Origin of the sequence: Streptomyces sp. M-16, from assembly GCF_052114405.1 — a bacterium.
Lineage (GTDB): Bacteria > Actinomycetota > Actinomycetes > Streptomycetales > Streptomycetaceae > Streptomyces.
Map to the genome: position 1 here is coordinate 1 of NZ_JBFRER010000016.1, position 56,340 is coordinate 56,340.

Annotated in this window: 57 protein-coding genes, 4 tRNA genes and 1 pseudogene (1 of these 62 only partly in view); 53 read left to right on the top strand and 9 right to left on the bottom strand. The window is 69.5% G+C overall.

Going from position 1 to position 56,340, the window contains the following annotated elements; all coding sequences use genetic code 11:
• The 10 genes and pseudogenes from AB4039_RS10045 to AB4039_RS10090 all read left to right on the top strand — a co-directional run.
• Positions 1-669, top strand: a pseudogene (locus tag AB4039_RS10045) (NADH-quinone oxidoreductase subunit C); the annotation flags it as partial.
• Positions 666-1,634: a complex I subunit 1 family protein gene (locus AB4039_RS10050; RefSeq protein WP_266841093.1), complete on the top strand. Its 969-nt coding sequence runs from the start codon at positions 666-668 to the stop codon at positions 1,632-1,634. The pseudogene AB4039_RS10045 and the gene AB4039_RS10050, both read left to right, overlap by 4 nt.
• Positions 1,634-2,263, top strand: coding sequence for a NuoI/complex I 23 kDa subunit family protein (locus tag AB4039_RS10055; protein ID WP_442270529.1), 630 nt, complete (start codon positions 1,634-1,636; stop codon positions 2,261-2,263). Before AB4039_RS10050 ends, AB4039_RS10055 begins: the two co-directional genes overlap by 1 nt.
• Positions 2,260-2,862: an NADH-quinone oxidoreductase subunit J gene (locus AB4039_RS10060; protein WP_266841097.1), complete on the top strand. Its 603-nt coding sequence runs from the start codon at positions 2,260-2,262 to the stop codon at positions 2,860-2,862. The genes AB4039_RS10055 and AB4039_RS10060 overlap by 4 nt, the downstream gene beginning before the upstream one ends.
• On the top strand, positions 2,862-3,221 hold the full coding sequence (gene nuoK, locus AB4039_RS10065) for an NADH-quinone oxidoreductase subunit NuoK (protein WP_030241213.1): 360 nt from the start codon (positions 2,862-2,864) through the stop codon (positions 3,219-3,221). The genes AB4039_RS10060 and nuoK overlap by 1 nt, the downstream gene beginning before the upstream one ends.
• On the top strand, positions 3,218-5,302 hold the full coding sequence (locus tag AB4039_RS10070) for an NADH-quinone oxidoreductase subunit L (RefSeq protein WP_266841099.1): 2,085 nt from the start codon (positions 3,218-3,220) through the stop codon (positions 5,300-5,302). Before nuoK ends, AB4039_RS10070 begins: the two co-directional genes overlap by 4 nt.
• A gap of 38 nt (positions 5,303-5,340) precedes the next feature.
• Positions 5,341-6,894, top strand: coding sequence for a complex I subunit 4 family protein (locus tag AB4039_RS10075; RefSeq protein ID WP_442270555.1), 1,554 nt, complete (start codon positions 5,341-5,343; stop codon positions 6,892-6,894).
• The gene (locus AB4039_RS10080; RefSeq protein WP_442270530.1) at positions 6,891-8,426 is read left to right on the top strand and encodes an NADH-quinone oxidoreductase subunit N; all 1,536 of its coding nucleotides are present in this window, start codon (positions 6,891-6,893) and stop codon (positions 8,424-8,426) included. The genes AB4039_RS10075 and AB4039_RS10080 overlap by 4 nt, the downstream gene beginning before the upstream one ends.
• A gap of 191 nt (positions 8,427-8,617) precedes the next feature.
• Complete coding sequence (htpX, locus tag AB4039_RS10085; protein WP_266841103.1) at positions 8,618-9,481, top strand: zinc metalloprotease HtpX; 864 nt, start codon at positions 8,618-8,620, stop codon at positions 9,479-9,481.
• Positions 9,478-9,870 carry a YccF domain-containing protein gene (locus AB4039_RS10090; RefSeq protein WP_266841105.1) on the top strand — a complete coding sequence of 131 codons (393 nt, stop codon included), beginning with the start codon at positions 9,478-9,480 and terminating at the stop codon, positions 9,868-9,870. The genes htpX and AB4039_RS10090 overlap by 4 nt, the downstream gene beginning before the upstream one ends.
• Before the next feature lie 320 nt (positions 9,871-10,190).
• Here the strand turns inward: AB4039_RS10090 and AB4039_RS10095 are convergent, their stop codons facing one another.
• The 3 genes from AB4039_RS10095 to AB4039_RS10105 form a co-directional block, all read right to left on the bottom strand.
• A complete protein-coding gene (locus AB4039_RS10095) occupies positions 10,191-11,426 on the bottom strand; it encodes an APC family permease (RefSeq protein ID WP_442270531.1) in 1,236 nt (411 codons plus the stop codon).
• A gap of 18 nt (positions 11,427-11,444) precedes the next feature.
• On the bottom strand, positions 11,445-12,872 hold the full coding sequence (locus AB4039_RS10100; protein ID WP_442270532.1) for a SulP family inorganic anion transporter: 1,428 nt from the start codon (positions 12,870-12,872) through the stop codon (positions 11,445-11,447).
• A 237-nt stretch (positions 12,873-13,109) separates the two neighbouring features.
• Positions 13,110-13,598: a YajQ family cyclic di-GMP-binding protein gene (locus AB4039_RS10105; protein ID WP_266841108.1), complete on the bottom strand. Its 489-nt coding sequence runs from the start codon at positions 13,596-13,598 to the stop codon at positions 13,110-13,112.
• 199 nt (positions 13,599-13,797) lie between these two features.
• Between AB4039_RS10105 and AB4039_RS10110 the strand changes: the two genes are divergently transcribed.
• Positions 13,798-13,879 (top strand) — tRNA-Tyr (locus tag AB4039_RS10110).
• A gap of 77 nt (positions 13,880-13,956) precedes the next feature.
• Here the strand turns inward: AB4039_RS10110 and AB4039_RS10115 are convergent.
• Positions 13,957-14,469, bottom strand: a complete 513-nt coding sequence (locus AB4039_RS10115) for a hypothetical protein (protein WP_266841109.1) — start codon at positions 14,467-14,469, stop codon at positions 13,957-13,959.
• A gap of 106 nt (positions 14,470-14,575) precedes the next feature.
• Between AB4039_RS10115 and AB4039_RS10120 the strand changes: the two genes are divergently transcribed.
• On the top strand, positions 14,576-15,016 hold the full coding sequence (locus tag AB4039_RS10120) for a DUF3574 domain-containing protein (RefSeq protein WP_266841110.1): 441 nt from the start codon (positions 14,576-14,578) through the stop codon (positions 15,014-15,016).
• Between the two features lie 31 nt (positions 15,017-15,047).
• Here AB4039_RS10120 and AB4039_RS10125 read toward each other — a convergent pair whose 3' ends face one another.
• Together AB4039_RS10125 and AB4039_RS10130 are read right to left on the bottom strand one after the other, a co-directional pair.
• On the bottom strand, positions 15,048-15,704 hold the full coding sequence (locus AB4039_RS10125; RefSeq protein ID WP_442270533.1) for an SDR family oxidoreductase: 657 nt from the start codon (positions 15,702-15,704) through the stop codon (positions 15,048-15,050).
• A gap of 54 nt (positions 15,705-15,758) precedes the next feature.
• Positions 15,759-17,060, bottom strand: coding sequence for an amidohydrolase family protein (locus tag AB4039_RS10130; protein ID WP_266841112.1), 1,302 nt, complete (start codon positions 17,058-17,060; stop codon positions 15,759-15,761).
• 374 nt (positions 17,061-17,434) lie between these two features.
• Here AB4039_RS10130 and AB4039_RS10135 point away from each other — a divergent pair.
• From AB4039_RS10135 to AB4039_RS10180, 10 genes are all read left to right on the top strand, one after another.
• A tRNA-Thr gene (locus tag AB4039_RS10135) sits at positions 17,435-17,507 on the top strand.
• Between the two features lie 48 nt (positions 17,508-17,555).
• Positions 17,556-17,628: transfer RNA gene (locus AB4039_RS10140), tRNA-Met, on the top strand.
• Between the two features lie 88 nt (positions 17,629-17,716).
• Positions 17,717-17,881 (top strand): 50S ribosomal protein L33, encoded by a 165-nt coding sequence (gene rpmG, locus AB4039_RS10145; RefSeq protein ID WP_007265873.1) that lies wholly within the window; start codon positions 17,717-17,719, stop codon positions 17,879-17,881.
• Between the two features lie 159 nt (positions 17,882-18,040).
• Positions 18,041-18,493: a MaoC family dehydratase N-terminal domain-containing protein gene (locus tag AB4039_RS10150; protein ID WP_030241242.1), complete on the top strand. Its 453-nt coding sequence runs from the start codon at positions 18,041-18,043 to the stop codon at positions 18,491-18,493.
• 1 nt (position 18,494) lies between these two features.
• Complete coding sequence (locus AB4039_RS10155; RefSeq protein WP_030241244.1) at positions 18,495-18,923, top strand: MaoC family dehydratase; 429 nt, start codon at positions 18,495-18,497, stop codon at positions 18,921-18,923.
• 381 nt (positions 18,924-19,304) lie between these two features.
• Positions 19,305-19,922, top strand: a complete 618-nt coding sequence (locus AB4039_RS10160) for a TetR/AcrR family transcriptional regulator (protein ID WP_442270534.1) — start codon at positions 19,305-19,307, stop codon at positions 19,920-19,922.
• A gap of 104 nt (positions 19,923-20,026) precedes the next feature.
• Positions 20,027-21,511: a DHA2 family efflux MFS transporter permease subunit gene (locus tag AB4039_RS10165; protein WP_442270535.1), complete on the top strand. Its 1,485-nt coding sequence runs from the start codon at positions 20,027-20,029 to the stop codon at positions 21,509-21,511.
• 31 nt (positions 21,512-21,542) lie between these two features.
• On the top strand, positions 21,543-21,941 hold the full coding sequence (locus AB4039_RS10170) for a DUF3291 domain-containing protein (protein WP_442270536.1): 399 nt from the start codon (positions 21,543-21,545) through the stop codon (positions 21,939-21,941).
• Positions 21,942-23,042 carry a UDP-N-acetylmuramate dehydrogenase gene (locus AB4039_RS10175; RefSeq protein ID WP_442270537.1) on the top strand — a complete coding sequence of 367 codons (1,101 nt, stop codon included), beginning with the start codon at positions 21,942-21,944 and terminating at the stop codon, positions 23,040-23,042.
• A gap of 1 nt (position 23,043) precedes the next feature.
• Entirely contained in the window at positions 23,044-23,460 is a 417-nt protein-coding gene (locus AB4039_RS10180) for a hypothetical protein (protein WP_266841119.1), read from the top strand.
• On the opposite strand, the gene AB4039_RS10185 is transcribed toward AB4039_RS10180, so the two are convergent.
• Together AB4039_RS10185 and AB4039_RS10190 are read right to left on the bottom strand one after the other, a co-directional pair.
• Positions 23,450-24,469, bottom strand: coding sequence for an adenosine deaminase (locus tag AB4039_RS10185; RefSeq protein ID WP_266841121.1), 1,020 nt, complete (start codon positions 24,467-24,469; stop codon positions 23,450-23,452). The genes AB4039_RS10180 and AB4039_RS10185 overlap by 11 nt on opposite strands.
• Before the next feature lie 193 nt (positions 24,470-24,662).
• Positions 24,663-25,889, bottom strand: coding sequence for a pyridoxal phosphate-dependent aminotransferase (locus tag AB4039_RS10190; RefSeq protein ID WP_266841122.1), 1,227 nt, complete (start codon positions 25,887-25,889; stop codon positions 24,663-24,665).
• Between the two features lie 192 nt (positions 25,890-26,081).
• Here AB4039_RS10190 and AB4039_RS10195 point away from each other — a divergent pair.
• From AB4039_RS10195 to AB4039_RS10245, 11 genes are all read left to right on the top strand, one after another.
• Positions 26,082-26,154 (top strand) — tRNA-Trp (locus AB4039_RS10195).
• A gap of 104 nt (positions 26,155-26,258) precedes the next feature.
• Entirely contained in the window at positions 26,259-26,540 is a 282-nt protein-coding gene (gene secE / locus AB4039_RS10200) for a preprotein translocase subunit SecE (protein WP_030230573.1), read from the top strand.
• An 84-nt stretch (positions 26,541-26,624) separates the two neighbouring features.
• Positions 26,625-27,557 carry a transcription termination/antitermination protein NusG gene (gene nusG / locus AB4039_RS10205; protein ID WP_442270538.1) on the top strand — a complete coding sequence of 311 codons (933 nt, stop codon included), beginning with the start codon at positions 26,625-26,627 and terminating at the stop codon, positions 27,555-27,557.
• Between the two features lie 170 nt (positions 27,558-27,727).
• A complete protein-coding gene (gene rplK / locus AB4039_RS10210) occupies positions 27,728-28,162 on the top strand; it encodes a 50S ribosomal protein L11 (protein ID WP_030230579.1) in 435 nt (144 codons plus the stop codon).
• An 86-nt stretch (positions 28,163-28,248) separates the two neighbouring features.
• Positions 28,249-28,977, top strand: coding sequence for a 50S ribosomal protein L1 (gene rplA, locus AB4039_RS10215; protein ID WP_266841125.1), 729 nt, complete (start codon positions 28,249-28,251; stop codon positions 28,975-28,977).
• A 205-nt stretch (positions 28,978-29,182) separates the two neighbouring features.
• Entirely contained in the window at positions 29,183-30,055 is an 873-nt protein-coding gene (locus tag AB4039_RS10220) for an LppX_LprAFG lipoprotein (RefSeq protein WP_442270539.1), read from the top strand.
• A gap of 135 nt (positions 30,056-30,190) precedes the next feature.
• Complete coding sequence (locus AB4039_RS10225) at positions 30,191-31,018, top strand: hypothetical protein (RefSeq protein ID WP_442270540.1); 828 nt, start codon at positions 30,191-30,193, stop codon at positions 31,016-31,018.
• Between the two features lie 251 nt (positions 31,019-31,269).
• Positions 31,270-31,800, top strand: a complete 531-nt coding sequence (rplJ, locus tag AB4039_RS10230) for a 50S ribosomal protein L10 (protein ID WP_266574556.1) — start codon at positions 31,270-31,272, stop codon at positions 31,798-31,800.
• 110 nt (positions 31,801-31,910) lie between these two features.
• On the top strand, positions 31,911-32,294 hold the full coding sequence (gene rplL, locus AB4039_RS10235; protein WP_266574554.1) for a 50S ribosomal protein L7/L12: 384 nt from the start codon (positions 31,911-31,913) through the stop codon (positions 32,292-32,294).
• 564 nt (positions 32,295-32,858) lie between these two features.
• Positions 32,859-36,341 (top strand): DNA-directed RNA polymerase subunit beta, encoded by a 3,483-nt coding sequence (rpoB, locus tag AB4039_RS10240; RefSeq protein WP_266841131.1) that lies wholly within the window; start codon positions 32,859-32,861, stop codon positions 36,339-36,341.
• A gap of 97 nt (positions 36,342-36,438) precedes the next feature.
• Entirely contained in the window at positions 36,439-40,338 is a 3,900-nt protein-coding gene (locus AB4039_RS10245; protein ID WP_442270541.1) for a DNA-directed RNA polymerase subunit beta', read from the top strand.
• A gap of 243 nt (positions 40,339-40,581) precedes the next feature.
• Here the strand turns inward: AB4039_RS10245 and AB4039_RS10250 are convergent, their stop codons facing one another.
• On the bottom strand, positions 40,582-43,083 hold the full coding sequence (locus AB4039_RS10250; RefSeq protein ID WP_442270542.1) for a YfhO family protein: 2,502 nt from the start codon (positions 43,081-43,083) through the stop codon (positions 40,582-40,584).
• Positions 43,084-43,483: 400 nt separating this feature from the next.
• Here AB4039_RS10250 and rpsL point away from each other — a divergent pair, with 400 nt between their 5' ends.
• From rpsL to AB4039_RS10350, 20 genes are all read left to right on the top strand, one after another.
• Positions 43,484-43,855, top strand: coding sequence for a 30S ribosomal protein S12 (gene rpsL, locus AB4039_RS10255; RefSeq protein ID WP_007265893.1), 372 nt, complete (start codon positions 43,484-43,486; stop codon positions 43,853-43,855).
• A 2-nt stretch (positions 43,856-43,857) separates the two neighbouring features.
• Entirely contained in the window at positions 43,858-44,328 is a 471-nt protein-coding gene (rpsG, locus tag AB4039_RS10260; RefSeq protein ID WP_007265894.1) for a 30S ribosomal protein S7, read from the top strand.
• 39 nt (positions 44,329-44,367) lie between these two features.
• A complete protein-coding gene (fusA, locus tag AB4039_RS10265; RefSeq protein ID WP_266841134.1) occupies positions 44,368-46,500 on the top strand; it encodes an elongation factor G in 2,133 nt (710 codons plus the stop codon).
• A gap of 150 nt (positions 46,501-46,650) precedes the next feature.
• Positions 46,651-47,844 (top strand): elongation factor Tu, encoded by a 1,194-nt coding sequence (gene tuf, locus AB4039_RS10270; RefSeq protein WP_266841135.1) that lies wholly within the window; start codon positions 46,651-46,653, stop codon positions 47,842-47,844.
• A gap of 136 nt (positions 47,845-47,980) precedes the next feature.
• Entirely contained in the window at positions 47,981-49,153 is a 1,173-nt protein-coding gene (locus AB4039_RS10275; protein WP_266841137.1) for a hypothetical protein, read from the top strand.
• A gap of 453 nt (positions 49,154-49,606) precedes the next feature.
• Positions 49,607-49,915: a 30S ribosomal protein S10 gene (gene rpsJ / locus AB4039_RS10280; protein WP_003948644.1), complete on the top strand. Its 309-nt coding sequence runs from the start codon at positions 49,607-49,609 to the stop codon at positions 49,913-49,915.
• A gap of 14 nt (positions 49,916-49,929) precedes the next feature.
• Positions 49,930-50,574: a 50S ribosomal protein L3 gene (rplC, locus tag AB4039_RS10285; protein ID WP_008739720.1), complete on the top strand. Its 645-nt coding sequence runs from the start codon at positions 49,930-49,932 to the stop codon at positions 50,572-50,574.
• Between the two features lie 4 nt (positions 50,575-50,578).
• Positions 50,579-51,229: a 50S ribosomal protein L4 gene (gene rplD / locus AB4039_RS10290; protein ID WP_266841138.1), complete on the top strand. Its 651-nt coding sequence runs from the start codon at positions 50,579-50,581 to the stop codon at positions 51,227-51,229.
• Entirely contained in the window at positions 51,229-51,552 is a 324-nt protein-coding gene (gene rplW / locus AB4039_RS10295) for a 50S ribosomal protein L23 (RefSeq protein ID WP_215023440.1), read from the top strand. Before rplD ends, rplW begins: the two co-directional genes overlap by 1 nt.
• A gap of 39 nt (positions 51,553-51,591) precedes the next feature.
• Positions 51,592-52,428, top strand: coding sequence for a 50S ribosomal protein L2 (rplB, locus tag AB4039_RS10300; protein WP_008739715.1), 837 nt, complete (start codon positions 51,592-51,594; stop codon positions 52,426-52,428).
• Between the two features lie 12 nt (positions 52,429-52,440).
• The gene (gene rpsS, locus AB4039_RS10305) at positions 52,441-52,722 is read left to right on the top strand and encodes a 30S ribosomal protein S19 (protein WP_008739713.1); all 282 of its coding nucleotides are present in this window, start codon (positions 52,441-52,443) and stop codon (positions 52,720-52,722) included.
• A gap of 43 nt (positions 52,723-52,765) precedes the next feature.
• A complete protein-coding gene (gene rplV, locus AB4039_RS10310) occupies positions 52,766-53,113 on the top strand; it encodes a 50S ribosomal protein L22 (RefSeq protein WP_007265904.1) in 348 nt (115 codons plus the stop codon).
• Positions 53,113-53,952, top strand: a complete 840-nt coding sequence (gene rpsC, locus AB4039_RS10315) for a 30S ribosomal protein S3 (RefSeq protein ID WP_007265905.1) — start codon at positions 53,113-53,115, stop codon at positions 53,950-53,952. The genes rplV and rpsC overlap by 1 nt, the downstream gene beginning before the upstream one ends.
• A 5-nt stretch (positions 53,953-53,957) precedes the next feature.
• Positions 53,958-54,377 (top strand): 50S ribosomal protein L16, encoded by a 420-nt coding sequence (gene rplP, locus AB4039_RS10320; RefSeq protein ID WP_030026326.1) that lies wholly within the window; start codon positions 53,958-53,960, stop codon positions 54,375-54,377.
• Positions 54,377-54,601, top strand: coding sequence for a 50S ribosomal protein L29 (gene rpmC, locus AB4039_RS10325; protein WP_008739703.1), 225 nt, complete (start codon positions 54,377-54,379; stop codon positions 54,599-54,601). Before rplP ends, rpmC begins: the two co-directional genes overlap by 1 nt.
• Positions 54,601-54,882 (top strand): 30S ribosomal protein S17, encoded by a 282-nt coding sequence (gene rpsQ / locus AB4039_RS10330; RefSeq protein WP_030026328.1) that lies wholly within the window; start codon positions 54,601-54,603, stop codon positions 54,880-54,882. The genes rpmC and rpsQ overlap by 1 nt, the downstream gene beginning before the upstream one ends.
• Positions 54,883-54,980: 98 nt before the next feature.
• Positions 54,981-55,349, top strand: coding sequence for a 50S ribosomal protein L14 (gene rplN, locus AB4039_RS10335; protein ID WP_003956455.1), 369 nt, complete (start codon positions 54,981-54,983; stop codon positions 55,347-55,349).
• 2 nt (positions 55,350-55,351) lie between these two features.
• The gene (rplX, locus tag AB4039_RS10340) at positions 55,352-55,675 is read left to right on the top strand and encodes a 50S ribosomal protein L24 (RefSeq protein WP_030230645.1); all 324 of its coding nucleotides are present in this window, start codon (positions 55,352-55,354) and stop codon (positions 55,673-55,675) included.
• A complete protein-coding gene (rplE, locus tag AB4039_RS10345) occupies positions 55,675-56,226 on the top strand; it encodes a 50S ribosomal protein L5 (RefSeq protein WP_442270543.1) in 552 nt (183 codons plus the stop codon). Before rplX ends, rplE begins: the two co-directional genes overlap by 1 nt.
• A 5-nt stretch (positions 56,227-56,231) precedes the next feature.
• A protein-coding gene (locus AB4039_RS10350; RefSeq protein ID WP_003956452.1) for a type Z 30S ribosomal protein S14 crosses the window boundary here: on the top strand, positions 56,232-56,340 show its 5' portion. 77 nt of this gene lie beyond the right edge of the window; only the first 109 of its 186 coding nucleotides appear in the window; it begins with the start codon at positions 56,232-56,234; its stop codon lies off the right edge, out of view.

A 56,340-nucleotide genomic window follows, 5' to 3' on the forward strand; every position in this document is an offset into this window, starting at 1 on the left:
GCTCCGGCCGCAGCCGCTGCTCCGGCCGCAGCCGCTCCCGACGCCGCCCGTCCGGTCCGTCGTAGCCGTTCGGTGTCGGAGGGCTCGGCGAGCCAGGCGGCGCCGACGGCGGACACCGCCGCTCCCGGTTCCGCCGCTCCGGCCGCAGCCGCTCCGGACACCGCCCGTCCGGTCCGTCGTAGCCGTTCGGTGTCGGAGGGCTCGGCGAGCCAGGCGGCGCCGACGGCGGACACCGCCGCTCCCGGTTCCGCCGCTCCGGCCGCAGCCGCTCCCGACGCCGCCCGTCCGGTCCGTCGTAGCCGTTCGGTGTCGGAGGGCTCGGCGAGCCAGGCGGCCCCGGCGGGGGACACCGGGACGACCCCGCAGCCGGAGCCCCCCCGGCGCTCCGCCCCCCGCAGCGACGACGCCCCCTGGCACAACCCGAAGCCCGCCTTCGAAGACCCCGGGGGGTCCCCGGCCGCACCCCTGGACCCCGGGGCCAAGCCGGAGGCCGAGCCCAAGGCCGAGCCCAAGCCCGGGGCTGAGCCCAAGGCTGAGGCCGAGCCCAAGGCCGAGCCCAAGCCCGGGGCTGAGCCCAAGGCCGAGCCCGAGCCCGAGCCCGCGGCCGAGCCCGGCACCCCCCAGCCCGATCCCGATCCCGATCCCGACACCACCGGAGGCGACGCGTGAACGACGTCCTCGACGTCGCCCTGCGACTCATCGCCGTCTTCGCCGTCTTCCTCGTGCTCCCGCTCGTCGTCGGACAGACCGAGCACAAGGTGATGGCGCACATGCAGGGCCGCCTCGGCCCCATGTACGCCGGCGGCTTCCACGGCTGGGCCCAGCTCGTCGCCGACGGCGTGAAGTTCGCGCAGAAGGAAGACATCGTCCCGGCCAACGCCGACCGGCGGATCTTCCAGCTCGCCCCCGCCGTCGCCCTGCTGCCGTACCTGCTCGTCCTCCTGGCCATCCCCATCGGGCCGGGCGAGGGCGCCGTCGGCCAGGTCATCGACGCCGGCCTCTTCTTCGCGCTCGCCGTCATGGGCATCGGAGTCCTCGGCTCCCTCATGGGCGGCTGGGCCTCCGCGAACAAGTTCTCCCTGCTGGGCGGCCTCCGTACGGCCGCCCAGCTGCTCGCGTACGAGCTGCCCATGCTGCTCGCCGCCGCCTCCGTGGCGATGGCCGCCGGGACCGTGTCCCTGCCCGGCATCGTCAACGCCTTCGAGTGGTGGTGGCTGCCCTGGCAGATCATCGGCGCGCTGGTCTTCTTCACCGCCGGCCTCGCCGAACTCCAACGGCCCCCGTTCGACATGCCCGTCGCCGACTCCGAGATCATCTTCGGCGCGTACACCGAGTACACCGGCCTGCGCTTCGCGCTGTTCCTGCTCGCCGAGTACGCCGGCATCGTCGTCCTGTGCGCCCTCACCACCGTCCTCTTCCTCGGCGGCTGGCACGGCCCCTTCGGCGGCGACGGCCTCGGCTGGGTCTGGACCCTCCTCAAGGTCGCGGTCCTCGCCTTCGTCGTGATCTGGCTCCGCGTGAGCTACCCGCGCCTGCGCGAGGACCAGCTCCAGAAGCTCGCCTGGACCGTGCTCATCCCCCTCGCGCTCGCCCAGATCGCGCTCACCGGCATCGTGAAGGTGGCGATCCAGTAATGCCCCCGATCCCCGGATCCGGCCTCGCCAAGGGCCTGGCCGTCACCCTGCGCACGATGACGAAGCGCGCGCACACCGCCCAGTACCCCGAGACGCAGCCCGAGCTCCCGCCCCGCAGCCGCGGGGTCATCGGCCTGTTCGAGGAGAACTGCACGGTCTGCATGCTGTGCGCCCGCGAGTGCCCCGACTGGTGCATCTACATCGACTCCCACAAGGAGACGGTGCCCGCCGCCACCCCCGGCGGCCGCGAGCGCAGCCGCAACGTCCTCGACCGCTTCGCCATCGACTTCTCCCTCTGCATGTACTGCGGCATCTGCATCGAGGTGTGCCCCTTCGACGCCCTCTTCTGGTCGCCGGAGTTCGAGTACGCGGAGACCGACATCCACGAGCTCACCCACGAGCGCGACAAGCTGCGCGAGTGGATGTGGACCGTGCCGGCCCCGCCCGCCCTGGACCCCGCCGCCGAGGAGCCCAAGGAGATCGCCGCCGCCCGCAAGGCCGTGGACAAGGCAGAAGCCGCGGCTGCCGCTGCCGCTGCCGAAGCCGCGGCCGCGGCCGCCGCCGCCCAGGACCAGCCGGCGGACACCACGCCCGGTACGCCCCCGACCACCCCGGAGGCCGACGCGTGAGCATCGCAACCGCCCCCCTGGCCGCCGCGGGCCACGGCTTCCTCTCGCCGACCGGCGTCGAGATCGCCTTCGTCCTCGTCGGCCTCGCCACCCTCGGCGCCGCCCTCGTCACGGTCACCACCAAGCAGCTCGTGCACGCCGCCCTCTGGCTGGTCGTCGCCCTCGGCGGGATCGCCGTCGAGTACCTGCTGCTGACCGCCGAGTTCATCGCCTGGGTCCAGGTCCTGATCTACCTCGGCTCCGTGGTCGTCCTCCTCCTCTTCGGACTCATGCTCACCAAGGCCCCCATCGGCCGCTCACCGGACGCCGACTCCGGCAACCGCTGGGTCGCCCTCGGCGTCGCCGGCCTCGCGGGCGCCGCACTCGTCTGGGTCGTGGTCGACGCCTTCCGCACCACCTGGATCGACCTCGACGGGCCCGCCCAGGGCTCCACCAAGGTCACCGGCGAGATCCTCTTCCAGCACTGGGTGCTCCCCTTCGAAGCACTGTCCGTCCTCCTCCTCGCGGCCCTCATCGGCGCCATCGTGCTCTCCCGGCGCAACACCGCCGCCGAGGAAGCCGCCGACGCCGCCGCCCGCACCGGGAAGGGCCGGCGCTGATGCACCTCGCCTACCCCGCCGTCCTGGCGGCGCTCCTGTTCGCCACCGGCCTCTACGGAGTGCTCGCCCGCCGCAACGCCATCCTGGTCCTGATGTCCGTCGAGCTGATGCTCAACGCCGTCAACCTCAACCTGGTGGCCTTCGACGTCTGGCTGCGCGACACCCTCCACGCCGGACAGGCCCTCACGCTCTTCACCATCGCCATCGCCGCCGCCGAGATCGGCATCGGCCTCGCGATCGTGCTGATGGTGTACCGCAACCGCGGCACCTCGGACGTCGACAAGCTGCGTGACACCGCCGAGGGCCACGAGCCCGCCCGGCCCGACGACAACACCGCCCGGCCGGAGGTCGCCGCGTGAGCACCACGACCCTCGCGGTCCTCGTCCCCGTCCTGCCCTTCCTCGGTGCGGTGGCAGGCCTGCTCCTCGGCCGCACCGCCCCCGGATTCGTGCGGCCGCTCGCCATCCTGCCGACGCTGGGCGCCGCCGTACTGGCCGTGTTCGTCGCCGTCCGCCAGGGCGGCGGCCCGCCCATCGAGACCGCCACCGAACTGACCCCGACCGGCTCGGTGCCCATCGACCTGTCGCTGTACCTGGACGGCTTCGCCGTCCTCGTCGCCGTCCTCGTCGGGGTCGTCGCCACCTGCGTACAGCTCTACTCGACGGCCTATCTCCGCGACGACCCGCGCTACCCCTCGTACGCCGCGCTCGTCTCCCTCTTCACCTCCGCCATGCTGGTCGTCGTCTACTCCGGCGACCTCATGGTGCTGCTCGTCGGCTGGGAGGTCATGGGCATCTGCTCGTACTTCCTCGTCGGCCACTACTGGGAGACCGAAGCGGCCCGCTCCGCCTCCCTCAAGGCCTTCCTCGTCACCAAGCTCGGCGACGTCCCCTTCCTCATCGGACTGTTCGCCCTCGCCACCGACGCCGACTCCTTCCAGATCACCAAGATCCTGGGCACCGTCGCCTCCGGTGGCCTCCACCACCCGACGCTGATCGCGCTGCTCCTGCTCGCGGGCGTCGCCGGCAAGTCCGCCCAGTTCCCGCTGCACACCTGGCTCCCGGACGCCATGGCGGGCCCCACCCCGGTCTCCGCGCTGATCCACGCCGCGACGATGGTCGCCGCCGGCATCTACTTCATCGCCCGCCTCCTGCCCGTCTTCGAGGCCTCGCGCGCCGCACTGGTGGTCATGGCCGTCATGGCGGCCGTCACGATGATCGGCTCCGCCCTCGCCGCCCTGGCACAGGACGACATCAAGCGGGTGCTCGCCTACTCCACGATCGGCCAGCTCGGCTACATGACCGGGGCCCTGGCCGTCGGCGACCGCGCGGCCGCCGTCTTCCACCTCCTGTCCCACGGCGCCTTCAAGGCGCTCCTCTTCCTCGGCGCGGGCGTCATCATCCACGCCGCCGGAACGAACTCCCTGGCCGCCATGTCCCGCATGGACGGCCTGGCCAAGCGCATCCCCGACGCCTTCTGGACGATGACGATCGCGCTGCTCGCGCTCGCCGCCATCCCGCCCTTCGCTGGCTTCTTCTCCAAGGAAGCCGTCCTCGTCGCCGCCGAGCAGACCGCGACCGGACACTCCGACACCGCGCCCGGCGCCGCCGGCTGGCTGGTGCTCGTCGCCGGTGTGCTGACGGCCCTGCTCACCGCCGCCTACGCCACCCGGCTGTGGCTGATGGCCTTCCGCGGCCGGGGCGCGGCCGCCCCCGACCACGGCAAGGAGCCCGTCGCCATGACCGGCGTGCTGTGGCTGCTGGCGATCCCCACGGTCGGCTTCGGCCTCGCCGCCGGACCTCTCGCCGACTGGTTCGGCGGCAGGGAGCTCACCCCGACCGTGGCCACCTCGGTCCTCGGCACCGGCGCCGCCCTCATCGGCGTGGTCCTCACCTACGGCCTCTGGCAGCGCGCCGCGGCCAAGGCCGCAGCCACCGCCGCCGTCACCGCCCGCGCCACGAGCGCACCCACCCCCGGAACGGCCCCCGCAGGCCCCGCCGCCGGCGCCCCCGTGCCCGCCTCCGTCGCCGCCGCCGAATCCGCCGCGCTTGCCGCCGTGGAGTCCGCCGCCGAGACCCCCGAGGTCGCCGAGGTCACCCACGAGCACCCCGTCGTCCCGGCCGGGCCCGCCCCCGACCCGGGCCGCGCGCTCCTCGGCCCCCTGCACCGCCACGCCGCCGACGGCTTCCACCTCGACGCCGTGTACAGCAGGCTGTTCGTCCGCCCCGTCCGGGCCGCCGCGACGCTGGTCCGCTTCCTCGACCGCGAGGTCGTGGACACGTACGTCCGCGGCGCGGGCGCCGGCCCCCGGCTGCTCGGCGCCCTCGTACGCCGGGCCCAGACCGGCAACGTGCAGAGCTACCTGAGCGCCCTGCTCGCCGGCGCCGTGGTCCTGGCGATCGCCACCGCCGTCCTCGCCAACGTCAACGCCGGATCGTGAGCCGTGAGTCAGCCGTGATTGATATCAGCCCGTCCGTGATGCAGTTCCTTCTGGCGTTCACCGTGGCCGTGCCGCTCCTCGGGGCCCTCGCGGCCCTGCTGCCCGCCCCGCCCGGCCTCAAGGGCAAGAACCCCGACCAGGCGGTCCTGCGCCACGGCGTCACCGTCACCGGAGCCGTCCTCGCCGCGGCGATCGCCCTCGCCCTGGGCTTCGACCACGACGCCCCGTCCCGCTTCCAGGCGACGACGGACATCAGCTGGATCCCGGCGCTGGACATCCGGATCCACCTCGGCATCGACGGCATCTCGCTCCCCCTCCTCCTGATGACCGCGCTGCTGTTCTTCCTCTGCGCGGTGTACAGCTACTTCAAGCTCCCCGAGGGCCCCTCCGCGAAGGCCTTCGTCTCCCTGCTGCTCGTCCTGGAGGCCGGCACCCTCGCCACCTTCGCCGTCCTCGACCTGCTGCTCTTCTTCCTCGCCTTCGAGATGGTCCTCATCCCGATGTACTTCCTCATCGCCCGCTGGGGCGGTGCTCAGCGGCAGGCCGCYGCCTGGAAGTTCATCCTGTTCACCCTCCTCGGCTCCGTGGTCATGCTCCTCGGACTGCTGCTGATCGGACTGAACAGCGGCACCTTCGACATGGTGGCACTCGCCTCTGACAACGGCCGCGGACTGTCCCACACCACCCAGATCCTGGCCGTCCTGGCCATCGGTCTCGGCCTCGCCGTGAAGACCCCGATGTGGCCGCTGCACAGCTGGCTGCCGGACGCCCACACCGCCGCCCCCACCGTCGGCTCCGTGCTGCTCGCGGGCGTGATGCTGAAAATGGGCACGTACGGCTTCGTCCGCATCCTGCTGCCCGTCACCCCCGACGGCATGCACACCTTCGCCCCGTACCTCGGCGCCTTCGCCGCCGTCGGCATCGTCTACGGATCCCTCGCCTGCCTGGCCCTCACCCGCAAGGGCAACAAGGGCGACCTCAAGCGGCTCATCGCCTACTCCTCCGTCGGCCACATGGGCTTCGTCCTGCTCGGCATCGCCACCCTGACCCCCACCGGGGTCAACGGCGCGCTGTTCGCGAACATCGCCCACGGACTGATCACCGGCCTCCTCTTCTTCCTGGTCGGCGCCCTCAAGGACCGCTACGGCAGCAGCGACCTCGACACCCTCGCCGGAGTCACCGGCGCGGCCCTCTACGGCCGCGCCCCCCGCCTCGGCGCGCTCCTCGCCTTCGCCGCCGTCGCCTCCCTCGGACTGCCCGGCCTGGCCGGCTTCTGGGGCGAGATGCTGGCCCTGTTCGGCGCCTTCGACCCGGCCGAGGGCCTGTCCCGGCCGGCCTTCCTCACCTACATGGCCGTCGGCGCGTTCGGCACCCTGCTGACCGCCGCCTACCTGCTGATCGTCGTACGGCGCGTCTGCATGGGCGACCCCGAGGCCGGTCCCGAGGTCTCCCTCGCGGACGTCCAGCACTACGAGTTCGCCGCCTGGACCCCGCTCGTCGCCCTCACCGTCCTCGCCGGCCTGTGGCCCGCGACCCTCCTCGGCCTCACCGACCCGGCCGTCCAGAAGCTCCTCGCAGGAGGCAACGCATGACGGCCCCCACGGTCCTCGCCGCCGACACCGCCACCCTGGTCCAGTCCGTCGACTGGCTCGCGATCGCGCCCGTGGTCGTCCCCGCCGCCGTCGCCCTGCTCGTCCTGGTCGCCGACCTCTTCGTACCGGAGGCCCGCAAGCCGCTCCTCGGCTGGATCTCGGTCGCCGGCCTGGCCGTCGCGACCGCCGCCCTGCTGCCGCTGCGCGCCGGGGACCGCACCACCTTCTGCCTCACCGGCGACCCCGGCGCGTGCAGCTACACCGCCGACCACTTCGCGCTCGTCGTGCAGTTCCTGGTGCTGGCCGGAGCCCTGGTCACCGCCCTCCTGTCGCTGACCGCCGTCCGCGAGGGGCGCATCCCGGCCGGCGAGTACTGGTTCCTGCTGCTCTCCTCCGCCGCCGGCGCGGCCCTGCTGCCCGCCGCGCGCGACCTCGCGACCCTGATCGTCGCCCTCGAAGTCGCCTCGCTGCCCGCCTTCGCCCTCGTCGGCATGCGCCGCGGCGACCGGCTCTCCTCCGAGGCCGCCCTCAAGTTCTTCCTGTCCTCGGTCACCGCCACCGCCGTGTCCCTGATGGGCGTCAGCTTCGTCTACGGAGCCACCGGCTCCCTGTACCTGTCCCAGGTCGCCGAGGGGCTCGAAGACGTCCCCGGGCAGCTCGGCAGCCTCGCCATGGCGGGCGTCGCGCTCACCCTCGTCGGCTTCGCCTTCAAGACGGCCGCCGTGCCCTTCCACTTCTGGGTCCCGGACACCTACGTGGGCGCCCCGCTGCCCGTCGCCGGCTACCTCTCCGTGATCGGCAAGGCCGTCGGTTTCACCGGCCTCGTCCTCGTCACCGTGATCGCCTTCCCGGCGTACTCCGACGTCTGGGGCCCGGCCCTGGCCGTCCTCGCCGCGCTCACCATGACCCTCGGCAACGCCGCCGCCCTGCGCCAGTCCCCGGACCGCCCCAACAGCGCCGTCCGGCTGCTCGCCTGGTCCTCCGTGGGCCAGGCCGGCTACCTGCTCGTCCCGATCGCCGCGGCCGCGTACTCGGACCGCGACCAGATCGGCTCCACCGTCGCCTACGCCCTGATGTACGCCACCGTGAACCTCGGCGCCTTCTCCGTGGCCGCCCTGGTCGCCCGTACGAAGCCGCTGAACCGCATCAGCGACTACCGGGGCCTGTACGCCGAGCGCCCCCTCGCCGCCCTCTCGATGGCCTTCTTCCTGCTCTGCCTGGCCGGCCTGCCGCCCGGCATCATCGGCCTCTTCGCCAAGGTCGTCGTCTTCCGGTCCGCCGTCGACGCGGGCCTGGGGTGGCTTGCCGTGCTCATGGCCGTCAACGTCGTCGTCGCCCTGTACTACTACCTGCGCTGGACGGCGCTCCTCTTCCGCCCCGCGCAGGAGGGAGCGCCCGAGGGGGCCGTACGCACGAAGACGCCCCCGCCGGTCAAGGCCGCGATCGCCCTCACCGCCGTCACCGCCCTGGTCCTCTCCGGAGCCCCCCAGCTGGTCCTGCGGTTCGCCTCGGGCACCCTCTTCCCGCAGTAGCCCGACGCGGCAACCCGAACGGAGCAACGCCCGCCGCCGCCCCCCGGCCCAGGCCACGGGGGCGGCGGCGCCGTCGTGCCCGGGGAACCAGAAGCCTCCACCTCGCGTTGACCAGGAAGGGAGGGTCCACTGGACCGAAAGACCCTGGGACAGGACGGGTTTCCCCTGCCGCACCACTTGGAGGGCGTACCGTGCACCGCCGGCACAACGGGCTGAAGACCGCCGTACTCCTCGGCGGGCTGTCCGCACTCATCATCCTCATCGGAAGCTTCTTCGGACGGGCCGGCCTGATCATCGCCGTCGTCATCGCCCTGGGGACGAACGCGTACGCGTACTGGAACAGCGACAAGCTGGCTCTACGCGCGATGCGCGCCCGGCCCGTCAGCGAATTCGAGGCCCCCGAGCTCTACCGGATGGTGCGCGAGCTCTCCACTTCCGCGCGCCAGCCCATGCCACGGCTCTACATCTCCCCGACCGAGGCGCCCAACGCCTTCGCCACCGGCCGCAACCCGCGCAACGCCGCCGTCTGCTGCACCGAGGGCATCCTGCGGATCCTCGACGAGCGCGAACTGCGCGGGGTCATCGGCCATGAGCTGAGCCACGTCTACAACCGGGACATCCTGATCTCGTCGGTCGCCGGAGCCCTGGCCTCCGTGATCATGTTCCTGGTGAACTTCGCCTGGCTGATCCCGATCGGCCGGTCCAACGACGACGAGGGCCCCGGCCTCTTCGGCATGCTGCTGATCATGATCCTCGGCCCGCTGGCCGCCTCCGTGATCCAGCTCGCCATCAGCCGCTCGCGCGAGTACGAGGCGGACGCCTCCGGGGCCCAGCTCACCGGCGACCCCCTGGCGCTGGCCAGTGCCCTGCGCAAGCTGGACGCCGGCACCAAGCAGCTCCCCCTGCCCCCGGAACCCCGGCTGGAGACGGCGAGCCACATGATGATCGCCAACCCGTTCCGGCCCGGCGAGGGGCTCTCCAAGATGTTCTCGACGCATCCTCCGATGGCCGAGCGCATCGCCCGACTCGAACAGATGGCAGGACGCAGCCAGTGAAAACCATCCTGAACGTCATTTGGCTCGTGCTCAGCGGGATCTGGCTCTTCCTCGGCTACTGCCTCGCCGGGGTACTGCTGTGCATCACCATCATCGGGATCCCGTTCGGCATCGCGGCCTTCCGCATCGCCGTCTACGCCCTCTGGCCCTTCGGCTACACGACGGTCGAGCGCCACGACGCGGGCGCCGGCTCCTGCATCGGCAACGTCCTGTGGCTGGTCCTCGCCGGCTGGTGGCTCGCCATCGGCCACATCGTCACCGGCATCGCCCTGTGCATCACGATCATCGGCATCCCGTTCGGCATCGCCAACTTCAAGATGGTCCCCCTCTCCCTGCTCCCGCTGGGCCGCGAAATCGTTCCGACGGACGCCCCCTTCGCCGCCCGCTGACCTGCTCCGCACCCCCCCGGTGGCCCTGCCTCCGGGGGTTTTCCACAGGCCTGGCGGACTGTCGGTGGCGTGCCTCACCATGAACACATGAACGAGACCGAGCAGTTGCTCCAGCAAGCCACCTCTCGCGTGAGCCCCTGCGCGCGCCGCTCCCCGAGCCGCGTGACAGGCCCAGCGGGCGGTACGGGGACCCGCCCGGCCGCACCCGTACGGCCTCGCCCCGCCTTCCTCCGGCCCCCGCGCCGCCGCCGTGTGCCGGAGCCCGCGCGGGGGAGCGGCGAGCCCCGGATACCGTCCCTCGGACCCGCTTCGGATCCCGTTCAGCTCCCGGAGCCTGAGCGGCGGCGCACCCCGTAGGACAGCGCCCCCAGCGCCAGCACCGCGACCCCCGTCACCGTCGAGACGAGGGGCAGCGCGCAGGCGAGCAGTACGCAGCCGGACAGCCCGACCGCTGCCACGGCCCGGTCCTTGACAGCTGAACCGAGAGTCCACGCGGAGGCGTTCGCGATCGCGTAGTAGGCCAGCACTCCGAAGGAGGAGAAGCCGATCGCGCCCCGCAGATCGACCGTGGCCGCGAGCACCGCCACGACCGCGCCCACGGCCGCCTCGGCACGGTGCGGGACCTGCCGCCCGGGATGAACGGCGGCCAGCGGACGCGGCAGATGGCCGTCCCGGGCCATCGCCAGGACGGTCCGCGACACCCCGAGCACCAGGGCCAGCAGGGAGCCCAGCGCGGCCAGCACCGCCCCCACCCGTACCACCGGCACCAGTGCGGGCCACCCGGCCGCCCGCACCGCGTCCGCCAGCGGCGCCGTCGACCCCGCCAGCACGTCGGCCCCGAGCACCGACAGCACCGCCACCGTCACGGCGGCGTACACACACAGGGCGATTCCCAGCGCGATCGGCACCGCGCGGGGGATCGTGCGCTCCGGATCGCGCACCTCCTCGCCCAGGGTGGTGATCCGGGCGTAGCCCGCGAAGGCGAAGAACAACAGCCCCGCCCCCTGCAGCACCCCGACCGCGCCCGGGTCCGTCCCGCCGAGCCGGCCGGACTGCGCCGCCCCCGACGTCAGGCACGCCACCACCACCGCGGCCAGCACGGCCAGTACCGCCACCACGATCAGCCGGGCCGTCCGGGCGGACTTCCGCACCCCGCCACAGCCCGCCGCGGTCACCGCCACCACCGCCAGGGCGGCCACGACGTGCTCCCGTCCGGGCCACACGTACGCACCCACGGTCAGCGCCATCGCCGCGCAGGAGGCCGTCTTGCCCACCACGAAGCCCCAGCCGGCCAGGTACCCCCAGAAGGGACCGAGCCGCTCGCGCCCGTACACGTACGTCCCGCCGGAGGACGGGTACCGGGCGGCGAGCCGCGCCGAGGAACGGGCGTTGCAGTAGGCCACCAGGGCCGCCACCGCCAGAGCGGCGAGGAGGGCGCCGCCCGCCGCCCGCGCCGCCGGGGCCAGGGCCGCGAAGATCCCGGCGCCGACCATCGCACCCAGCCCCACCACCACCGCGTCCGACACGCCCAGGGTGCGTCTCAACTCGTTGTCCACGCGCGGAGGATAATCGCCCTAGATGACGCCCTCCCGGCCGGGAAGCGGCGTCCGCGTGCGCTCCCAGCCCTCCAGAGCCGTCAGACAGGCGTGGTCGAGGTGCCGCAGCCCGCTGAGGTCGAGGCGCACCGACGCGGCGTGCGGTACCGCCTCCAGGGAGTCCAGCAGCTTGGGCAGCTTCAGGAAGCTGGCGTTCCCCACGACCCGGACGCACAGCTCCTCGCCCTCCCAGACCTCCTCGATGTGCACGTGGGAGGTCTCCCAGGCAGCCTTGGCCACGGCGAGCCCCAGCCCGACCAGCACCCCCTCGAACAGGCTGGTCGCCACGATGGCGACGGCCGTCGCCAGCAGCACCACGGCCTCCCCCCGGTGGGACCGCCACAGGGCGGCCACCGCGCGCGCCGGCAGCAGCTTCCAGCCCGCGTGCAGCAGCACCCCGGCGAGCGCTGCGAGCGGCACGGCCTCCAGCACCCCGGGGAACACCGCGGCGAACGACAGCAGCCAGGCGCCGTGCAGGATCCGCGAGGCCCGGGTGCGGGCCCCGGCCTCCACGTTGGCGGAGCTGCGCACGATGACGGCGGTCATGGGCAACGCCCCGAGCAGACCGCAGACGGTGTTGCCCACCCCCTGGGCGATCAGCTCCCGGTCGTACTCGGTCCTGGCCCCCTGGTGCATCCGGTCGACGGCCGCCGCGCTGAACAGGGTCTCGGCCGAGGCGATCAGCGCGAGCGCGATCACCGTTCCGACGGCCCCCGCGGACGCCAGCACCCCGAAGTCGTTCCAGTCGGGCGGCGCCACCGCGTCCAGCACCCCGGTCACCCGCACCCGCTCCACGGGCAGCCGCAGCAGCGCGGCCGCGGCGGTGGCGGCGGCCACCCCGACGAGCGCCCCGGGCACCGGCAGCCATCGGGGCGGCAGCCGCCGCCAGAGGACCAGGACCGCGATGGTCCCGGCGCCGAGCGCCACCGCCGCCCAGTCCGCCCGCGCCCCGAGCTCGTGCATCGCGCCCAGCTTGGCCAGCGTCCGCCCCGGCGCCTCGACGCCGCCCAGGGCGTAGAGCTGTCCCACGATCAGCACCAGCCCGATTCCGGCGAGCATCCCGTGCACGACGGCCACGGAGATCGCCCGGAACCACCGGCCCAGCCGCAGCGCGCCCATGACGAGCTGGAGCAGCCCGGCGGCCAGCACCAGCACCCCGAGCGCGGGCAGTCCGTAGGCGCTCACGGCCTCGTAGACCAGCACCGTCAGCCCGGCGGCCGGGCCGCTGACCTGCAGCGAGCTACCCCGGAACCAGCCGGTCACCAAGCCGCCGACCACCCCGGTGACGATCCCCAGCTCGGCCGGCACCCCGGAGGCGACGGCCACCCCCACGCACAGCGGTAGCGCGACCAGCGCCACGACGACGGACGCCCCGAAGTCCGCTCGGAAACTGCCGGCCCCAGGCATGCGGGGACCCCCTGTCACGCGGTGGTTGATGTTTCACCCAGCGTGACGGGCGCACCGGCCCGCGCCTAGTGACCATGAGGGGGCCGCGGAGGAGCGTGCGCCGTTCACGCCGGGCACACGCCCTGACGAGCGCCGACACGACGAAGGGCACAGCGCGGGCGGCCGCCGAGGAAGGCCTCGGCGATCTGCCCCCGCTGTGCCCCGCGGGTCCGCTCAGTGGCGCGTCACAGGCGCCGGTCAGCGGTAGTTCACGAACTGGATCGCGAAGTCCAGGTCCTTGCCCTTCAGCAGGGCCTGGACGGTCTGGAGGTCGTCGCGGCTCTTGGAGCTGACGCGCAGCTCTTCACCCTGGACCTGGGCCTTGACGCCCTTGGGGCCCTCGTCCCGGATGATCTTCGCGACCTTCTTGGCGTTCTCCTGGGAGATGCCCTCCTCGATCGTCGCGAAGATCTTGTACTCCTTGCCGGACAGCTGCGGCTCGCCGGCGTCCAGCGCCTTCAGCGAGATGCCGCGCTTGACCAGCTTGGTCTCGAACACGTCGAGGACGGCCTTGACGCGCTCCTCGGAGTTCGCCTCCATCAGGATCTTCTCGCCGGACCAGGCGATCGACGCGCCCGTGCCCTTGAAGTCGTAGCGCTGCGACAGCTCCTTCGAGGACTGGTTGAGGGCGTTGTCGACCTCCTGCCGCTCGACCTTCGAGACGATGTCGAAACTGGAGTCGGCCATGTGCTGTGGCTCCTTGAAGTCGGCTGTGATGTGCCCCGGAGGGCGCGGCCGGACATCCCCGGACCGCTCCGCAAAGCCTAGCCACCGCACCGGCGCGCGGCGCTGATCAATCCGGTGGCTAACCACCCCCGAGCATCGGGTATTGTTTACGTCGTTGCCAAGGAGCGCCGCCGAAAGGCGGAAAGATGGCAGCGATCTTGGCGGTGTGCCCGAGTGGCCAAAGGGAGCAGACTGTAAATCTGCCGGCTCAGCCTACCCAGGTTCGAACCCTGGCGCCGCCACGCGAGTGGAACCCCCGTTCATCTGCGGAAGCGCAGTGGGCGGGGGTTTCTTCGTACACCCGCCCGCCCGCACCGGTCTACGCGGCCGCCGGATCGGTCACCGTCAGGTGGTACGTGGTGTCGACCCAGAAGCCCTGGGTGTCGGCCGCCTGGATCTCCAGGACGAACTGACCCGCCGGAAGAGGCGCGAGAGCGCCCCACAGACCCCAGGCGACCCGGGGTATGCCCATGCTCAGGAACGGCTTCGAGGTGAACTCGCTCAACGGCAGGGGAGTGCTGTTCAGCGCCGCGCAGGCCCGGGTCGCGTCCAGGCGCCACGGCTTGGTCACGAAGGGCACCACCGGCCGCTGGGTGTTCAGGACCGGGAAGAACAGCCGCGGTCCCGCCGGGACGCCGCACCGGCGCACCACCCGGCCGCCGAAGGTGCCCGCCAGGAACCACAGGTCCGACGGCTGCCGCCACCCCGCGTAGGCCCCTGTCGTATCGGCCACGGGGCTCTCGTCGACCGGCGCGGACAGGGCCCACTTCCACCACCTGGCGGCGAGCCGGCCACCCTCCGCCGCACCGATCCGCCAGTCGCCCTCGCCCATGCCCCGACCCCACCGCCTCGCACGACCGCCCCCTGCGGCCGATTCCGGGGTGACCCTATCGGGCCACTCGGGCGCACCGATGTGGACGGACCGTCGTTCACGGGGCGTGACATGGACATCGGACACACGGGGGAAGGTCGGCGGCGGCGTGCTGGCCGCCCTGCTCGGCGCGGGCATCCCGGCCCTGCTCGGAGCGACGCTCCACGGGCACGAGGGGGAGCCCTACCGGGAAACCCGCCTCTACTTCGGCACCGAACGCCCCGGCGGCAGGGACCCCGTCGCCCGGAGCGAGTTCATGCGGTTCCTGGACCGGGAGGTCACCCCCGCCTTCCCCGAAGGGCTGACCCTCCGGGACGGACACGGCCAGCGGAGCGGACCCGGCGGCGCGATCGTCCGCGAAACCTCGTACGAAGTCGTCCTGCTCTACCCCGAGAAGGAGGCCGAGGAACGCGACACCCGCGTCGAACGGATCCGCCGGACCTACCGGGAGCGCTTCCGGCAGGAATCCGTCGGCCGCTCCGACGACAAGCTGGAGGCCGGCTTCTGACGGGCACTCGGAACGCGCCGCGCCCCCGCCCTCAGTTGCCCGCCACGTCCTTCACCGCCACCGACACCGGCTTCGAACCCGACACCAGCTCCAGCGTCAGACCGGCCGTCGCCGGAGTCTCCACCAGCTCCGCCAGCACCGCCGCCACGTCCTCACGCGGCACCGAGCCCCGGCCGGTGTGCGCCTCCAGCCGGACCAGACCCGTACCCGGGTCGTTCGTCAGCGCGCCCGGCCGCAGGATCGTCCACTCCAGCCCCAGCCGCGTGCGGACGTGGTCGTCGGCCTCGCCCTTGGCCCGCAGATAGACATCGAAGACCTCGTCCCCCTCGTGGCGGGAGTCGGCGCCCATCGAGGACACCATCAGGAAGCGCCGCACGCGCGCCCGTTCGGCGGCGTCGGCGAACAGCACCGCCGCGCCCCGGTCCACGGTGTCCTTGCGCTCGACGCCGCTGCCCGGACCGGCCCCGGCGGCGAACACCGCCACGTCCGCGCCCTGCAGGATCCCCGCCACGTGCTCGACCGAAGCCGACTCCAGGTCGCACAGCACCGGTTCGGCGCCGGCCGCCCGCAGATCGGCGCCCTGCTCCGGATCACGGATGATGCCCGCGACCTCGTACCCGCGCGCGGCGAGCAGGGGCTCCAGCCGCAGCGCGATCTGACCGTGTCCACCCGCGATGACGATGCGCATGTCCCGACCGTACGACGGACCGGGCGCCCACGCCCGCGAACGGCCCGCGGACGCTCAGGGCCCGGACTCCGTACGGCCCTGCCTGGGCAGGTCCAGGGCCACCGCCACCGCCGAATCGCAGTACTCGCGTACGGCACTCGTCCGGGCTACCACCCGCCCCCGATGGATCACGATCCTGCTGTACGCGAGGGACAGCACCCCCGCGATCCGTTCCCCGCGCACGGCGAGCAGCTCCGCCGGGAACCCCGCCTCCACCCGCACCTCCGGCAGGCCCATGGCCTCGCGGGCGGACGCGCTCACCGCGTCGTAGGCCTCCGCGGGGCGCAGCCCGCCCTGGGAGGCGAGCAGGTACGCCGCTTCCAGCGGATCGCCCCGGCCGACCGGGTTCCCGGCGTCCCGCAGCGCCCCGCTGCCGGCGGCGACCCGGACCCCGGCCGCGCGCAGGAGGCGTACGGGGGCGGTGCGCAGGCCGCGGCGCTCCAGGGCGGCGCAGTCTCCCTGGGGCAGGCAGGTCACCCGCACCCCGGCCGCGGCGAGCTGGTCGGCGGCCCGCGCGGCCGCGTCCAGCGGCAGCCGGGACAGCCCGCCGCACGGGCCGATGGTCACCCCGGGGCGCAGCCCCCCAGCCATCGCCGCGAGGCGGGCGAGACGGCCCGGGTCGTCACCGTCGGTGTGCAGGTCGACGGGGCAGCCGTGCTCTGCGGCCAGTTCGAGGACGGCTTCGAGGAAGCCCGTCGGGTCCGGGTCCAGGTCGGGGCAGCCCCCGATCACCGAGGCGCCCATCTTGACGGCGTCGCGCAGCATGGCGAGCCCGTCGGCGCCGGCCACCCCGGTCAGCAGCCGGGGGACGGCCACCGTGGTCAGGTCGGTGAGGCCGCGCAGCGAGCGGCGGGCCTGGAGCGCGGCCTCCATGGGCCCCAGGCCGTGCACGTCCCCGATGCGCACGTGGGAGCGGAGGGCGGTGGCGCCGTGGCCGAGCTGGAGCAGCGCCGCCTCGGTGGCCCGGCGCTGCACGCCGTCGGGGGCGTACGAGACGGGGCCCTCGCCGTCGGCCGTGAGGGCGGTGTCCCCGTGGGCGTGCGGCTCGGCGGGGGCGGGCAGGAGCAGGTACCCGCGCAGGTCGACCCGGGCCATGGCCGGCGCGGGGAGGCTGCCCGCCGTCCCGACGGCCTGGATCCGGCCGCCGCCGAGCCGTACGTCGACGGTGCGGCCGTCGGTGAGCCGCGCCCCGGCGAGGAGGAGGCCGGTCGCCTCGGGGGCGGGGTTGCCGAGGGGGTCACGGGCCGGGTCGCGGGAAGGGCCTTCGGCGGGGTTCCGCGGGGAGTGGGACGGCTGCTGCGGCTGGCTGTCGGACATCGCGCTCCTGCGGGGGCTCGGGCGGTTCCTGTGCCGTGGCCGCAGCCCGCGGCCCAAGATCACGCAGCGTGCTCAGAGCCTAGGGCGCGGGGGTCCCGGGTTCGCGGAAGAGCTCAATAGTCGTACCGGTGTGGTGCACATGCGTCCGGCGCCCGGGTGGGGGGAGGGGCGGGGGAGAGGGGGGCGGGGCGTCCGGACCCGGGGTGCGGCCCCGGAATGATCGCCGGGGTGTGACACCGGGCACATTCAGGGGTGAAAGTGGGTCGGGAGGGGGTGTGGGGTCGGTGGGGAAAGTCCTGGTCCCGGCTTCCGAGCCCAGTCCCCCCAAAGGATTTGGGCGATCGGCTGGCAACCGTGTAATGTCTTCCTCGCTCGCCCCAATAGCTCAGTCGGTAGAGCGTCTCCATGGTAAGGAGAAGGTCTGCGGTTCGATTCCGCATTGGGGCTCTGGTGAGAGAGGTTCCCCACCCTCGGGTGGGGAACGGATCTCATCAAAGCGGCGTAGCTCAGTCGGTAGAGCAAGCGGCTCATAATCGCTGTGTCACCGGTTCAAGTCCGGTCGCCGCTACACCCAGTAGCCGATTGCGGGGTCGGTCTCCCGATCGGCTACTCTTTTATGCGTTCATCCGTCCCATAGTCCGTCAAGGAGCACTCACGTGGCTGCCACCGACGTCCGCCCGAAGATCACGCTGGCCTGCGTGGAGTGCAAGGAGCGGAACTACATCACCAAGAAGAACCGGCGTAACAACCCGGACCGCATGGAGATGAAGAAGCACTGCCCGCGCTGCAACTCGCACACCGCGCACCGCGAGACCCGCTGATCCTGGCGAAGTCTTCAATATAGGCACCGTCATGAGGTCGTCCCCTTCAATGGGGGGCGGCCTTGTGTCGTTTCTGCTCCGGTTTCTTGATCGTCGATCGATGATCGTCGGTCGGTCGTCCGCAGCCTTTCGTGTCCCTTCAACAGGAGGTAGTGAGCCATGGCCCTCGACCAGACCTTCGTGGGGCGGACGTACCCGCCCACCGAGCCGTACGAGGTCGGCCGGGAGAAGATCCGCGAATTCGCGGTAGCGGTGGGTGACGAGAATCCCGTCTACACCGACCCCGAGGCCGCCAAGGCGTTCGGTCACCAGGATGTGATCGCCCCGCCGACCTTTGTGTTCGCCATCACTTTCGCGGCCGCGGGCCAGGTCGTCGAGGACCCGCAGCTGGGGCTGGACTACAGCCGCGTCGTGCACGGCGACCAGAAGTTCGCGTACGTCCGCCCCGTCCGGGCCGGCGACCGTCTCACCGTGACCTCCACGATCGAGGCCGTGAAGTCGCTCGCGGGCAACGACATCATCGACATCCGCGGCGAAGTCCACGACGAGTCCGGCGAGCACGTGGTGACCGCCTGGACCAAGCTCGTGTCCCGCGCCCCCGAGGAGGCCTGAGATGACCGCGCAGATCCAGTACGCAGACGTCGAGGTCGGCACCGAGCTGCCGGCGGCGTCCTTCCCCGTGACGCGCGCCACCCTGGTCCGCTACGCCGGGGCGTCGGGTGACTTCAACCCGATCCACTGGAACGAGAAGTTCGCCAAGGAGGTCGGACTGCCGGACGTGATCGCGCACGGCATGTTCACCATGGCCGAGGCGATCCGTGTGGTGACCGACTGGACGGGCGACCCGGGTGCGGTCGTCGAGTACGGGGTGCGCTTCACCAAGCCCGTGGTCGTCCCGAACGACGATCAGGGCGCCCTGATCGAGGTCACGGCGAAGGTCGCCGCCAAGCTGGACGACAAGCGCGTACGGGTCGACCTGACGGCGATGAGCGCGGGCCAGAAGGTCCTGGGCATGTCCCGCGCGGTAGTCCAGCTGGGCTGAGGGACGGCGTCGGGGTCGGGGGGCCGGGGCGGGGTCGGGTGGGGGTGCAACCCTGTGCGGGCCTCGCGTGCTGGGTGGGGTCGGGGGTGGGCGGTGCACCCTTGATCCGGATCAGGGGTGGGCTGGGGGGCTTCCCGCCAGTCCACTGTCCTTCCGTGTCGGGCCGGCCCGTCAAGGGCGCTCCTTCGTCGCGTCGCTTCGCGATGGCCTTCGGCCACCCTTGACCGACCGTCCCGCCACGGAATGCCAAAGACTGTCGGGAAGCCCCCAAACCCTCCCTGATGCGGGCCAGGTCGAGTCCCGCCGCCCCCCGACCCCGCTCCGCCACTCCACGCCCCCACCCCCTTGACGTAGTTAGTAAGTGAGCACTAACTTCGGGGCATGGCAAGGATGAGTGCAGAAGAGCGGCGTGAGAGCGTCATTCGGGCGGCGGCCAAGGAGTTCGCTCGCGGGGGGTACTACGGGACCTCCACCGAGGCGATCGCCAAGCAGGTCGGTGTTTCGCAGCCCTACCTCTTCCGGCTCTTCCCGAACAAGCAGGCCATGTTCCTCGCGGCGTCCGCGCGGTGCCTGGAGACCACCCGGGCCGTCTTCGCCCGGGCGGCCGAGGGGCTGGAGGGTGAAGAGGCCCGGAGCGCGATGGCGGACGCGTACATGCGGCTGATCGCCGAAGACCCGCACGTGCTCCAGATGCAGCTCCAGATGTACGTCACCGTCTCCGCCGCGGAGGCCGCCGGCGACCACGAGCTCGGCGAGCTCGTGCGGGAGGGCTGGCTGAAGTTGTGGGACACCGTGACGGTGCCGATCGGTGGCGACCTCAAGGAGACCACCACCTTCATGGCCTACGGGATGCTCATCAACACCCTCACCGCCATGGGCTTCCCGCCCGGCCACCGAGTCTGGGAAGGGCTCCACCCCTCGGGCGGGCCCGACGGGGCTGTGGGGAAGCCGGTGGGCGGGAGTGCCGAGTCGCCCCGGTCCGTACCCCCCGCGCAGTAGCCACCCCGCCCCACCCGCGCGCCCCACGCGCCCGCCGGCCCCGAACCCGGGCCGGTTTCTGCCCTTCCAAATTAGTTAGCAATAACTAACAATCAGGGGGAATCGTGAACCAGCAAGACCGGCTCAGCAGGCCCGCGGTGTGGGCCCTCGTCCTCACGGGGGCCGCCAGCTTCATGGCCGCGCTCGACAACCTCGTCGTCACCACCGCCCTCCCCGCCATCCGCGCCGACCTCGGCGGCAAGCTGGAGGACCTGGAGTGGACGGTGAACGCCTACACGCTCACCTTCGCCGTCCTGCTCATGTTCGGCTCCACCCTCGGGGACCGCTTCGGGCGCCGTCGGCTCTTCATCGCCGGACTCGCCGTGTTCACCACTGCCTCCGCCGCGGCCGCCCTCTCACCCGGGATAGGCCAGCTGATCACCGCCCGCGCCGTCCAGGGCGTCGGGGCCGCCGTCATGATGCCGCTGTCCCTCACCCTGCTCACCGCCGCCGTCCCGGCCGCCCGGCGCGGCATGGCGCTCGGCATCTACGGAGCCGTCAGCGGTCTGGCCGTCGCCAGTGGTCCGCTGATCGGGGGCAGCCTCACCGAGCACATCTCCTGGCAGTGGATCTTCTGGCTCAACGTGCCGATCGGCCTCGCCCTGATCCCGCTCGCCCGCCTGCGCCTCGCCGAGTCCACCGCCCCGAACTCCCGCCTCGACGTTCCCGGCACCCTCCTCATCAGCGGCGGGCTCTTCGGGGTCGTCTACGGACTGGTCAACGCCAACGCCCACGGCTGGACCAGCGCACCCGTCCTCACCGGCCTGATCGCGGGCGGCGCCCTCATCGGGGGCTTCGTCCACCACGGCTTCAACAGCGCGAACCCGATGCTCCCGATGCGGCTCTTCCGCAGCCGGGGCTTCTTCGGGATCAACTTCGCCAGCCTGCTGATGTACCTCGGCATGTTCGGGTCGATCTTCCTGCTCAGCCAGTTCCTCCAGGGCGTCGCCGGCTACTCGCCCACCGAGGCCGGTCTGCGCATGCTGCCCTGGACCGGCATGGGGATGATCGTCGCCCCGATCGCGGGCATCGTGTCCGACCGGATCGGCGGCCGCCCCGTCGTCGTCGCCGGGCTGGCCCTCCAGGCGATCGGCCTCGGCTGGTTCGCGCTGGTCCTCGCTCCGGACGTCTCCTACGTCGCCCAGCTCCCCGCCCTGGTCCTCAGCGGGATCGGCATGTCCCTGTACTTCGCCCCGGCCAACAACGTGCTGATGTCCACCGTCGCCCCCGCCGACCAGGGCAAGGCCTCAGGCACCAACAGCGCCCTCCGCGAGGTCGGCGGAGCCCTCGGCGTGGCAGTCCTGGCCTCGGTCTTCTCCACCCGGGGCGGCTACGAGACCCCGCAGGCCTTCACCGACGGGACCGTCCCCGCCCTGTGGATCGGCGCCGCCGCGGTCGCCCTGGCTGCCGCCCTGGCCCTGCTCCTGCCCCGCCGCTCCACCACCCGGGCCGCCCGGGCCGCCCAGGCCGCCCAGGCCACGCAGTCCGCCCAGGCCACCCCCGCCCCCACCGCGGCCGTATCCACGGACAAGGTCCCCACCACCCGCTGAAGCCCCGGACGAGAGCGAAGGAACGACAGCCATGCCCGACGTGCCCTGGTCCACGCCCCACAAGCCCGCCCCCGATGCCGAGGTCTACGTCATGGCCTCCCGCTTCGAGACCGAGACCCTCATCGGGGCGCTCAGGTTCTTCCTCAAGGCCCCCGGCATCATCCGCCAGATCCGCAAGGCCCCCGGCGCCCACGGCGTCGCCCTCCGCGCCCGGGTGACCCGCCGCACCTTCCTGACCCTCTCCGCCTGGGAGGACCGGGACGCCCTCTACCGCTTCGCCCGCAGCGAGCCCCACCGCTCCGGCTCGCGCGCGGCCGCCGCCTTCATGAAGGAGTCCGCCTTCACCTACTGGACCGCGCCCGCCTCGGAGCTGCCCATCGGCTGGGCCGAGGCCGAGCGACGTCTGGCGGAGCGGAAGCAGGCCTACTGAGTGCCCCGCCGGGATGCAAGGGGGACGGACCGTACTCTTGTCCACGTGCAGGAACTCCACGACGCCCCCCTCGCCCCGCTGACCACCTTCCGCCTCGGCGGCCCGGCGGCCCGGCTGGTCACCGCGACCACCGACGCCGAGGTGGTCGACGCCGTACGCGCCGCCGACGCGAGCGGCACCCCCCTCCTGATCATCGGAGGCGGCAGCAATCTGGTCATCGGCGACCGGGGCTTCGCCGGAACCGCCCTGCGCATCGCGACCACGGGCTTCACCCTCGACGGCACCACGCTGGAACTCGCCGCCGGCGAGAACTGGAGCGACGCCGTCGCCCGCACCGTCGAGGCGGGCCTCGCGGGCATCGAATGCCTCGCCGGCATCCCCGGCTCGGCCGGAGCCACCCCGATCCAGAACGTCGGGGCGTACGGCCAGGAAGTCTGCGACACCATCACCGAGGTCGTCGCCTACGACCGCACCACCGGCGCGACGGTCACCCTCTCCGCCGCCGAATGCGCGTTCCGCTACCGCAACAGCACCTTCAAGGACCAGCCCGACCGCTACGTCGTGCTGCGCGTCCGCTTCGCCCTGGAGGACGCCGGCGGCCTCTCCGCCCCGGTGAAGTACCCCGAGACGGCCCGCGCCCTCGGCGTCGAGGCCGGCGACCGGGTCCCGGCCGCCCTCGCCCGCGAAACCGTCCTGCGCCTGCGCGCGGGCAAGGGCATGGTCCTCGACCCCGCGGACCACGACACCTGGTCCGCGGGCTCCTTCTTCCACAACCCGATCCTGACCGACGAGGCCTACGCCGCCTTCCTCGCCCGCGCCCAGGACCGCCTCGGCCCCGACACCGCCCCGCCGGCCTACCCGGCCGGCGAGGGCCGTACGAAGACCAGCGCGGCCTGGCTGATCGACAAGGCCGGATTCACCAAGGGCTACGGCACCGGCCCCGCCCGCATCTCCACCAAGCACACCCTCGCCCTCACCAACCGCGGCGAGGCCACCACCGAAGACCTCCTCACCCTGGCCCGCGAGGTCGTCGCCGGAGTCCACGCGGCGTTCGGAGTCACCCTCGTCAACGAGCCGGTGACGGTCGGCGTCCACCTCTGACATGCACTGCCCCCTGCACGGGGCCGGTACGGACCCCACCCGCCTGGTGGGCCGCGAGATCAGCCGGGTCGTCGCCTCCTGGCACATCTGCGAGGGCGAGCGCTCCGAGGCGCCGCTCGACGTCTGGCTGATCGACAGCGACGGCGAGTCCACGCGGATCACCACCGGCTCGGACCAGTGCCTCATCGTCGAGTCCGCCACGCCCCACGAGCCCTACGACATGGGGGAGTGGGGCCGGATCGAGGTCGGCGAGGACCTCGGCGACCACCCCTTCCTGCGCCACCTCGGCCAGACCGTCGCGTCGGTCGCCGAGTTCGCCGTCCCCGAGCAGGGCCGCACCCACCTGGAGATCGTCTTCACGGACGGCCACCGGGTGCGGGCCGACTGCTATGAGGGGGACCTGCGGCTCACCCGTTGAGCCAGTGGTCGATCCCGTCCAGCAGCTTGGCCCGTACGTCGTCGGGCGCGGCCGAACCGCGCACCGACTGCCGTGCCAGCTCGGCGAGCTCCGCGTCCGTGAAGGCGTGGTGGCGGCGGGCGATCTCGTACTGGGCCGCGAGCCGGGACCCGAACAGCAGCGGGTCGTCCGCACCCAGCGCCATGGGCACCCCGGCTTCGAAGAGTGTGCGCAGCGGCACGTCCTCGGGCCGCTCGTAGACGCCGAGCGCCACGTTGGAGGCCGGGCACACCTCGCAGGTGATCTGCCGGTCGGCGAGCCGCTTCAGCAGCCGGGGGTCCTCGGCGGCCCGTACGCCGTGCCCGATGCGGGCGGCGTGCAGATCGTCGAGGCAGTCGCGGACGGAGGAGGGCCCGGTGAGCTCGCCGCCGTGCGGGGCCGCGAGCAGGCCGCCCTCACGGGCGATGGCGAAGGCGCGGTCGAAGTCCCGGGCCATGCCGCGGCGTTCGTCGTTGGAGAGCCCGAAGCCGACGATGCCGCGGTCGGCGTAGCGGACGGCGAGGCGGGCGAGGGTGCGGGCGTCGAGGGGGTGCTTCATGCGGTTGGCGGCGATGAGGACCCGCATGCCCAGGCCGGTCTCGCGGGAGGCCGCGTCCACGGCGTCGAGGATGATCTCCACGGCCGGGATCATGCCGCCGAGCAGCGGGGCGTAGGAGGTGGGATCCACCTGGATCTCCAGCCACCCGCTGCCGTCCCGGACGTCCTCCTCGGCGGCCTCGCGGACCAGGCGCCGGATGTCGTCGGGCTCGCGCAGGCAGGAGCGGGCGGCGTCGTAGAGCCGCTGGAAGCGGAACCAGCCGCGCTCGTCCGTGGCCCGGAGCTTGGGCGGCTCTCCGGCGGTCAGGGCGTCCGGCAGCCGGACGCCGTACTTGTCGGCCAGCTCCAGCAGGGTCGACGGGCGCATCGAGCCGGTGAAGTGCAGGTGCAGGTGGGCCTTCGGCAGAAGCGTGAGATCGCGTACGTGCTCCATCTGGTGATCCTGCCGCATCGCTCACCGGATTGGCAGCGGATTACCTGAACGGGACATTGCCCGAACATGAATCTGACGCCGGCCGGCCCCTGCATCGTTCCCGGGGGCCGGAAACGCCGGAGCGGCGCCACCCCGACAGGGTGGCGCCGCTCCGTACCCGCTCCGCCCGACCGCCGGAGGCCGGGGCCCGGTCCTAGGCCTTGGCCTCCGCCAGGAGCTTCTGGACGCGGGAGACGCCCTCGACCAGGTCCTCGTCGCCCAGGGCGTAGGACAGGCGCAGGTAGCCCGGGGTGCCGAAGGCCTCGCCCGGGACGACCGCGACCTCGGCCTCGTCCAGGATCAGGGCCGCGAGCTCGACGGAGGTCTGCGGGCGCTTGCCGCGGATCTCCTTGCCGAGGAGCTCCTTCACCGACGGGTACGCGTAGAACGCGCCCTCGGGGGTCGGGCAGAAGACGCCGTCGATCTCGTTCAGCATCCTGACCATGGTCTGGCGGCGGCGGTCGAAGGCCTTGCGCATCTCCGCGACCGCGTCCAGGTTGCCCGAGACGGCGGCCAGTGCCGCGACCTGGGCCACGTTGGAGACGTTGGAGGTGGCGTGCGACTGCAGGTTGGTCGCCGCCTTGATGACGTCCTGCGGGGCGATGACCCAGCCCACGCGCCAGCCCGTCATCGCGTACGTCTTGGCGACGCCGTTGACGACGATGCACTTGTCGCGCAGCGCCGGGACCAGGACCGGCAGCGAGGTGAACTTCGCGTCGCCGTAGACCAGGTGCTCGTAGATCTCGTCCGTGAGCACCCACAGGCCGTGCTCGGCGGCCCACTCGCCGATCGCCTTCGCGTCGGCCTCGGAGTACACCGCGCCCGTCGGGTTGGACGGGGAGACGAACAGGACGACCTTGGTGCGCTCGGTGCGCGCGGCCTCCAGCTGCTCGACGGAGACCCGGTAGCCGGTGGTCTCGTCGGCGACGACCTCGACCGGGACGCCGCCCGCGAGGCGGATCGACTCCGGGTAGGTGGTCCAGTACGGGGCCGGGACGATGACCTCGTCGCCCGGGTCGAGGACGGCGGCGAAGGCCTCGTAGATGGCCTGCTTGCCGCCGTTGGTCACCAGGACCTGGGAGGCGTCCACCTCGTAGCCCGAGTCGCGCAGCGTCTTGGCGGCGATCGCGGCCTTCAGCTCGGGCAGACCGCCGGCCGGCGTGTAGCGGTGGTACTTCGGGTTGCGGCAGGCCTCGACCGCGGCCTCGACGATGTAGTCCGGGGTCGGGAAGTCGGGCTCGCCCGCACCGAAGCCGATCACCGGGCGCCCGGCGGCCTTGAGGGCCTTGGCCTTGGCGTCGACGGCGAGGGTGGCGGACTCGGAAATGGCGCCGATACGGGCGGACACCCGGCGCTCGGAGGAAGGCGTTGCAGAGGTCATGCGGCCAATCGTCCCAGACGCCTTCGAGCCGCCGCACACCGTTTCAAACACCGGACGGAGCAGGTCCGGATGTCTTCTGTTCGACGTCAGGGCCCGGACCACGTACACTCACCTGTCGTTGGTCCTCAACAGCCGCCCCAGAGCGTGAGCACTCCGTGCACTCGCTCGGATGCGGTAGGTTGGGGAACGCAAAGGGTCGTAGCTCAATTGGTAGAGCACTGGTCTCCAAAACCAGCGGTTGGGGGTTCGAGTCCCTCCGGCCCTGCTTCACACTCCTCTCGGACGTGTGCGCAGGTACGTACTTCGATGCAACGCCGTGCGGCGCAACCGGGCGCGGCTACGGCCACGACCCGGATTCAGGTGAGAGACGTGACGGACGCCCTGGGCTCCATCGACATGCCTGACGCCGAGGACGACACCCGCGAGAAGAAGGCCCGCAAGGGCGGCAAGCGCGGCAAGAAGGGCCCTCTCGGCCGTCTCGCGCTTTTCTACCGCCAGATCGTCGCGGAACTCCGCAAGGTCGTATGGCCCACCCGTAACCAGCTCTCGACGTACACCACCGTGGTGATTGTCTTCGTCGTCATCATGATCGGTCTGGTGACCGTGATTGACTATGGGTTCCAGGAAGCCATCAAGTTCGTCTTCGGCTGATCCCCGCGGAGGGCGGCGCCTTGATGGGTGCCGCCCGTTTTCGCATGTTCCACCACCTTTTGTATCCAGGAAGAAGCAGCCACCGTGTCTGACCCGAACCTGAACGTGAGCCACGACTCCGTCGAGTCCGTCGAGGACGAGCTCGACATCGTCGAGGCGGCAGACGCTGTGGACCCCGACGAGGCCGAGCTCGCCGACGCCGAGGCCGGCATCGCCGCCGAGGAAGCCGCCCTGCACGTCGAGGACGAGGTCGACGCCGAGGCCGATGACGACGCCGACGCCGAAGAGGCCGACGACGTCGAGGACGAGGACGAGGACGCCGACGAGGACGAGGGCGACGCCCTGGCCGAGGCCGACGAGGAGGCCGAAGAGGCCGCCGAGGTCGAGCCCGCCGAGCCGGTCGACCCCATCCAGGCCCTCCGTGACGAGCTGCGCCTGCTCCCCGGCGAGTGGTACGTGATCCACACCTACGCGGGCTACGAGAAGCGCGTGAAGGCGAACCTCGAACAGCGTGCCGTCTCGCTGAACGTCGAGGAGTTCATCTACCAGGCCGAGGTGCCCGAGGAAGAGATCGTCCAGATCAAGAACGGCGAGCGCAAGAACGTCCGGCAGAACAAGCTGCCCGGTTACGTTCTCGTCCGCATGGATCTGACGAACGAGTCCTGGGGCGTCGTCCGCAACACCCCGGGCGTCACCGGCTTCGTGGGCAACGCCTACGACCCGTACCCGCTGACCCTCGACGAGATCGTCAAGATGCTCGCCCCCGAGGCGCAGGAGAAGGCGGCCAAGCAGGCTGCCGAGGAGGCCGGTCTGCCGGCCCCCGCCGTCAAGCGCACCATCGAGGTCCTGGACTTCGAGGTCGGCGACTCGGTCACCGTCACCGACGGCCCGTTCGCCACGCTGCAGGCGACGATCAACGAGATCAACCCGGACTCCAAGAAGGTCAAGGGCCTCGTGGAGATCTTCGGCCGCGAGACCCCGGTCGAGCTGAGCTTCGACCAGATCCAGAAGAACTGATCCAGATCTTCTGAGCGACGCTTCCGAAACAGGTCAGACCAGCCCGCGAAGGGCGGTCTGACCTGCTCGGTTTTTAGCCCCGCGCCTATACCCGCTATCGTGGTGCGGTATGCCTCCATCCGGATGACCGGTTGGCGGCTGAAAACTCTCACTAGGACCCGGAGAGAGCAATGCCTCCCAAGAAGAAGAAGATCACGGGGCTTATCAAGCTCCAGATCAAGGCCGGTGCGGCCAACCCGGCTCCGCCGGTCGGCCCCGCGCTCGGTCAGCACGGCGTCAACATCATGGAGTTCTGCAAGGCCTACAACGCCGCGACCGAGTCGCAGCGTGGCATGGTCGTGCCGGTGGAGATCACGGTCTACGAGGACCGTTCCTTCACCTTCATCACCAAGACTCCGCCGGCCGCGCGCCTCATCCTGAAGAGCGCGGGCGTGGAGAAGGGCTCTGGCGAGCCGCACAAGACCAAGGTCGCCAAGCTGACGCGTGACCAGGTCCGCGAGATCGCCACGATCAAGATGCCCGACCTGAACGCCAACGACATCGACGCCGCCGAGAAGATCATCGCCGGCACCGCGCGTTCGATGGGCATCACGGTCGAAGGCTGATTCAGCCACCCCAGCACGACAGTGGTAGGACCAAGCGCTGGTCCGCACCACGACTCCACGCCTGAAGTCACAACACAGGAGCAGAAGTGAAGCGCAGCAAGACTCTCCGCGCTGCGGACGCCAAGGTCGACCGGGAGAAGCTCTACGCCCCGCTCGAGGCCGTCCGTCTCGCCAAGGAGACCTCCGCGACCAAGTTCGACAGCACCGTCGAGGTCGCCTTCCGTCTGGGTGTCGACCCGCGTAAGGCCGACCAGATGGTCCGTGGCACCGTGAACCTCCCGCACGGCACCGGCAAGACCGCCCGGGTCCTGGTCTTCGCGACCGGTGACCGTGCTGCGGCCGCGGTGGCCGCCGGCGCCGACATTGTCGGCGACGACGAGCTGATCAACGAGATCGCGAAGGGCAACCGCCTCAACGAGTTCGACGCCGTTGTGGCCACCCCGGACCTCATGGGCAAGGTCGGCCGCCTCGGCCGCGTGCTCGGTCCCCGTGGCCTCATGCCGAACCCGAAGACCGGCACCGTCACGATGGACGTCGCCAAGGCTGTCACCGAGATCAAGGGTGGCAAGATCGAGTTCCGCGTCGACAAGCACTCGAACCTGCACTTCATCATCGGCAAGGTCTCCTTCTCCGATGAGCAGCTGGTCGAGAACTACGCGGCGGCCCTGGACGAGATCATCCGTCTGAAGCCGTCCGCCGCCAAGGGCCGCTACATCAAGAAGGCCGCCCTCAGCACCACGATGGGCCCCGGCATCCAGCTGGACTCCAACCGCACCCGGAACCTCCTCGTCGAGGAAGACCCGGCCGCTGTCTGATCCGGCCTCTGCCTGATCCGACCACCGAGTGGTTGAACGGGCCCTTCGCCCCCTTCCGGGGGGCGAAGGGCCCGTTTTCTGCTTCATGTGCGAATGCTGTGCGATTACTGTCGGTGGTGAGACGTACAGTCATTGCCGGCAGCACGGCCACGGGCAACACCGCCCGGAGCGGGCCGCTGCCTCGCACACCCGGGGTGGGGAACACATGAACGCGTACCACAAGAAGGCCGTCGGAGCCGTCCTGGCCGCGCTCCTGCTCGCAGGCGGCGCCACCGCGTGCGAGAACGGGGACGGAGCGAAGAAGAAGGACAACGGGGCCTCGGCGGCCCCGTCCCAGGCCGCGAAGAAGCCGGGGGAGGCCGCGCCGGCCGCCTACCTGGAGAAGACGAAGAAGAAGTCCGAGGAGATCACCTCCCTCGGCTACACCATGGCCGGCAAGGCCGGGGGGCAGAGCATCGCCGGCGAGGTCGCCATGCGGCTCAAGCCCGCGATGGCCATGTCGATGAAGATGGACTCGCCCGAGCAGCCGGGCGCGAAGGTGGAGATGCGGCTCGTCGACGGCGCCATGTACATGGGCAGCGACGGCAAGTGGCTGAAGTTCGACCTCAAGGCCCTGGCTCCGGAGCAGGCCACGGAGCTGGACTCGCTCGGCTCGGCCCCGCAGGGCCAGAACCCGGCCGACACGGCGGGCAGCCTGAGCGCCTCCAAGGACCTCAAGAAGGTCGGCGAGGAGACCATCGACGGCCAGAAGACGACGCACCTGGCCGGCACCGTCACGCTCGACGAGCTGAAGGCCCTCAGCGCCACCTCGACCCCCGAGGCCAAGGACCGCCAGGAGAAGAACGCCAAGGCGCTCGAAGAGCAGGGCATCAAGAGCCTGACCATGGACATCTGGATCGACGAGGCCGACCAGGCCAAGCAGGTCCGCACGCGGGGCCAGGGCACGTCCGGCCCGATGGACATCACCATCAAGTTCAAGGACATCAACAAGCCGGTCGAGGTCTCGGCGCCGCCGGCCGACCAGATCGTGGACCTGGCCGAGATGATGAAGGACTCGGGCGGCACGGGCGGCGCCTGACCGCGCCCCGCACACCTGACACCGGGCCCTCCGCCTCCCTTCCGGGAGCCGGAGGGCCCGTTTTCGTCGTGGCGGCCTTTTCGATGTTCCGCGTAGGGTCGGGGCGTAGCGGGACCGCACACGGGGGAGAACCAGATGAATCAGGCTGTCCGGACACGGGCCGGCGCCGCCATGGCGGGGGCCCTGCTGCTCATGGGCGGCCTCACGGCCTGCGACGGCGCGGCGGAGGCCGGCGCGGGCGGGGGCGCGGCCGACGGGGGCGCCACGACTCCCGCGGCCCCGGCGCCGTCCCCCGTGGAGGCGGTGAAGGCGTCCTGGCTCAAGACGGCGGCGGCGAAGTCCGCCATGGCCGAGATCTCCGGCACGGACAGCGACGGCAAGACCACCACCCAGACCGGCACGAAGGGCTGGTACCCGTCGGCCCACGACCTGAAGATCAAGGGCCCCACGTCGGAGTCCCGCTCCGTCATGACCGGTGACGTGGTCTACACCGAGCTCAAGACCCCGGTCGACGGCAAGCCCTGGATGAAGCTGGACCTGTCCGCGGGAGGCGAGCCGGGCGTACGGATGAACGAGGACCCGGCGGAGGACCTCGCCCTGCTCCTGGGCCAGCCCAAGGTCGCCCTGGTCCCGGCGACGGCCACCGACGCCCCCGCGTCCCGGCACTACCGGGCCCTTCTCACCGGCGCGGACCTGCAGGCGGCCGACGAGTCCACCAAGGTGATGCCGGAGCGGGACCGCCGGTACCTCCACGAGTCCGTGAAGCACCTCACGGCCCTGGAGGCGGACGTGTGGATCGGCAGGGACGGCTTCCCCGTGCGCGTCCTCATGGTGAGCAAGGACGACAAGGGAACCTCCAGCACCACCGCCACCTTCGACGGCTTCGGGCAGGTCGCCCCGGTGAAGGCCCCGCCGGCCGACCAGGTCGCCGACTTCGACGCGGTGCTGAAGGGTGGCTCCTGAGGCGATTTGCCTCGTCCGGTTGCCTTCGCGTACGCTTCCGGAGAAGCCAAAGACCGCTGGTCGTTGCCGTGCTCGAAAGAGGGCGGTGGCCGAAGGATTCGCTGCGAGCGGACGTCCTGCGCAGGTGTTCGAGGAAAGTTCCCGGAATTTCATTTCGGTTGAGCCGTGCCCCGTGCGCCATGCGCCGGGGCGTTTTGTTTGTCCAGCCCCTTCTGAGCGGTCCTCATCACCCGGAAGGAGGCCGACGCTCTATGGCAAGGCCCGACAAGGCTGCTGCGGTAGCCGAGCTTGAGGACCAGTTCCGCAGCTCGAACGCCGTTGTGCTGACCGAGTACCGGGGTCTCACCGTTGCGCAGCTCAAGACGCTGCGTCGTTCGCTCGGTGAGAACGCCCAGTACGCCGTGGTGAAGAACACGCTGACCAAGATTGCGGCCAACAACGCCGGGATCACCTCGCTCGACGACCAGTTCACCGGTCCGACGGGCGCCGCCTTCATCACCGGTGACCCGGTGGAGTCGGCGAAGGGTCTTCGTGACTTCGCCAAGGAGAACCCGAACCTCATCATCAAGGGCGGTGTCCTTGACGGTAAGGCGCTGACCGCCGATGAGATCAAGAAGCTCGCGGACCTCGAGTCCCGCGAGGTTCTGCTCAGCAAGCTGGCCGGCGCGTTCAAGGGCAAGCAGTCCCAGGCTGCCTCGCTCTTCCAGGCGCTGCCGTCGAAGTTCGTCCGCACTGCGGAAGCGCTTCGCGTCAAGCTCGCCGAGCAGGGCGGTGCCGAGTAATTCGGCTCGCGCACTGATCTACGCCGCCTAGTGCGTGGGTCGTAGCGGGCCGTTACGCCCGCCTCTCAATACATCCGGCACCTGCCGAATTAGTGGAAGGATCGCCCATCATGGCGAAGCTCTCTCAGGACGACCTCCTCGCCCAGTTCGAGGAGATGACCCTCATCGAGCTCTCCGAGTTCGTGAAGGCCTTCGAGGAGAAGTTCGACGTCACCGCCGCCGCGGCCGTCGCCGTTGCCGGTCCGGCCGGTGTCGGCCCCGCCGCCGAGGCCGAGGAGGAGAAGGACGAGTTCGACGTCATCCTCACCGGTGCGGGCGACAAGAAGATCCAGGTCATCAAGGTCGTGCGCGAGCTGACCTCCCTGGGTCTGAAGGAGGCCAAGGACCTCGTCGACGGCACCCCGAAGCCGGTCCTCGAGAAGGTCAACAAGGAGGCCGCTGACAAGGCCGCCGAGGCCCTCAAGGCCGCCGGCGCTGGCGTCGAGGTCAAGTAACACCTCTGGGGCCCTCTGAGGCCCCTCCAAAGGGCGATCACCCGTAAGGGTGGTCGCCCTTTGGCGTACCCCCAGTGCCTGACTTGCCCTGGTCTCGTTGGGGAGTAGGGTGATCATCGTTGCCCCGGTGCGGGGTCCGCGGATGATCCGCTCGGAGCACGGGGCCTTGACGAACGGCCAGCGGCGCGCAATTCTCAGAGCCGTCGCCAGCTCGGCCGGGTCGATCCCGGATTCGAGGCATGGATCGACTACGAAGAGGGCAGTACTGATACGCGCTCTGTGTGCGAGGGTCGCAGCGTTGGTGTTGGTTTGAACGAGCTGGGGAAGGCCTGTTGCCGGTTTCCGGAAACCTGGTCTGGACATCAGTGAGCCGAGTGGCTACACTGACCCTTTGCGCTGCCTGTTAGCTGACCCCTGCCCGTCGCCAGGGTCATGCCCACGCTTGAGCACACCTGATTGATACGCCCCGACCTGGTCTTTCGGCCAGCTGGGGAGGGTCTGTCTTCTGTGTCGGCTGGGACCGGTACGCGCGTAGTGAGTCCGAGCCCTCGGAAGGACCCCCTCTTGGCCGCCTCGCGCAACGCCTCGACCAATACGAACAACGGTGCCAGCACCGCCCCGCTGCGCATCTCCTTTGCAAAGATCAAGGAGCCCCTCGAGGTTCCGAACCTCCTGGCGCTGCAGACCGAGAGCTTTGACTGGCTGCTCGGTAACGCCGCCTGGAAGTCTCGCGTCGAGTCGGCGCTTGAGAGTGGACAGGACGTCCCCACCAAGTCCGGTCTGGAAGAGATCTTCGAGGAGATCTCGCCGATCGAGGACTTCTCCGGGTCGATGTCGCTGACCTTCCGCGACCACCGTTTCGAGCCGGCGAAGAACTCTGTCGACGAGTGCAAGGAGCGCGACTTCACGTACGCGGCGCCGCTCTTCGTCACGGCCGAGTTCACGAACAACGAGACCGGTGAGATCAAGTCTCAGACGGTCTTCATGGGCGACTTCCCGCTCATGACCAACAAGGGCACCTTCGTCATCAACGGCACCGAGCGCGTCGTCGTGTCGCAGCTCGTCCGTTCCCCGGGTGTCTACTTCGACTCCTCCATCGACAAGACCTCCGACAAGGACATCTTCTCCGCCAAGATCATCCCGTCCCGGGGTGCCTGGCTGGAGATGGAGGTCGACAAGCGCGACATGGTCGGTGTCCGCATCGACCGCAAGCGCAAGCAGTCCGTCACCGTCCTCCTGAAGGCTCTCGGCTGGACCACCGAGCAGATCCTCGAAGAGTTCGGCGAGTACGAGTCCATGCGCGCCACCCTGGAGAAGGACCACACCCAGGGCCAGGACGACGCGCTGCTGGACATCTACCGCAAGCTGCGTCCGGGCGAACCGCCGACCCGCGAGGCCGCTCAGACGCTGCTCGAGAACCTCTACTTCAACCCGAAGCGCTACGACCTCGCCAAGGTCGGCCGCTACAAGGTGAACAAGAAGCTCGGCGCCGACGAGCCGCTGGACGCCGGTGTGCTCACCACCGACGACATCATCGCGACGATCAAGTACCTCGTGAAGCTCCACGCGGGCGAGACCGAGACCACCGGTGAGTCGGGCCGTTCGATCGTCGTCGAGACCGACGACATCGACCACTTCGGCAACCGTCGTCTGCGCAACGTCGGCGAGCTCATCCAGAACCAGGTCCGCACGGGTCTGGCTCGTATGGAGCGCGTCGTGCGCGAGCGCATGACCACGCAGGACGTCGAGGCGATCACGCCGCAGACCCTGATCAACATCCGGCCGGTCGTCGCCTCCATCAAGGAGTTCTTCGGCACCAGCCAGCTGTCGCAGTTCATGGACCAGAACAACCCGCTGTCGGGTCTGACGCACAAGCGTCGTCTCTCGGCGCTGGGTCCCGGTGGTCTGTCCCGTGAGCGGGCCGGCTTCGAGGTCCGTGACGTCCACCCGTCGCACTACGGCCGCATGTGCCCGATCGAGACGCCTGAAGGCCCGAACATCGGTCTGATCGGCTCGCTCGCCTCCTACGGCCGCGTCAACGCGTTCGGTTTCGTGGAGACCCCGTACCGCAAGGTCGTCGAGGGCGTCGTCACCGACGACGTCGACTACCTGACCGCGGACGAGGAAGACCGCTTCGTGATCGCCCAGGCCAACGCCGGCCTGAACGACGAGATGCGCTTCACCGAGAACCGCGTGCTGGTCCGCCGTCGTGGCGGCGAGATCGACTACATCGCCGGCGACGACGTCGACTACATGGACGTCTCCCCGCGCCAGATGGTGTCCGTCGCGACCGCGATGATCCCCTTCCTGGAGCACGACGACGCCAACCGTGCCCTCATGGGCGCGAACATGATGCGCCAGGCCGTTCCGCTCATCAAGGCGGAGGCCCCGCTCGTCGGCACCGGCATGGAGTACCGCTGTGCGGTCGACGCCGGTGACTCGATCAAGGCGGAGAAGGACGGTGTCGTCCAGGAGGTCTCGGCCGACTACATCACCGTCGCCAACGACGACGGCACGTACACCACGTACCGCGTCGCCAAGTTCTCCCGCTCGAACCAGGGCACCTCGGTCAACCAGAAGGTCATCGTCAACGAGGGTGACCGCATCATCGAGGCCCAGGTCCTCGCCGACGGTCCCGCGACCGAAGAGGGCGAAATGGCCCTCGGCAAGAACCTGCTCGTCGCGTTCATGCCCTGGGAAGGCCACAACTACGAGGACGCGATCATCCTGTCGCAGCGCCTCGTGCAGGACGACGTCCTCTCCTCGATCCACATCGAGGAGCACGAGGTCGACGCCCGTGACACCAAGCTGGGCCCCGAGGAGATCACCCGGGACATCCCGAACGTCTCCGAAGAGGTCCTCGCGGACCTCGACGAGCGCGGCATCATCCGCATCGGTGCGGACGTCGTCGCCGGCGACATCCTGGTCGGCAAGGTCACGCCCAAGGGTGAGACCGAGCTGACCCCGGAGGAGCGCCTGCTCCGCGCGATCTTCGGTGAGAAGGCCCGCGAGGTGCGTGACACCTCGCTCAAGGTCCCTCACGGTGAGATCGGCAAGGTCATCGGTGTCCGCGTCTTCGACCGCGAGGAGGGCGACGAGCTTCCTCCGGGCGTGAACCAGCTGGTCCGCGTCTACGTCGCCCAGAAGCGCAAGATCACCGACGGTGACAAGCTCGCCGGCCGCCACGGCAACAAGGGTGTCATCTCCAAGATCCTTCCGATCGAGGACATGCCCTTCCTTGAGGACGGCACGCCGGTCGACATCATCCTGAACCCGCTGGGTGTCCCGTCCCGAATGAACCCGGGACAGGTCCTGGAGATCCACCTCGGCTGGCTCGCCAGCCGCGGCTGGGACGTCTCCGGCCTCGCGGAGGACTGGGCCGAGCGTCTGAAGGTCATCGGCGCCGACCGCGTCGAGCCCGGTACCAACGTCGCCACCCCGGTGTTCGACGGCGCCCGCGAGGACGAGCTCGCCGGCCTGTTCGAGCACACCATCCCGAACCGCGACGGTGACCGCCTGGTCCTCCCGTCCGGCAAGGCGCGCCTGTTCGACGGCCGCTCCGGTGAGCCGTTCCCGGACCCGATCTCGATCGGGTACATGTACATCCTCAAGCTCCACCACCTGGTCGACGACAAGCTCCACGCGCGTTCGACCGGTCCCTACTCGATGATCACGCAGCAGCCGCTGGGTGGTAAGGCGCAGTTCGGTGGCCAGCGCTTCGGTGAGATGGAGGTGTGGGCGCTTGAGGCTTATGGCGCCGCTTACGCCCTCCAGGAGCTGCTGACCATCAAGTCCGATGACGTCACCGGCCGCGTGAAGGTCTACGAGGCCATCGTCAAGGGCGAGAACATCCCCGAGCCGGGCATTCCCGAGTCCTTCAAGGTGCTCATCAAGGAAATGCAGTCGCTCTGCCTCAACGTGGAGGTGCTGTCCTCGGACGGCATGTCCATCGAGATGCGCGACACCGACGAGGACGTCTTCCGCGCGGCGGAGGAGCTCGGTATCGACCTGTCCCGGCGCGAGCCGAGCAGCGTCGAAGAGGTCTGACGGGCCTGACGGGGGGCTCGCTCAAGAGCCCCCCGTCATCCCCGGGACCGTTCAGACCATGATTGAGACTCGACCCCGAAAGAGGGATTGACGCACAGTGCTCGACGTCAACTTCTTCGACGAGCTGCGGATCGGCCTTGCCACCGCGGACGACATCCGAACCTGGTCGCACGGCGAGGTCAAGAAGCCGGAGACCATCAACTACCGCACCCTCAAGCCCGAGAAGGACGGACTCTTCTGCGAGAAGATCTTCGGTCCTACCCGGGACTGGGAGTGCTACTGCGGCAAGTACAAGCGTGTCCGCTTCAAGGGCATCATCTGTGAGCGCTGTGGCGTCGAGGTCACGCGCGCCAAGGTGCGCCGTGAGCGGATGGGCCACATCGAGCTTGCCGCTCCCGTCACCCACATCTGGTACTTCAAGGGCGTCCCGTCGCGCCTGGGCTACCTGCTGGACCTCGCGCCGAAGGACCTCGAAAAGGTCATCTACTTCGCCGCGTACATGATCACGTTCGTCGACGACGAGCGCCGCCAGCGCGACCTGCCGTCGCTGGAGGCCCACGTCTCCGTCGAGCGCCAGCAGATCGAGAACCGCCGTGACGCGGACCTCGAAGGCCGGGCCAAGAAGCTCGAGACCGACCTGGCCGAGCTTGAGGCCGAGGGTGCGAAGGCCGACGTGCGCCGCAAGGTGCGCGAGGGTGCCGAGCGCGAGATGAAGCAGCTCCGTGACCGCGCCCAGCGCGAGATCGACCGCCTCGACGAGGTGTGGAACCGCTTCAAGAACCTCAAGGTCCAGGACCTGGAGGGCGACGAGCTGCTCTACCGCGAGCTGCGCGACCGCTTCGGTACGTACTTCGACGGTTCGATGGGTGCCGCGGCGCTGCAGAAGCGCCTGGAGTCCTTCGACCTGGAGGAGGAGGCCGAGCGCCTCCGCGAGATCATCCGTACCGGCAAGGGCCAGAAGAAGACCCGTGCGCTCAAGCGCCTCAAGGTCGTCTCCGCGTTCCTGCAGACCAGCAACAGCCCCAAGGGCATGGTTCTGGACTGCGTCCCGGTCATCCCGCCGGACCTGCGTCCGATGGTGCAGCTGGACGGTGGCCGCTTCGCGACCTCCGACCTGAACGACCTGTACCGCCGCGTGATCAACCGCAACAACCGCCTGAAGCGCCTTCTCGACCTCGGTGCCCCCGAGATCATCGTGAACAACGAGAAGCGCATGCTCCAGGAGGCGGTCGACGCCCTCTTCGACAACGGCCGTCGCGGTCGCCCGGTCACGGGCCCCGGCAACCGTCCGCTGAAGTCCCTGAGCGACATGCTCAAGGGCAAGCAGGGTCGATTCCGTCAGAACCTCCTCGGCAAGCGCGTGGACTACTCCGCGCGTTCCGTGATCGTCGTCGGTCCGCAGCTGAAGCTGCACCAGTGTGGTCTGCCCAAGGCCATGGCGCTGGAGCTCTTCAAGCCGTTCGTGATGAAGCGCCTGGTCGACCTGAACCACGCGCAGAACATCAAGTCGGCGAAGCGCATGGTCGAGCGCGGCCGCACGGTCGTGTACGACGTCCTCGAAGAGGTCATCRCSGAGCACCCGGTSCTSCTSAACCGTGCGCCCACGCTGCACCGYCTCGGCATCCAGGCSTTCGAGCCSCAGCTSGTCGARGGCAAGGCCATCCAGATCCACCCGCTCGTCTGCACCGCGTTCAACGCGGACTTCGACGGTGACCAGATGGCCGTGCACCTCCCGCTCTCCGCGGAGGCGCAGGCCGAGGCCCGCATCCTGATGCTGTCCTCGAACAACATCCTCAAGCCGGCCGACGGCCGTCCGGTCACGATGCCGACGCAGGACATGGTCCTGGGTCTGTTCTTCCTGACCACCGACGGTGAGCTCCGTGACGTCAAGGGCGAGGGCCGTGCGTTCGGCTCCACCGCCGAGGCGATCATGGCGTTCGACGCCGGCGAGCTCGCGCTGCAGTCGTCCGTCGACATCCGCTTCCCGGTGGGCACCATCCCGCCGCGCGGCTGGGTGGCGCCGGTCGCCGAAGAGGGCGAGCAGGAGTTCCAGCCGGGCGACAGCTTCCGTCTGAAGACGACCCTGGGTCGCGCGCTCTTCAACGAGCTGCTGCCCGAGGACTACCCGTTCGTCGACTACTCGGTGGGCAAGAAGCAGCTCTCCGAGATCGTCAACGACCTGGCGGAGCGCTACCCCAAGGTCATCGTGGCGGCGACGCTCGACAACCTGAAGGCGGCCGGCTTCCACTGGGCGACCCGTTCGGGCGTCACCGTGGCCATCTCCGACGTCGTCGTTCCCGAGGCGAAGAAGGAAATCGTCGCGGGCTACGAGGCCAAGGACGAGAAGGTCCAGAAGCAGTACGAGCGCGGTCTGATCACCAAGGAAGAGCGCACTCAGGAGCTCATCCAGATCTGGACGCAGGCGACCAACGAGGTCGCCGAGGCGATGAACGCGAACTTCCCCAAGACGAACCCCATCTTCATGATGGTTGACTCGGGTGCCCGAGGAAACATGATGCAGATGCGACAGATCGCCGGTATGCGTGGTCTGGTGTCGAACGCGAAGAACGAGACCATCCCGCGTCCGATCAAGGCGTCCTTCCGTGAGGGCCTCACCGTTCTGGAGTACTTCATCTCCACGCACGGTGCCCGTAAGGGTCTGGCGGACACCGCCCTGCGTACCGCCGACTCGGGTTACCTCACCCGTCGTCTGGTGGACGTCTCGCAGGACGTCATCATCCGCGAGGAGGACTGCGGCACCGAGCGCGGCCTCAAGCTCAAGATCGGTGTCAAGGACGAGGCGGGTGTCCTCCGCAAGGCGGACGACGTCGAGACCTCCGTGTACGCCCGCATGCTGGCCGAGGACGTCGTCATCGACGGCAAGGTCATCGCGCCGGCGAACGTGGACCTCGGCGACGTGCTCATCGACGCCCTCATCGCGAACGGCGTCGAGGAGGTCAAGACCCGCTCGGTCCTGACCTGCGAGTCCGCCGTCGGCACCTGTGCCTTCTGCTACGGCCGCTCGCTGGCCACCGGCAAGCTGGTCGACATCGGTGAGGCGGTCGGCATCATCGCCGCCCAGTCCATCGGTGAGCCCGGTACCCAGCTGACGATGCGTACCTTCCACACCGGTGGTGTGGCCGGTGACGACATCACGCAGGGTCTGCCGCGTGTCGTCGAGCTCTTCGAGGCCCGTACCCCGAAGGGTGTCGCCCCGATCTCCGAGGCCGCCGGCCGCGTGCGGATCGAGGAGACCGAGAAGACGAAGAAGATCGTCATCACGCCCGACGACGGCAGCGAGGAGACGGCCTTCCCGATCTCCAAGCGCGCCAAGGTCATCGTGCACGAGGGCGACCACGTCGAGGTGGGCCAGAAGCTCACCATGGGTGCCACCAACCCGCACGACGTGCTGCGCATCCTCGGCCAGCGTGCCGTCCAGGTCCACCTGGTCGGCGAAGTCCAGAAGGTCTACAACTCGCAGGGCGTGTCGATCCACGACAAGCACATCGAGATCATCATCCGGCAGATGCTGCGCCGCGTGACGATCATCGAGTCCGGCGACGCGGAGCTCCTGCCGGGCGAGCTCGTCGAGCGCTCGAAGTTCGAGACCGAGAACCGTCGTGTGGTCACCGAGGGCGGTCACCCCGCCTCCGGCCGTCCGCAGCTGATGGGTATCACCAAGGCCTCGCTGGCGACGGAATCCTGGCTGTCGGCCGCCTCCTTCCAGGAGACGACCCGAGTCCTGACGGATGCGGCGATCAACGCCAAGTCCGACAGCCTCATCGGCCTCAAGGAGAACGTCATCATCGGTAAGCTCATCCCGGCCGGTACGGGTCTGTCCCGCTACCGCAACATCCGGGTCGAGCCCACCGAAGAGGCCAAGGCCGCGATGTACTCGGCCGTCGGCTACGACGACATCGACTACTCGCCCTTCGGCACCGGCTCCGGCCAGGCTGTCCCGCTGGAGGACTACGACTACGGCCCGTACAACGGCTGAGTCGCAGCAGAGCAGTAACCGCAGGGCGGTCACCCGAGAGGGTGGCCGCCCTGCGGCGTTTGCGGGGTCTGGGGCTCAGCGGGTGCGGGTGTCGCCCCGCCGGCAGTTCAGCCGGCGCTCCCGCCTCCCCGGACGGCGAAGCCGTCCGTTCCGGCCGCGGGCGTCACGCCTTCGAGGGATCCGGTCGAGGGATCCGGTGAGGGCGGGACGGAGCTGGGGGCTGGAGCCGCGGGCCGCAGCCGGTCAGAGCGGGGTGGTGCCGGCGCGGCGGCGCCTGCGGAAGTGGGTGGTGAGGGGGACTGCCAGGAGGGTGAGGAGGGCCAGGGCGGCGGCTGCGAGGCCGGGGGTGAGGCCCTTCGGGGTGAAGGTGCAGGAGACCTTGTCGGTGCCCGGGGTGAGGGGGACCGCGAGCAGGCCGTGGAAGGGGCGGACCGGGGCGGTGCACTGCCAGCCGGGGACGGCCGTCGTCGCGAGGACGGCGGTGCCGGTGGAGCCCTTCGGGAGGGTGGCCTCGATGGTGTGGCCGCCCGCGCTGACCTTGGTGGCGCCGGTGGCGGTGAGGTGGCCGACCGTCTCGTCCAGGGCGGCGCGGTCCAGGCAGCCGATGGGGTGGGCGCCCGCGGTGGCGCCCCGGGAGTGGGTGTCGACGGTGACCTCCAGGCGGCCGGACGCGGGGACCGGGCCCAGGGGGAGGACGCCGCTCATGCGGTCTTCCAGCGTCTGCCGGGTGGCTCCGGCGTGGAGGGTGCCGTAGAGCTCGGGGGAGTACCAGTAGGCCTCGGAGCCGGGGGTGCACTGGGCCGCGTACGTCTGCGCGGTGGGGGTGCCGCCGCGGGTGACCTCGGGGACCTCGTAGACGGTGGCGCCGAGGACGGCCTCCTGGCGGGCGTAGACGCTGTCCGCCGGGTGGGGGGAGGTGTACGGGGTGGCGGGGCGGACGGTGACCAGGGGCGGGGCCGGGAACTTCGAGCCCGTCCAGGTGCCCGGGGTGGTGCTGGGGCGGACCCGGGCGCCGATGGAGAAGATCGCGTCGAGCACCGGGTTGTCGGCGCCGAAGAAGGTCCGGCCGTCGTTCTTGAAGCCGTAGCCGAGGGGTTCCAGGGCCTGGTACGTGGCCTCCGGCAGGTAGCTGCTGTAGTACTGCGGGCCCTCCGCCCGCAGGGCGAGGCCGTCGTTGTACGAGGTCTGCGGCGCGCCGGAATCCGTCCGGTAGGCGGGCCAGCCGTCCACCCCTCGGACCGCTTCGAAGTGGCGGGTGATCGACTGGCTGGAGGTGGCGGCCGGCTTGGCCCAGCRCTCGCGGGCGCGGCGGGCGTCGGCGTTGGCCGCGGCGACCGTGGACTCGGCGAAGACCACGCCGACCATGAGGACCGCGGCGACGGGGACGAGGTGGCGGCGCTTGTCGCCGAGCGCGAGCAGGGTCAGGGCGAGCAGGGAGACGGCTCCGCCGCCCAGGACCGCCGGCCAGGTCCAGCCGCCGAAGTCGTCGGTGTGGCGCAGTACGAAGGTGGCCGCGACCAGGAGGGCGGCGGCCAGTGCCAGGTGCAGCGGGCGCGGCCGGTTGGCCAGCGCCAGCCAGGCCACGATGACCACCATGCCGCTGAAGACGAAGGCCTCGCGGTACGGATTGCCGTTCGGTACGGCCAGTCCGTGCCACACGTACTGGGTCGGCGGGAACTGGAAGGAGGCGACGACCAGCAGCGTCGCCGCCGCCCACACCAGGCGGGTCTTCTTCGCGATCGCGGTGTTGAAGAGGAAGCTGCCCGCCAGGATCAGCCCCAGCGAGGCCACGTACAGGCGCGGCCGGCCGCCCCACAGGTGGGTGGCCGGGAGCATTCCGGCGAGGAAGACCTCGATGCGGACGGGGTCGAAGGCGGCCGCCTTGGTGGGCTGCGCCGCCCCGCTGGACAGGAACGACGGCAGGAGGAGCGGCAGGGTCAGCAGGATGCCCACGACCGTCGCGGAGGCGGCCCGCCACAGGGCGCGCAGGCGCTGCGCACCGGTCAGGTCCAGGGTGACCAGGCGGACGGCCAGCAGGACGCAGGCGGCCATCGTGGCCATCATGGCGGTGTAGAAGTTCCCGTACCACGCGAGGGCGACGAAGAGGGCGACGCCCGGCCAGCGCCGTTCCTCCAGGCACCATTCGACGGCGATGCCGAGCAGCGGGAGCGCGACCAGGCCCCACAGCCACATCGGGATGTACGAGGCGTCGCTCAGCGCCCACCCGCACAGCCCGTACACGGCCCCGAGGACGCCCCGCTGCCACCAGGGGCCGGCCTGGAGCTTGCCGAGGTAGACGGTCATCAGCGCGGCGGCCGCGCCCATCGTGACCGGGGTGATCGCGAAGACGGCCAGGTCCACGTGTTCGCGCGGGACGAGGACGGCGAGCCAGGAGAAGGGGTTGCCGAGGTAGGTGTAGTAGTCGGACAGGAACTGCTGTCCGAAGCCTCCGCTCCAGCTGAACACCACGTCGCCGGAGGCCTGGCCGTGGACCAGGTCCCACAGGGCGCGGTGGAAGGGCACGTACTGGTTGGCCTGGTCGTTGATGGCCCGGCCGGTGTTGCCGAAGGGGAAGCTGCCGCGCGCCGCCCAGGCCGCGCAGAAGGCGCCCGAGGTGACGAGGAAGGCCAGCAGGGGCCCGTAGAGGCGGGTCAGCCGCCCGCCGGGGCGTGGTGACCCGGGGGTCCGGCCGCCGTCCGGGGGCGGGGTGTCCGCCGTCGTCGGCTCCGAGGTGACCGTCCCCAATGTCCTGCTCCTGGCGCTCGTACGTCTTTGGTCTGACTCGCTGGGATTCGCTGGCAGTGTAGTTCGCCCGCTCTACCACGCCGGTGCGAAGAGCGCACGGCCACCCCGGCTCGGAGGCCCGGCGCCCGTGCGGCGTCTGAGCTGTGGGGCCGTACGGGCCGGGGCGCTACGGCTTATGTTTTGACCGGAGTGGATGCGGTGGGTACGCTCAGACCTTGTGCCTGGGGTGTGCCTGGGCTCCCGTGCGTGTCCATCAACCGCACGCGAGCCGTATCGGCCACCGCGATCCATGCGTTTCCGTGCTTGCGCGGAGGTCCGCCGGATCCGACACACCCGACCGCGTGGGTCGGCAAAGTTCCAGGTTAGCTTCACTACACGGCACACAGAAACCGGAGAAGTAGTGCCTACGATCCAGCAGCTGGTCCGTAAGGGCCGGCAGGACAAGGTCGAGAAGACAAAGACCCCCGCGCTTGAGGCTTCGCCCCAGCGTCGTGGCGTCTGCACGCGTGTGTTCACGACCACCCCGAAGAAGCCGAACTCGGCGCTCCGTAAGGTCGCGCGTGTGCGTCTGACCTCCGGCATCGAGGTCACCGCTTACATTCCGGGTGAGGGACACAACCTGCAGGAGCACTCGATCGTGCTCGTGCGTGGTGGCCGTGTGAAGGACCTGCCGGGTGTTCGTTACAAGATCATCCGCGGTGCGCTTGACACCCAGGCTGTCAAGAACCGCAAGCAGGCCCGCAGCCGCTACGGCGCCAAGAAGGAGAAGTAAGAATGCCTCGTAAGGGCCCCGCCCCGAAGCGCCCGGTCATCATCGACCCGGTCTACGCATCTCCTCTGGTGACCTCGCTCATCAACAAGATCCTCCTGAACGGCAAGCGCTCCACCGCCGAGCGCATCGTTTACGGCGCCATGGAAGGCCTCCGCGAGAAGACCGGCAACGACCCGGTCATCACGCTGAAGCGCGCGCTGGAGAACGTCAAGCCGTCCCTCGAGGTCAAGTCCCGCCGTGTCGGTGGCGCGACCTACCAGGTTCCCGTCGAGGTCAAGCCGGGTCGCCAGTCGACCCTGGCCCTCCGCTGGCTCGTGGGTTACTCCCGCGCCCGCCGCGAGAAGACCATGACCGAGCGCCTGATGAACGAGCTGCTCGACGCCTCGAACGGTCTTGGCGCTGCCGTCAAGAAGCGTGAGGACACGCACAAGATGGCCGAGTCCAACAAGGCCTTCGCGCACTACCGCTGGTAGTCCCAACCCACATCGAGACCGAGAGAAGACTGAGCCGATATGGCTACCACTTCGCTTGACCTGGCCAAGGTGCGCAACATCGGCATCATGGCCCACATCGACGCGGGCAAGACGACCACCACCGAGCGCATCCTGTTCTACACCGGTGTGTCGTACAAGATCGGTGAGGTCCACGACGGCGCTGCCACGATGGACTGGATGGAGCAGGAGCAGGAGCGTGGTATCACCATCACGTCTGCCGCCACCACCTGCCACTGGCCGCTCGAAGATGTTGACCACACCATCAACATCATCGACACCCCGGGTCACGTCGACTTCACCGTCGAGGTGGAGCGTTCGCTCCGCGTCCTCGACGGCGCCGTCACCGTGTTCGACGGTGTGGCCGGCGTCGAGCCGCAGTCCGAGACCGTTTGGCGTCAGGCGGACCGCTACGGCGTGCCGCGCATCTGCTTCGTCAACAAGCTCGACCGCACCGGCGCCGAGTTCCACCGCTGTGTCGAGATGATCAAGGACCGCCTCGGTGCGGTTCCGATCGTCATGCAGCTCCCCATCGGTGCCGAGGCCGACTTCCAGGGTGTCGTCGACCTCGTCACGATGAAGGCGTTCGTCTGGTCCGCCGAGGCGACCAAGGGCGAGATGTACGACATCGTCGACATCCCGGCCACGCACACCGAGGCCGCTGAAGAGTGGCGCGGCAAGCTGGTCGAGACCGTCGCCGAGAACGACGACGAGATCATGGAGCTCTTCCTGAACGGCGACGAGCCGTCCGTGGAGCAGCTGCACGCCGCCGTCCGTCGCATCATCCTCGGCTCCGGCAAGGGCAAGGGCGAGCCCACGATCACCGCGGTGTTCTGTGGCACGGCGTTCAAGAACAAGGGCGTTCAGCCCCTGCTCGACGCCGTCGTCCGCTACCTGCCCTCGCCCCTGGACATCGAGGCCATCGAAGGCCACGACGTCCGGGACCCCGAGGTCGTCGTGAAGCGCAAGCCTTCCGACGAGGAGCCCCTCGCGGCGCTGGCGTTCAAGATCATGAGCGACCCGCACCTCGGCAAGCTCACCTTCGTCCGGGTTTACTCGGGCCGCCTGGAGGCCGGCACTGCGGTGCTGAACTCCGTCAAGGGCAAGAAGGAGCGCATCGGCAAGATCTACCGCATGCACGCGAACAAGCGTGAGGAGATCGCGGCGGTGGGCGCCGGCGACATCGTCGCCGTCATGGGCCTGAAGCAGACCACCACCGGTGAGACGCTGTGTGACGACAAGCAGCCCGTGATCCTGGAGTCCATGGACTTCCCGGCTCCGGTCATCCAGGTCGCCATCGAGCCCAAGTCCAAGGGTGACCAGGAGAAGCTGGGTGTCGCCATCCAGCGTCTCGCGGAGGAGGACCCCTCCTTCCACGTTCACTCGGACGAGGAGACGGGCCAGACCATCCTCGGCGGTATGGGCGAGCTGCACCTTGAGGTGCTGGTCGACCGTATGAAGCGCGAGTTCAAGGTCGAAGCCAACGTCGGCAAGCCGCAGGTCGCGTACCGCGAGACCATCCGCGGCACCGTCGAGCGTCACGACTACACCCACAAGAAGCAGACCGGTGGTACCGGTCAGTTCGCCAAGGTGCAGATCGCGATCGAGCCCATCACCGAGGCTGACGGTCCGGCGTACGAGTTCGTGAACAAGGTCACCGGTGGCCGCGTGCCGAAGGAGTACATCCCTTCGGTCGACGCCGGTGCGCAGGAGGCCATGCAGTTCGGCATCCTGGCCGGCTACGAGATGACGGGCGTCCGCGTCACGCTTCTCGACGGTGGCTACCACGAGGTCGACTCCTCCGAGCTCGCCTTCAAGATCGCCGGTTCGCAGGCCTTCAAGGAGGCCGCGCGCAAGGCGTCCCCCGTGCTCATGGAGCCGATGATGGCCGTCGAGGTCACCACGCCCGAGGACTACATGGGTGACGTCATCGGTGACATCAACTCCCGCCGTGGCCAGATCCAGGCCATGGAGGAGCGCCACGGCGCTCGCGTCGTGAAGGGCCTCGTGCCGCTTTCGGAGATGTTCGGCTACGTCGGAGACCTCCGCAGCAAGACCTCGGGTCGCGCCAGCTACTCGATGCAGTTCGACTCCTACGCCGAGGTTCCCCGGAACGTCGCTGAGGAGATCATCGCGAAGGCCAAGGGCGAGTAACTCTTCCGAGTACACGCTTTAGGCTTGCCACCGGAGCCTCAGGGGCAACAGGAGCAACCCTCCCGTTGCCCCGGGGGAACCGGCTATCCAGCAAAGATCACCTGGCGCCGATGATTCAAGGCGTACAGAACCACTCTCAGGAGGACCCCCGTGGCGAAGGCGAAGTTCGAGCGGACTAAGCCGCACGTCAACATCGGCACCATCGGTCACATTGACCACGGTAAGACGACCCTCACGGCCGCCATTACCAAGGTGCTGCACGACAAGTACCCGGACCTGAACGCGGCCTCGGCCTTCGATCAGATCGACAAGGCTCCTGAGGAGCGCCAGCGCGGTATCACCATCTCGATCGCGCACGTCGAGTACCAGACCGAGGCGCGTCACTACGCCCACGTCGACTGCCCGGGTCACGCGGACTACATCAAGAACATGATCACCGGTGCCGCCCAGATGGACGGTGCCATCCTCGTGGTCGCCGCCACCGACGGCCCGATGCCGCAGACCAAGGAGCACGTGCTCCTGGCCCGCCAGGTCGGCGTTCCGTACATCGTCGTCGCCCTGAACAAGGCCGACATGGTGGACGACGAGGAGATCCTGGAGCTCGTCGAGCTCGAGGTCCGTGAGCTGCTCTCCGAGTACGACTTCCCGGGCGACGACCTGCCGGTCGTCCAGGTCTCCGCGCTCAAGGCGCTCGAGGGCGACAAGGAGTGGGGTGACAAGCTCCTCGGCCTGATGGACGCCGTGGACGAGGCCATCCCGACCCCGCCGCGTGACACCGAGAAGCCGTTCCTGATGCCCGTCGAGGACGTCTTCACGATCACCGGTCGTGGCACCGTCGTCACCGGTCGCATCGAGCGTGGTGTCCTCAAGGTCAACGAGACCGTCGACATCATCGGCATCAAGACCGAGAAGACCACCACCACGGTCACCGGCATCGAGATGTTCCGCAAGCTGCTCGACGAGGGCCAGGCCGGCGAGAACGTCGGTCTGCTCCTCCGTGGCATCAAGCGCGAGGACGTCGAGCGCGGCCAGGTCATCATCAAGCCCGGTTCGGTTACGCCGCACACCGAGTTCGAGGCCGCCGCGTACATCCTGTCGAAGGACGAGGGTGGCCGTCACACCCCGTTCTTCAACAACTACCGCCCGCAGTTCTACTTCCGTACCACGGACGTGACCGGCGTCGTGACCCTCCCCGAGGGCACCGAGATGGTCATGCCGGGCGACAACACCGACATGACGGTCGCGCTGATCCAGCCGGTCGCCATGGAGGAGGGCCTGAAGTTCGCCATCCGTGAGGGTGGTCGTACCGTGGGCGCCGGCCAGGTCACCAAGATCACGAAGTAATTTCGTGCTCTGACCTGGTAGCTCGCGCGAGCGGGCACCATGTTCGGCAGAAGGGCCCTTTCCCCACCGCTCCGGCGGCGGGGGAGGGGCCCTTCTCCGGTTCGAGGGCATTGCGCAGACAGGGGTGGGGAAGGGCATGGGGCAGCGGGACGCCGGCGGATCCGGCATATCCGACGAGGAGTGGGCCCGGTTCGGCGAGGAGATCGCGCGGGAGTCCGCGAACGCGCCGAAGGAGCCGTCGGCGCGGGCGCGGATGGTCACCGAGCGGCTGCGGCGGGAGGAGGAGGCGCGGGAGCGCGCGGCGCGGGGGCGCGGCCGGTTCGGGCGCCGGTCCCGCCCCGTGCCGGGCGATCCGCCGGGGTGGCGTACGGGGCCGGCCTGGCAGGAGCGGGAAGGCCGGGGGAAGACCGGGCGCAGGCTCAAGGCGACCGCCGCGATCGTGCTCATCGCGGGGCTCGCGCTGGTCGCCGTGCGGCCGGAACTGCTGATCGACCGGCTCACGGGCACGACGGAGGCCCGTGAGCGGGCCGCCAACGCCGCTCCGCTGCCCGCCGAGTCCGTACGTCCGACCGCGGCCCCGGAGGCCGTGTACCCGGACCAGCCGACGCTGGAGGAGCCCTTCCGGGGCTCGCCGGCCCTCCAGTGGGGCGAGGGCGCCGCCGCCATCGAGGTGCCCCCGGCGAGCGCCACGGCCGGGATGCCGCAGGAGCGGGTCGCGGACGCGCTCGCCAAGGCGAAGGCCTTCCTGGTCGCCGCGAACCTGGACCCGGCGGCCCTGCGGGGCGGGCGGCCGGAGGCGGCGCTCGCGCTCCTGGACCCCCGGCAGCCGGAGGTCCCGCAGCGCCTGGAGCGAGCCCTGGCACGGCCCGACGCCGAGAACGACCCCGTCACCCTGTTCACGCGCTTCGACCCGGCCGAGGTCCGGCCCGTCGGCGGCGTCGTCAAGGTGCGCGGCAGCATGCGCGCGGAGGCGGGGGAGCCCGGGGAGCTCCGGGTGGTGACCGACTACACCTTCGTGCACCCGGTGACGAAGGGGGACGGGCGCGTGCAGCGGACGATCGTGCGCCGGCAGATCACCTTCTCGGTGCTCGACCCCGCGCGCTGGCAGGCGACCAGCGGGAAGCTCCAGCTGGACACGTACAGGTCGGAGTGGTCGAACGTGCGCTGCGAGGCGACCGGCGGCTTCCTGCACCCGGACTTCCCGAAGGACGCGCCGGGCGGAACGCAGCCCTCCGGACCGGCCATGGATCCGTACGACCGCAGCGGTGACATCCGCGGAGGGGAGTGCGGGACCGTCACGCGGTCCTGACCAGGGATCCCCGGCGCGCGGCGGGTTTGACGTGATCGCGCGGCGGGGTATTGTCTTCCGCCCGATTGGCCAGGTACGTGTCTCGTATGGCAGACTACTCAAGTTGCTCGGTTGAGTGCCGATGCTGTGCGCCTCCCGCCGGGAGGACCGGAAGCGAGTCCCACAGTACTCGTCGTCCTTAATCTGCCTTTCGGGGCAGCAATGAGGGCGGACGTACGGGAATCTTCTGGGAAGTGTCAGCAGGGTGCTTGCCAGGCACTCGGTGGGTGTTTCTCCCCCGATGCGCGGTCCGGGACCGCATCCCCTTGGACGAGGGAATTTCCGTATGGGAATTTTCTGTAGAGGGAGTGCGACACGCCCGACCGCGTGGGTCGGAGAGAAGCCGCGGGATCCGTCCCGCAGCCGACCGAGCGCCAGAGCGTTTCCACATACAGACAGGACTACGGAGTAGCCATGGCGGGACAGAAGATCCGCATCCGGCTCAAGGCCTACGACCACGAGGTCATCGACTCCTCGGCGAAGAAGATCGTCGAGACGGTGACCCGCACTGGTGCGTCGGTCGCAGGCCCGGTGCCGCTGCCCACTGAGAAGAACGTGTACTGCGTCATCAAGTCGCCGCACAAGTACAAGGACTCGCGCGAGCACTTCGAGATGCGCACGCACAAGCGCCTGATCGACATCCTCGACCCGACGCCCAAGACCGTTGACTCGCTGATGCGCCTGGACCTTCCGGCCGGCGTTGACATCGAGATCAAGCTCTGAGAGGCGTCGAGAAGATGGCAAAGCAGATCAAGGGCGTCCTGGGCGAGAAGCTCGGCATGACCCAGGTCTGGGACGAGAACAACCGTGTCGTCCCGGTCACCGTGGTCAAGGCCGGACCCTGCGTCGTTACCCAGGTCCGTACGAACGACATCGACGGCTACGAGTCGGTCCAGATCGCCTTCGGCGAGATCGACCCGCGCAAGGTGAACAAGCCCCTCAAGGGTCACTTCGCCAAGGCCGACGTCACCCCGCGCCGCCACCTGGTGGAGCTCCGCACCTCCGACGCCAGCGAGTACACGCTCGGCCAGGAGATCACCGCCCAGGTGTTCGAGTCCGGCGTCAAGGTTGACGTCACGGGCAACAGCAAGGGCAAGGGCTTCGCCGGTGTCATGAAGCGGCACAACTTCCGGGGCCTCGGCGCCGGTCACGGTGTGCAGCGCAAGCACCGCTCCCCCGGTTCGATCGGTGGCTGTGCCACCCCTGGGCGTGTCTTCAAGGGCATGCGCATGGCCGGTCGCATGGGTAACGAGCGCGTCACCACCCAGAACCTGACCATCCACGCGGTTGACGCGGAGAAGGGTCTGCTGCTCATCAAGGGCGCGGTCCCCGGTCCGAACGGCGGCCTCGTCCTGGTCCGTACCGCGGCCAAGGGGGCTTGAGGTAATGAGCACCATTGACATCCTTTCGCCGGCAGGCGACAAGGCCGGTACCGTCGAGCTCCCCGCGGAGATCTTCGACGCCAAGACCAGCGTTCCGCTGATCCACCAGGTCGTTGTCGCTCAGCTGGCTGCTGCCCGTCAGGGCACGCACAAGACCAAGACCCGTGGCGAAGTCCGTGGTGGTGGCCGCAAGCCGTACCGCCAGAAGGGCACCGGCCGCGCCCGTCAGGGTTCGACCCGCGCTCCGCAGTTCGCCGGCGGTGGCGTCGTCCACGGCCCGCAGCCGCGTGACTACTCGCAGCGGACCCCGAAGAAGATGAAGGCCGCCGCCCTCCGCGGTGCCCTCTCGGACCGTGCGCGTCACTCCCGCATCCACGTCGTCACCGGCGTGGTCGAGGGTGCCGCCTCCACGAAGGCCGCCAAGACGCTGTTCGGCAAGATCTCGGAGCGCAAGAACCTGCTCCTGGTCGTCGACCGCAGCGAAGAGGCCGCGTGGCTGTCCGCCCGCAACCTGCCCCAGGTTCACATCCTGGAGCCGGGCCAGCTGAACACGTACGACGTGATCGTCTCTGACGACGTGGTCTTCACTCAGGCCGCTTTCGAGTCCTTCGTGTCTGGCCCCAAGGCCGATGAGACCGAAGGGAGCGACGCGTAATGTCTGACGCGACCGTTACCAGCAAGACCTTCACCGACCCGCGCGACCTGCTGATCAAGCCGGTTGTCTCGGAGAAGAGCTACGCGCTGCTCGACGAGAACAAGTACACGTTCATCGTCGCGCCCGGCTCGAACAAGACCCAGATCAAGCAGGCTGTGGAAGCGGTCTTCTCGGTCAAGGTCACCGGGGTCAACACGATCAACCGTCAGGGTAAGCGCAAGCGCACCAAGACCGGTTTCGGCAAGCGCGCTGACACCAAGCGCGCCATCGTGACCCTCGCTGAGGGCGACCGAATCGACATCTTCGGCGGCCAGGCCTCCTAACGGAGGTCTAGTCGTCCGGAATCGGACGAGGACTGAGAAATGGGTATCCGCAAGTACAAGCCGACGACCCCGGGCCGTCGTGGCTCCAGCGTCGCCGACTTTGTCGAGATCACGCGGTCCACGCCGGAGAAGTCGCTGGTTCGCCCGCTGCACAGCAAGGGCGGCCGTAACAACACCGGTCGGATCACTGTTCGCCACCAGGGTGGTGGACACAAGCGCGCCTACCGCGTGATCGACTTCCGTCGTCACGACAAGGACGGCGTGCCGGCCAAGGTCGCGCACATCGAGTACGACCCCAACCGCACCGCGCGCATCGCGCTCCTGCACTACGCGGACGGCGAGAAGCGCTACATCATCGCGCCGAAGGCTCTGAAGCAGGGCGACCGGATTGAGAACGGCCCCACGGCCGACATCAAGCCCGGTAACAACCTCGCGCTCCGCAACATCCCGGTCGGTACCACGATCCACGCGATCGAGCTCCGTCCCGGTGGCGGCGCCAAGTTCGCGCGTTCGGCTGGTGCCTCCGTGCAGCTGCTGGCGAAGGAGGGCACCATGGCCCACCTCCGCATGCCGTCGGGCGAGATCCGTCTCGTCGACGCGCGCTGCCGCGCCACGGTCGGCGAGGTCGGCAACGCCGAGCAGTCGAACATCAACTGGGGCAAGGCCGGCCGCATGCGCTGGAAGGGCGTTCGCCCCTCCGTCCGCGGTGTCGCGATGAACCCGGTTGACCACCCGCACGGTGGTGGTGAGGGCAAGACCAGTGGTGGTCGCCACCCGGTCTCCCCGTGGGGTCAGAAGGAGGGTCGTACTCGCTCGCCGAAGAAGGCTTCGAGCAAGTACATCGTCCGCCGCCGCAAGACGAACAAGAAGCGCTAGGAGCGGGTTTAGATGCCGCGCAGTCTCAAGAAGGGGCCCTTCGTCGACGACCACCTCGTAAAGAAGGTGGACGTCCAGAACGAAGCCGGCACCAAGAACGTCATCAAGACCTGGTCCCGTCGCTCGATGATCATCCCCAGCATGCTGGGTCACACCATCGCGGTGCACAACGGCAAGACCCACGTCCCGGTGTTCGTCACCGAGTCGATGGTCGGCCACAAGCTCGGCGAGTTCTCGCCGACTCGCACCTTCCGCGGCCACGTCAAGGACGACCGGAAGTCGAAGCGCCGCTAAAGGCGGGGTGGTTACGACTATGACTTACACCGAAGGGACAACCATGGAAGCCAGGGCCCAGGCGCGGTACATCCGCGTCACGCCCATGAAGGCCCGCCGAGTGGTGGACCTTATCCGTGGCATGGATGCCACGGAGGCTCAGGCGGTCCTGCGTTTCGCCCCGCAGGCCGCGAGCGTGCCGGTCGGCAAGGTGCTTGACAGCGCCATTGCCAACGCCGCACACAACTACAACCACCCGGACGCCTCCACGCTGGTCATCAGCGAGGCGTACGTGGACGAGGGCCCGACCCTGAAGCGGTTCCGTCCGCGTGCCCAGGGCCGTGCCTACCGGATCCGCAAGCGGACCAGCCACATCACCGTGGTCGTCAGCAGCAAGGAAGGTTCCCGGTAATGGGCCAGAAGGTAAACCCGCACGGGTTCCGGCTCGGCATCACCACCGACTTCAAGTCGCGTTGGTACGCCGACAAGCTGTACAAGGACTACGTCAAGGAAGACGTCGCCATCCGTCGGATGATGACGTCCGGCATGGAGCGCGCCGGCATCTCGAAGGTTGAGATCGAGCGCACCCGTGACCGCGTGCGTGTGGACATCCACACCGCTCGTCCGGGCATCGTCATCGGCCGCCGTGGCGCCGAGGCCGACCGCATCCGCGGTGACCTCGAGAAGCTCACGGGCAAGCAGGTCCAGCTGAACATCCTCGAGGTCAAGAACCCCGAGCTCGACGCTCAGCTGGTTGCCCAGGCCGTTGCCGAGCAGCTCTCCTCCCGCGTCTCCTTCCGTCGTGCCATGCGCAAGAGCATGCAGGGCACGATGAAGGCCGGCGCCAAGGGCATCAAGATCCAGTGTGGCGGCCGTCTCGGCGGCGCCGAGATGTCCCGCTCCGAGTTCTACCGCGAGGGTCGTGTGCCGCTGCACACGCTGCGCGCGAACGTGGACTACGGCTTCTTCGAGGCCAAGACCACCTTCGGCCGTATCGGTGTGAAGGTCTGGATCTACAAGGGCGACGTCAAGAACATCGCCGAGGTTCGCGCCGAGAACGCTGCGGCCCGTGCGGGTAACCGCCCGGCCCGTGGTGCCGGCGCTGGCGACCGTCCCGCCGGCCGTGGTGGCCGTGGTGGCGAGCGCGGCGGCCGTGGTGGCCGCAAGCCGCAGCAGGCTGCTGGTGCCGAGGCCCCCAAGGCCGACGCTCCCGCCGCCGCTCCGGCTGAGAGCACCGGAACGGAGGCCTGACCGACATGCTGATCCCTCGTAGGGTCAAGCACCGTAAGCAGCACCACCCGAAGCGCCGCGGTATGGCCAAGGGCGGTACTGAGGTCTCGTTCGGCGAGTACGGTATCCAGGCGCTCACCCCCGCCTATGTCACGAACCGCCAGATCGAGGCGGCTCGTATCGCGATGACCCGCCACATCAAGCGTGGCGGCAAGGTCTGGATCAACATCTACCCGGACCGTCCGCTGACGAAGAAGCCGGCCGAAACCCGCATGGGTTCCGGTAAGGGTTCTCCCGAGTGGTGGATCGCGAACGTGCACCCGGGCCGGGTCATGTTCGAGCTGTCCTACCCGAACGAGAAGATTGCTCGTGAGGCGCTCACCCGCGCTGCTCACAAGCTTCCGATGAAGTGCCGGATTGTTCGGCGCGAGGCAGGTGAGTCGTGATGGCGACGGGAACCAAGGCGTCCGAGCTGCGTGAGCTCGGCAACGAGGAGCTCGTTGGCAAGCTGCGCGAGGCCAAGGAGGAGCTGTTCAAGCTCCGCTTCCAGGCGGCCACGGGTCAGCTGGAGAACAACGGCCGGCTCAAGTCCGTCCGTAAGGACATCGCTCGCATCTACACCCTGATGCACGAGCGTGAGCTCGGTATCGAGACGGTGGAGAGCGCCTGATGAGCGAGAAGAACGTGACTGAGACGAACGAGCGCGGCTTCCGCAAGACCCGTGAGGGTCTCGTCGTCAGCGACAAGATGGACAAGACCGTCGTCGTCGCCGTCGAGGACCGCGTCAAGCACGCGCTGTACGGCAAGGTCATCCGCCGTACGAACAAGCTCAAGGCTCACGACGAGCAGAACGCTGCCGGCGTCGGCGACCGCGTCCTCATCATGGAGACGCGTCCGCTGTCGGCGAGCAAGCGCTGGCGCATCGTCGAGATCCTCGAGAAGGCCAAGTAATTTCTTGAAGGGGTAACCCTTCAAGTTCGTTCCGCCAGGCTCGGTCGGGGCTTCTCTGAAGCCCCGGCCGGGAACCGGCAGACAATCAGGAGATAGACGTGATCCAGCAGGAGTCGCGACTGCGTGTCGCCGACAACACTGGTGCCAAGGAGATCCTTTGCATCCGTGTTCTCGGTGGCTCCGGTCGCCGCTACGCGGGCATCGGTGACGTCATCGTCGCCACCGTCAAGGATGCGATCCCCGGTGGCAACGTGAAGAAGGGTGACGTCGTCAAGGCGGTCATCGTTCGCACCGTCAAGGAGCGCCGCCGCCAGGACGGCTCGTACATCCGCTTCGACGAGAACGCCGCCGTCATTCTGAAGAACGACGGCGACCCTCGCGGCACCCGTATCTTCGGCCCCGTCGGCCGTGAGCTGCGCGAGAAGAAGTTCATGAAGATCATCTCGCTCGCGCCGGAGGTGCTGTAAGCATGAAGATCAAGAAGGGCGACCTGGTCCAGGTCATCACCGGTAAGGACAAGGGCAAGCAGGGCAAGGTCATCGCGGCCTTCCCCGCCAACGACCGCGTCCTCGTCGAGGGTGTCAACCGGGTCAAGAAGCACACCAAGGCCGGCCAGACCGCTGGTGGCTCGCAGACCGGTGGCATCGTGATCACCGAGGCGCCGATCCACGTCAGCAACGTTCAGCTGGTCGTGGAGAAGGACGGCCAGAAGGTCGTCACCCGCGTCGGTTTCCGCTTCGACGACGAGGGCAACAAGATCCGCGTTGCCAAGCGGACGGGTGAGGACATCTGATGGCTACCACTCCGCGTCTCAAGACGAAGTACCGCGAGGACATCGCGGGCAAGCTGCGTGAGGAGTTCTCCTACGAGAACGTCATGCAGATCCCCGGCCTCGTGAAGATCGTGGTCAACATGGGTGTGGGCGACGCCGCCCGCGACTCCAAGCTGATCGACGGCGCCATCCGCGACCTGACGACGATCACCGGTCAGAAGCCGGCCGTCACGAAGGCCCGCAAGTCCATCGCGCAGTTCAAGCTGCGCGAGGGTCAGCCGATCGGCTGCCACGTCACCCTCCGTGGTGACCGCATGTGGGAGTTCCTGGACCGTACGCTGTCGCTCGCGCTGCCGCGTATCCGTGACTTCCGTGGTCTGTCGCCGAAGCAGTTCGACGGCCGTGGCAACTACACCTTCGGTCTCACGGAGCAGGTCATGTTCCACGAGATCGACCAGGACAAGATCGACCRTACCCGGGGTATGGACATCACCGTGGTCACCACGGCGACCAACGACGCTGAGGGCCGCGCGCTCCTTCGTCACCTCGGCTTCCCCTTCAAGGAGGCGTAAGCGAGATGGCGAAGAAGGCTCTCATCGCGAAGGCTGCCCGCAAGCCCAAGTTCGGTGTGCGTGCGTACACCCGCTGCCAGCGCTGCGGTCGTCCCCACTCCGTGTACCGCAAGT

Coding starts and splice junctions, on each gene's coding strand:
- rplW (WP_215023440.1), top strand. CDS start 51,229: ATGTCTGACGCGACCGTTACCAGCAAGACCTTCACCGACCCGCGCGAC.
- fusA (WP_266841134.1), top strand. CDS start 44,368: ATGGCTACCACTTCGCTTGACCTGGCCAAGGTGCGCAACATCGGCATC.
- AB4039_RS10130 (WP_266841112.1), bottom strand. CDS start 17,060: ATGTCCGACAGCCAGCCGCAGCAGCCGTCCCACTCCCCGCGGAACCCC.
- rpmC (WP_008739703.1), top strand. CDS start 54,377: ATGGCGACGGGAACCAAGGCGTCCGAGCTGCGTGAGCTCGGCAACGAG.
- AB4039_RS10125 (WP_442270533.1), bottom strand. CDS start 15,704: ATGCGCATCGTCATCGCGGGTGGACACGGTCAGATCGCGCTGCGGCTG.
- AB4039_RS10170 (WP_442270536.1), top strand. CDS start 21,543: ATGCCCGACGTGCCCTGGTCCACGCCCCACAAGCCCGCCCCCGATGCC.
- AB4039_RS10275 (WP_266841137.1), top strand. CDS start 47,981: ATGGGGCAGCGGGACGCCGGCGGATCCGGCATATCCGACGAGGAGTGG.
- rplP (WP_030026326.1), top strand. CDS start 53,958: ATGCTGATCCCTCGTAGGGTCAAGCACCGTAAGCAGCACCACCCGAAG.
- rplD (WP_266841138.1), top strand. CDS start 50,579: ATGAGCACCATTGACATCCTTTCGCCGGCAGGCGACAAGGCCGGTACC.
- rpsC (WP_007265905.1), top strand. CDS start 53,113: ATGGGCCAGAAGGTAAACCCGCACGGGTTCCGGCTCGGCATCACCACC.
- AB4039_RS10185 (WP_266841121.1), bottom strand. CDS start 24,469: ATGGAGCACGTACGCGATCTCACGCTTCTGCCGAAGGCCCACCTGCAC.
- AB4039_RS10150 (WP_030241242.1), top strand. CDS start 18,041: ATGGCCCTCGACCAGACCTTCGTGGGGCGGACGTACCCGCCCACCGAG.
- AB4039_RS10155 (WP_030241244.1), top strand. CDS start 18,495: ATGACCGCGCAGATCCAGTACGCAGACGTCGAGGTCGGCACCGAGCTG.
- rplX (WP_030230645.1), top strand. CDS start 55,352: ATGAAGATCAAGAAGGGCGACCTGGTCCAGGTCATCACCGGTAAGGAC.
- rpsS (WP_008739713.1), top strand. CDS start 52,441: ATGCCGCGCAGTCTCAAGAAGGGGCCCTTCGTCGACGACCACCTCGTA.
- AB4039_RS10055 (WP_442270529.1), top strand. CDS start 1,634: ATGCCCCCGATCCCCGGATCCGGCCTCGCCAAGGGCCTGGCCGTCACC.
- AB4039_RS10220 (WP_442270539.1), top strand. CDS start 29,183: ATGAACGCGTACCACAAGAAGGCCGTCGGAGCCGTCCTGGCCGCGCTC.
- rplV (WP_007265904.1), top strand. CDS start 52,766: ATGGAAGCCAGGGCCCAGGCGCGGTACATCCGCGTCACGCCCATGAAG.
- rpsG (WP_007265894.1), top strand. CDS start 43,858: ATGCCTCGTAAGGGCCCCGCCCCGAAGCGCCCGGTCATCATCGACCCG.
- AB4039_RS10105 (WP_266841108.1), bottom strand. CDS start 13,598: ATGGCCGACTCCAGTTTCGACATCGTCTCGAAGGTCGAGCGGCAGGAG.
- rplB (WP_008739715.1), top strand. CDS start 51,592: ATGGGTATCCGCAAGTACAAGCCGACGACCCCGGGCCGTCGTGGCTCC.
- rplK (WP_030230579.1), top strand. CDS start 27,728: ATGCCTCCCAAGAAGAAGAAGATCACGGGGCTTATCAAGCTCCAGATC.
- AB4039_RS10100 (WP_442270532.1), bottom strand. CDS start 12,872: ATGCCTGGGGCCGGCAGTTTCCGAGCGGACTTCGGGGCGTCCGTCGTC.
- AB4039_RS10080 (WP_442270530.1), top strand. CDS start 6,891: ATGACGGCCCCCACGGTCCTCGCCGCCGACACCGCCACCCTGGTCCAG.
- rplC (WP_008739720.1), top strand. CDS start 49,930: ATGGCAAAGCAGATCAAGGGCGTCCTGGGCGAGAAGCTCGGCATGACC.
- rpsQ (WP_030026328.1), top strand. CDS start 54,601: ATGAGCGAGAAGAACGTGACTGAGACGAACGAGCGCGGCTTCCGCAAG.
- nuoK (WP_030241213.1), top strand. CDS start 2,862: ATGCACCTCGCCTACCCCGCCGTCCTGGCGGCGCTCCTGTTCGCCACC.
- AB4039_RS10115 (WP_266841109.1), bottom strand. CDS start 14,469: ATGGGCGAGGGCGACTGGCGGATCGGTGCGGCGGAGGGTGGCCGGCTC.
- AB4039_RS10225 (WP_442270540.1), top strand. CDS start 30,191: ATGAATCAGGCTGTCCGGACACGGGCCGGCGCCGCCATGGCGGGGGCC.
- AB4039_RS10160 (WP_442270534.1), top strand. CDS start 19,305: ATGGCAAGGATGAGTGCAGAAGAGCGGCGTGAGAGCGTCATTCGGGCG.
- rpsJ (WP_003948644.1), top strand. CDS start 49,607: ATGGCGGGACAGAAGATCCGCATCCGGCTCAAGGCCTACGACCACGAG.
- AB4039_RS10190 (WP_266841122.1), bottom strand. CDS start 25,889: ATGACCTCTGCAACGCCTTCCTCCGAGCGCCGGGTGTCCGCCCGTATC.
- rplJ (WP_266574556.1), top strand. CDS start 31,270: ATGGCAAGGCCCGACAAGGCTGCTGCGGTAGCCGAGCTTGAGGACCAG.
- AB4039_RS10180 (WP_266841119.1), top strand. CDS start 23,044: ATGCACTGCCCCCTGCACGGGGCCGGTACGGACCCCACCCGCCTGGTG.
- rplL (WP_266574554.1), top strand. CDS start 31,911: ATGGCGAAGCTCTCTCAGGACGACCTCCTCGCCCAGTTCGAGGAGATG.